General features: G+C 71.8%; 47 protein-coding genes and 1 pseudogene. 26 read left to right on the top strand and 22 right to left on the bottom strand.

From position 1 onward, the window contains the following. Positions 1-277: 277 nt before the first annotated feature. Positions 278-3,424, top strand: a complete 3,147-nt coding sequence (locus QMK30_RS31715; protein WP_283521780.1) for a sacsin N-terminal ATP-binding-like domain-containing protein — start codon at positions 278-280, stop codon at positions 3,422-3,424. Positions 3,425-3,559: 135 nt separating this feature from the next. Then, on the top strand, positions 3,560-4,378 hold the full coding sequence (locus QMK30_RS31710) for a calcium-binding protein (RefSeq protein ID WP_349362133.1): 819 nt from the start codon (positions 3,560-3,562) through the stop codon (positions 4,376-4,378). 66 nt (positions 4,379-4,444) lie between these two features. On the opposite strand, the gene QMK30_RS31705 is transcribed toward QMK30_RS31710, so the two are convergent. Together QMK30_RS31705 and QMK30_RS31700 are read right to left on the bottom strand one after the other, a co-directional pair. Next, a complete protein-coding gene (locus tag QMK30_RS31705) occupies positions 4,445-6,925 on the bottom strand; it encodes an HAD-IC family P-type ATPase (RefSeq protein ID WP_283521778.1) in 2,481 nt (826 codons plus the stop codon). Between the two features lie 267 nt (positions 6,926-7,192). Further along, positions 7,193-7,471: a DUF2530 domain-containing protein gene (locus QMK30_RS31700; protein WP_283521777.1), complete on the bottom strand. Its 279-nt coding sequence runs from the start codon at positions 7,469-7,471 to the stop codon at positions 7,193-7,195. A 205-nt stretch (positions 7,472-7,676) separates the two neighbouring features. Here QMK30_RS31700 and QMK30_RS31695 point away from each other — a divergent pair, with 205 nt between their 5' ends. Further along, complete coding sequence (locus QMK30_RS31695) at positions 7,677-9,128, top strand: NCS2 family permease (protein WP_283521776.1); 1,452 nt, start codon at positions 7,677-7,679, stop codon at positions 9,126-9,128. 89 nt (positions 9,129-9,217) lie between these two features. Here QMK30_RS31695 and QMK30_RS31690 read toward each other — a convergent pair whose 3' ends face one another. Next, positions 9,218-9,400: a ribbon-helix-helix protein, CopG family gene (locus QMK30_RS31690; RefSeq protein WP_283521775.1), complete on the bottom strand. Its 183-nt coding sequence runs from the start codon at positions 9,398-9,400 to the stop codon at positions 9,218-9,220. Between the two features lie 132 nt (positions 9,401-9,532). Between QMK30_RS31690 and QMK30_RS31685 the strand changes: the two genes are divergently transcribed. The 4 genes from QMK30_RS31685 (at position 9,533) to QMK30_RS31670 (ending at position 13,394) form a co-directional block, all read left to right on the top strand. Then, the gene (locus tag QMK30_RS31685; RefSeq protein ID WP_283521774.1) at positions 9,533-9,970 is read left to right on the top strand and encodes a MarR family winged helix-turn-helix transcriptional regulator; all 438 of its coding nucleotides are present in this window, start codon (positions 9,533-9,535) and stop codon (positions 9,968-9,970) included. Between the two features lie 55 nt (positions 9,971-10,025). Further along, positions 10,026-11,414 carry an MFS transporter gene (locus QMK30_RS31680; RefSeq protein ID WP_283521773.1) on the top strand — a complete coding sequence of 463 codons (1,389 nt, stop codon included), beginning with the start codon at positions 10,026-10,028 and terminating at the stop codon, positions 11,412-11,414. A 193-nt stretch (positions 11,415-11,607) separates the two neighbouring features. Then, positions 11,608-12,078, top strand: a complete 471-nt coding sequence (thpR, locus tag QMK30_RS31675) for an RNA 2',3'-cyclic phosphodiesterase (RefSeq protein WP_349362134.1) — start codon at positions 11,608-11,610, stop codon at positions 12,076-12,078. Positions 12,079-12,407: 329 nt separating this feature from the next. Continuing rightward, the gene (locus tag QMK30_RS31670) at positions 12,408-13,394 is read left to right on the top strand and encodes an aldo/keto reductase (protein ID WP_283521772.1); all 987 of its coding nucleotides are present in this window, start codon (positions 12,408-12,410) and stop codon (positions 13,392-13,394) included. A 147-nt stretch (positions 13,395-13,541) separates the two neighbouring features. Here QMK30_RS31670 and QMK30_RS31665 read toward each other — a convergent pair whose 3' ends face one another. Beyond that, positions 13,542-14,309: a GDSL-type esterase/lipase family protein gene (locus tag QMK30_RS31665; RefSeq protein WP_283521771.1), complete on the bottom strand. Its 768-nt coding sequence runs from the start codon at positions 14,307-14,309 to the stop codon at positions 13,542-13,544. On the opposite strand from QMK30_RS31665, the gene QMK30_RS31660 reads away from it, so the two are divergent. Then, entirely contained in the window at positions 14,308-15,303 is a 996-nt protein-coding gene (locus QMK30_RS31660) for a WD40 repeat domain-containing protein (RefSeq protein WP_283521770.1), read from the top strand. The genes QMK30_RS31665 and QMK30_RS31660 overlap by 2 nt on opposite strands. A 45-nt stretch (positions 15,304-15,348) precedes the next feature. Next, positions 15,349-15,582: pseudogene (locus tag QMK30_RS31655) on the top strand (ABC transporter permease); the annotation flags it as partial. Between the two features lie 13 nt (positions 15,583-15,595). On the opposite strand, the gene QMK30_RS31650 reads toward QMK30_RS31655, so the two are convergent. From QMK30_RS31650 to QMK30_RS31615, 8 genes are all read right to left on the bottom strand, one after another. After that, positions 15,596-16,219 (bottom strand): Uma2 family endonuclease, encoded by a 624-nt coding sequence (locus QMK30_RS31650; RefSeq protein ID WP_283521769.1) that lies wholly within the window; start codon positions 16,217-16,219, stop codon positions 15,596-15,598. Positions 16,220-16,321: 102 nt separating this feature from the next. Next, complete coding sequence (gene serC / locus QMK30_RS31645; RefSeq protein ID WP_283521768.1) at positions 16,322-17,440, bottom strand: phosphoserine transaminase; 1,119 nt, start codon at positions 17,438-17,440, stop codon at positions 16,322-16,324. 115 nt (positions 17,441-17,555) lie between these two features. Continuing rightward, positions 17,556-18,800, bottom strand: coding sequence for a cytochrome P450 family protein (locus QMK30_RS31640; RefSeq protein ID WP_283521767.1), 1,245 nt, complete (start codon positions 18,798-18,800; stop codon positions 17,556-17,558). After that, positions 18,797-20,098, bottom strand: a complete 1,302-nt coding sequence (locus QMK30_RS31635) for a cytochrome P450 (RefSeq protein WP_502963264.1) — start codon at positions 20,096-20,098, stop codon at positions 18,797-18,799. Before QMK30_RS31635 ends, QMK30_RS31640 begins: the two co-directional genes overlap by 4 nt. Then, entirely contained in the window at positions 20,095-20,787 is a 693-nt protein-coding gene (locus QMK30_RS31630; RefSeq protein ID WP_502963263.1) for a GTP-binding protein, read from the bottom strand. The genes QMK30_RS31635 and QMK30_RS31630 overlap by 4 nt, the downstream gene beginning before the upstream one ends. Further along, positions 20,768-21,151 (bottom strand): DUF742 domain-containing protein, encoded by a 384-nt coding sequence (locus tag QMK30_RS31625; protein ID WP_283521766.1) that lies wholly within the window; start codon positions 21,149-21,151, stop codon positions 20,768-20,770. The genes QMK30_RS31630 and QMK30_RS31625 overlap by 20 nt, the downstream gene beginning before the upstream one ends. Then, the gene (locus QMK30_RS31620) at positions 21,148-21,588 is read right to left on the bottom strand and encodes a roadblock/LC7 domain-containing protein (RefSeq protein ID WP_283521765.1); all 441 of its coding nucleotides are present in this window, start codon (positions 21,586-21,588) and stop codon (positions 21,148-21,150) included. The genes QMK30_RS31625 and QMK30_RS31620 overlap by 4 nt, the downstream gene beginning before the upstream one ends. Then, positions 21,585-23,081 carry a sensor histidine kinase gene (locus tag QMK30_RS31615; protein WP_283521764.1) on the bottom strand — a complete coding sequence of 499 codons (1,497 nt, stop codon included), beginning with the start codon at positions 23,079-23,081 and terminating at the stop codon, positions 21,585-21,587. Before QMK30_RS31615 ends, QMK30_RS31620 begins: the two co-directional genes overlap by 4 nt. Before the next feature lie 178 nt (positions 23,082-23,259). Here QMK30_RS31615 and QMK30_RS31610 point away from each other — a divergent pair, with 178 nt between their 5' ends. The 9 genes from QMK30_RS31610 (at position 23,260) to QMK30_RS31570 (ending at position 37,040) form a co-directional block, all read left to right on the top strand. After that, entirely contained in the window at positions 23,260-26,373 is a 3,114-nt protein-coding gene (locus tag QMK30_RS31610; RefSeq protein ID WP_502963262.1) for an FAD-binding and (Fe-S)-binding domain-containing protein, read from the top strand. A 504-nt stretch (positions 26,374-26,877) separates the two neighbouring features. Next, positions 26,878-27,855 (top strand): EamA family transporter, encoded by a 978-nt coding sequence (locus tag QMK30_RS31605; RefSeq protein WP_283521763.1) that lies wholly within the window; start codon positions 26,878-26,880, stop codon positions 27,853-27,855. Between the two features lie 103 nt (positions 27,856-27,958). Then, positions 27,959-28,822: a TIGR03084 family metal-binding protein gene (locus QMK30_RS31600; protein ID WP_283521762.1), complete on the top strand. Its 864-nt coding sequence runs from the start codon at positions 27,959-27,961 to the stop codon at positions 28,820-28,822. Further along, positions 28,819-30,534 (top strand): acyclic terpene utilization AtuA family protein, encoded by a 1,716-nt coding sequence (locus QMK30_RS31595; protein ID WP_283521761.1) that lies wholly within the window; start codon positions 28,819-28,821, stop codon positions 30,532-30,534. The genes QMK30_RS31600 and QMK30_RS31595 overlap by 4 nt, the downstream gene beginning before the upstream one ends. 114 nt (positions 30,535-30,648) lie before the next feature. Beyond that, positions 30,649-32,250: an acyl-CoA carboxylase subunit beta gene (locus QMK30_RS31590; protein ID WP_283521760.1), complete on the top strand. Its 1,602-nt coding sequence runs from the start codon at positions 30,649-30,651 to the stop codon at positions 32,248-32,250. A gap of 7 nt (positions 32,251-32,257) precedes the next feature. Then, on the top strand, positions 32,258-34,318 hold the full coding sequence (locus tag QMK30_RS31585) for an ATP-binding protein (RefSeq protein ID WP_283521759.1): 2,061 nt from the start codon (positions 32,258-32,260) through the stop codon (positions 34,316-34,318). A gap of 106 nt (positions 34,319-34,424) precedes the next feature. Further along, positions 34,425-35,594, top strand: a complete 1,170-nt coding sequence (locus QMK30_RS31580; protein WP_283521758.1) for an acyl-CoA dehydrogenase family protein — start codon at positions 34,425-34,427, stop codon at positions 35,592-35,594. A 64-nt stretch (positions 35,595-35,658) separates the two neighbouring features. Beyond that, positions 35,659-36,420, top strand: coding sequence for an enoyl-CoA hydratase family protein (locus QMK30_RS31575; protein ID WP_283521757.1), 762 nt, complete (start codon positions 35,659-35,661; stop codon positions 36,418-36,420). Next, a complete protein-coding gene (locus QMK30_RS31570; protein ID WP_283521756.1) occupies positions 36,408-37,040 on the top strand; it encodes a TetR/AcrR family transcriptional regulator in 633 nt (210 codons plus the stop codon). Before QMK30_RS31575 ends, QMK30_RS31570 begins: the two co-directional genes overlap by 13 nt. A gap of 87 nt (positions 37,041-37,127) precedes the next feature. Here the strand turns inward: QMK30_RS31570 and QMK30_RS31565 are convergent, their stop codons facing one another. Next, positions 37,128-38,228: a citrate synthase 2 gene (locus QMK30_RS31565; protein ID WP_283521755.1), complete on the bottom strand. Its 1,101-nt coding sequence runs from the start codon at positions 38,226-38,228 to the stop codon at positions 37,128-37,130. Between the two features lie 388 nt (positions 38,229-38,616). Here QMK30_RS31565 and pdxH point away from each other — a divergent pair, with 388 nt between their 5' ends. Both pdxH and QMK30_RS31555 read left to right on the top strand, forming a co-directional pair. Continuing rightward, positions 38,617-39,240 (top strand): pyridoxamine 5'-phosphate oxidase, encoded by a 624-nt coding sequence (gene pdxH, locus QMK30_RS31560; protein WP_283521786.1) that lies wholly within the window; start codon positions 38,617-38,619, stop codon positions 39,238-39,240. A gap of 361 nt (positions 39,241-39,601) precedes the next feature. After that, positions 39,602-40,987, top strand: coding sequence for a PAS domain-containing protein (locus tag QMK30_RS31555; protein WP_283521754.1), 1,386 nt, complete (start codon positions 39,602-39,604; stop codon positions 40,985-40,987). Positions 40,988-41,362: 375 nt separating this feature from the next. On the opposite strand, the gene QMK30_RS31550 is transcribed toward QMK30_RS31555, so the two are convergent. The 4 genes from QMK30_RS31550 to QMK30_RS31535 are packed head-to-tail and all read right to left on the bottom strand — an operon-like array spanning position 41,363 to position 44,896. After that, a complete protein-coding gene (locus QMK30_RS31550; protein ID WP_283521753.1) occupies positions 41,363-42,562 on the bottom strand; it encodes an ABC transporter permease in 1,200 nt (399 codons plus the stop codon). Next, entirely contained in the window at positions 42,562-43,326 is a 765-nt protein-coding gene (locus QMK30_RS31545) for an ABC transporter ATP-binding protein (RefSeq protein WP_283521752.1), read from the bottom strand. Before QMK30_RS31545 ends, QMK30_RS31550 begins: the two co-directional genes overlap by 1 nt. After that, positions 43,323-44,381 (bottom strand): peptidoglycan-binding protein, encoded by a 1,059-nt coding sequence (locus QMK30_RS31540; protein WP_283521751.1) that lies wholly within the window; start codon positions 44,379-44,381, stop codon positions 43,323-43,325. Before QMK30_RS31540 ends, QMK30_RS31545 begins: the two co-directional genes overlap by 4 nt. Further along, positions 44,378-44,896, bottom strand: a complete 519-nt coding sequence (locus QMK30_RS31535) for a hypothetical protein (RefSeq protein WP_283521750.1) — start codon at positions 44,894-44,896, stop codon at positions 44,378-44,380. Before QMK30_RS31535 ends, QMK30_RS31540 begins: the two co-directional genes overlap by 4 nt. A gap of 144 nt (positions 44,897-45,040) precedes the next feature. Here QMK30_RS31535 and QMK30_RS31530 point away from each other — a divergent pair, with 144 nt between their 5' ends. Together QMK30_RS31530 and QMK30_RS31525 are read left to right on the top strand one after the other, a co-directional pair. Further along, positions 45,041-45,706 (top strand): response regulator transcription factor, encoded by a 666-nt coding sequence (locus QMK30_RS31530; protein ID WP_283521749.1) that lies wholly within the window; start codon positions 45,041-45,043, stop codon positions 45,704-45,706. Positions 45,707-45,819: 113 nt separating this feature from the next. Beyond that, on the top strand, positions 45,820-47,007 hold the full coding sequence (locus QMK30_RS31525) for an ATP-binding protein (RefSeq protein WP_283521748.1): 1,188 nt from the start codon (positions 45,820-45,822) through the stop codon (positions 47,005-47,007). Positions 47,008-47,060: 53 nt separating this feature from the next. On the opposite strand, the gene QMK30_RS31520 is transcribed toward QMK30_RS31525, so the two are convergent. Further along, a complete protein-coding gene (locus QMK30_RS31520) occupies positions 47,061-47,816 on the bottom strand; it encodes an SIS domain-containing protein (RefSeq protein ID WP_283521746.1) in 756 nt (251 codons plus the stop codon). Between the two features lie 199 nt (positions 47,817-48,015). Here QMK30_RS31520 and QMK30_RS31515 point away from each other — a divergent pair, with 199 nt between their 5' ends. Together QMK30_RS31515 and QMK30_RS31510 are read left to right on the top strand one after the other, a co-directional pair. Beyond that, positions 48,016-48,708: an iron-dependent transcriptional repressor DtxR gene (locus QMK30_RS31515; RefSeq protein WP_283521745.1), complete on the top strand. Its 693-nt coding sequence runs from the start codon at positions 48,016-48,018 to the stop codon at positions 48,706-48,708. A 669-nt stretch (positions 48,709-49,377) separates the two neighbouring features. Continuing rightward, positions 49,378-50,253 (top strand): alpha/beta fold hydrolase, encoded by an 876-nt coding sequence (locus QMK30_RS31510; RefSeq protein WP_283521744.1) that lies wholly within the window; start codon positions 49,378-49,380, stop codon positions 50,251-50,253. Positions 50,254-50,547: 294 nt separating this feature from the next. Here QMK30_RS31510 and QMK30_RS31505 read toward each other — a convergent pair whose 3' ends face one another. From QMK30_RS31505 to QMK30_RS31495, 3 genes are read right to left on the bottom strand one after another with little or no spacing between them, the layout of a single operon-like run. After that, positions 50,548-52,179 (bottom strand): transporter, encoded by a 1,632-nt coding sequence (locus QMK30_RS31505; protein WP_283521743.1) that lies wholly within the window; start codon positions 52,177-52,179, stop codon positions 50,548-50,550. After that, positions 52,176-52,997, bottom strand: a complete 822-nt coding sequence (locus QMK30_RS31500) for an ABC transporter ATP-binding protein (RefSeq protein WP_283521742.1) — start codon at positions 52,995-52,997, stop codon at positions 52,176-52,178. Before QMK30_RS31500 ends, QMK30_RS31505 begins: the two co-directional genes overlap by 4 nt. Positions 52,998-53,038: 41 nt before the next feature. Then, complete coding sequence (locus QMK30_RS31495; protein ID WP_283521741.1) at positions 53,039-53,734, bottom strand: bifunctional DNA primase/polymerase; 696 nt, start codon at positions 53,732-53,734, stop codon at positions 53,039-53,041. 273 nt (positions 53,735-54,007) lie between these two features. Here QMK30_RS31495 and QMK30_RS31490 point away from each other — a divergent pair, with 273 nt between their 5' ends. Continuing rightward, positions 54,008-55,399, top strand: a complete 1,392-nt coding sequence (locus QMK30_RS31490; protein WP_283521740.1) for an NsdA family TPR-like regulatory protein — start codon at positions 54,008-54,010, stop codon at positions 55,397-55,399. A 179-nt stretch (positions 55,400-55,578) separates the two neighbouring features. Here the strand turns inward: QMK30_RS31490 and QMK30_RS38570 are convergent, their stop codons facing one another. Next, entirely contained in the window at positions 55,579-56,196 is a 618-nt protein-coding gene (locus QMK30_RS38570; RefSeq protein WP_349362132.1) for a hypothetical protein, read from the bottom strand. Here QMK30_RS38570 and QMK30_RS31485 point away from each other — a divergent pair. Continuing rightward, entirely contained in the window at positions 56,179-57,486 is a 1,308-nt protein-coding gene (locus tag QMK30_RS31485) for a hypothetical protein (RefSeq protein WP_349362131.1), read from the top strand. The genes QMK30_RS38570 and QMK30_RS31485 overlap by 18 nt on opposite strands. The last annotated feature ends 185 nt before the right edge of the window (positions 57,487-57,671 follow it).

Raw genomic sequence — 57,671 nt, 5'->3', positions numbered from 1 at the left:
CCTTCCCGAAGCTGGGGGCGAGCCCTCAGCTTCCCGGACGCCCTGCGGGCGTGTCCTCAATCCGCCGGACGGGCTGAAGTTGCCGGCGTTTGAGGGCCGGGGGCCGGGGTGGAGCCGCCACGCGGCCGGCAGCCGCGAAGTGTCACAGCAGGGAAGGGGCGGGTAGAGGAAAGCGCCGCAGGCAACCCGCCCCCGCCCGCACCCGTCCCCCTACCCCCGCCCCGCGCGATACGTTCGGGCCGCACATCGTGAACCGGCAGCAGAAGCGGAGACAAGCGTGAGCGTCAGGGCGACCGACGAAGCCGACCCCTTCGGCACGGCACGGCTGCGACGCGGGGTACTCGACGCGTGGAGCGCCAGCCCCGCCCGCTTCCGTGAGGACGCCAACGCCGAGGAGGACCTCGCCCTCGGCGGCTACCGCGACCGCCTCGTCGTCGAGTTGGCCCAGAACGCCGCCGACGCCGCGGCCCGCGCCGGCGTCACCGGCCGCCTCCGGCTCACCCTGCGCCCCGCCACCGCCGACGACCCGGCGATCCTCGCCGCGGCCAACACCGGCGCACCCCTCGACGCGATCGGCGTGGAGTCCCTCAGCACCCTGCGCGCGTCCGCGAAGCGCGAGGACACCAACGGCGCTTCGGTCGGCCGCTTCGGCGTCGGGTTCGCCGCGGTGCTGGCCGTCAGCGACGAGCCCGCCGTCCTCGGGCTGCACGGCGGCGTCCGCTGGTCCCTGGCCGAGGCCCGCGAGTTGGCCCAGGAAGCGGCCCTCGCCGCGGGCAACGGTCTCGCCGACGAGCTGCGGCGCCGCGATGGCCACGTACCCCTGCTGCGGCTGCCGCTGCCCGCCGAGGGCACCGCTCCCGACGGGTACGACACCGTCGTGGTCCTGCCGCTGCGCGACGGCGCGGCCGTCGACCTTGCCGAGCGCCTCCTGGGCGGCATCGACGACGCCCTGCTCCTGACCCTGCCCGGCCTCGCCGACGTGGTGGTCGAAACACCTGAAGGCACCAGGACGTTGACCCGGTCCACCCCGGACGCGTACGTCCACATCGAGGACTCAGGCGGCCGGGAAACGGCCCGCATCACGCGCTGGCGCACCGTCACCCGCACCGGGCCCCTGGAGGCCGCCCTGCTGGCGGACCGGCCCGTCGAGGAGCGCCTGCGCCCCCACTGGTCGGTCACCTGGGCCGTCCCGGTGGACGGCGAAGGCTCACCGGAGCGCCCCCGTACCGCGCCCGTCGTGCACGCGCCGACCCCCACCGACGAACCCCTCGGCGTACCGGCCCTGTTGATCGCTTCCCTGCCGCTGGACACCGCCCGCCGCCACCCAGCGCCGGGCCCGCTGACCGACTTCCTCGTCCAGCGCGCGGCCGACGCGTACGCCGAACTGCTCGCCGCCTGGCAGCCCGTGTCCGTCGGTACCGTCGACCTCGTCCCGGGCCCGCTCGGCAAGGGCGAGCTGGACGGCGCGCTGCGGGCCGCCGTCATCGACCGGCTGCCGCGCGTCGCGTTCCTGGCCCCGGCCGCACCGTCCGACGAACTCGCCGCGCTGCGCCCGTTCGAGGCGGAGGTCCTGGTGGGCGCGGGCGCCGACACCGTGCGCGTGATGGCCGAGGTTCTGCCGACGCTGCTGCCCGCCGGCCTTGAGCGCCGCGCCGAGCTGCGCACCCTCGGCGTCGGTCGGCTGCCGCTGGGTGACGCCATCGAGCGCATCGCGGGCGCCGAGCGCGAACCGTCCTGGTGGCGGCGGCTGTACGAGTCCCTGGCCGGCGTCGACCCGGACCATCTGTCCGGGCTGCCGGTACCGCTCGTCAGCGGCCGTACGGTGATGGGCCCCCGCCAGGTCCTGCTCCCGCTGCCCGGCTCCGGCGCGGACGAGGGCCGCACGGCGGGCGCCGAGCAGCTCGGCCGCCTCGGCCTGAAGGTGGCCCACCCGGACGCCGCCCACCCGCTCCTGGAGAAGCTCGGCGCGCTGCCCGCGACCCCGCGCGCCGTCCTGACGACCCCGCAGGTGCGGGCCGCCGTGGCCGCCTCGCTGGACGACGACCACGCGGTGTGGGACGAGGACGCCCCGGACGCGGAGGAGCTGGCCGAGACCGTGCTCGCGCTCGTACGGGACGCCAACCTCGCCCCCGGCGACGAGCCGTGGTTGGGCGCGCTGGCCCTCCCCGACGAGGACGGCGAGCTGTCGCCCGCCGGTGAACTCGTGCTCCCGGGCAGCCCGTTCGCCGCCATCACGCGCCAGGGCGAGCTGGCCCTGTGCGACACCGAGCTCGCCGAACGCTGGGGCGAGCAGCCGCTGACCGCCTGTGGCGTCCTGGCGACTTTCGCGCTCGTACGCACCACGGACGTCGTCCTCGACCCCGACGAGTTCGAGCCGCGCCACGGCGACTTCGCCGAGCCCGACGACGCGGGTCTGCTGGACGCCGTCGACGTGTGGTGCGAGGACGTTGTCGACCAGCTGCCCGAGACGTCCGTGCCGCCGGTCGTCACCGAGCTCGTCGCCGTGCGGGATCTGGACATGGTCGACGACGACGCCTGGCCGCAGGCCCTGGCGCTGCTCGCGAAGCCGCCGCTGCGCGACGCGCTGACCCAGCCGGTGCGCGTCCTGCTGCCGGACGGGACGACGCGGACCGTACGCCCGTACACCGCCTGGTGGTTGCGCGACCATCCGGTCCTGGGCGGGCGCCGCCCGGCGGGCCTGCGCGCGGCGGGCAGCGATCCGCTGCTCGACGGGCTGTACACCCCGGCGGACGCGACCGGCTTCGACGACGAGCAGGTCCTGCGGGCCCTCGGCGTACGGACCACCGTCGCCGCCCTGCTCGACGAGCCCGGCGGCGCGGCCGAGCTCCTGGGCCGTCTCGCGGACCCGGCCCGCACGGTCACTCCGCGCCAACTGCACGCCCTGTACGGCGCCCTGGCCGACCTCGACCCCGACCAGGTCACCCTCCCGGACGAGCTGCGTGCCGTCGTGGACGGCGAGCTGCGGGTGGTCGACGCGGCGGACGCGGTGGTCGCCGACGCCCCCGACCTGCTGCCGCTGACCTCGGGCCTGGCACTGCTCCCGGTGGCCCCGTCCCGCGCGGCCGACCTGGCCGAGCTGTTCCAGGTGCGCAGGCTGAGCGAGTCGACGGACGCGGCGGTGACTTCGCGGGGCACGGTGCGCGAGGTACCCGAAGCGGTGCGCACGCTGCTTGGCGCGGGCACCCCGGCGACGTATCTCGAACACGAGGAACTGCTCGCCGGTGGCGTCGAGTTGGACTGGCGCCGCACCCCGGACGGGGTGGTCCACGCCGCCACTCTGGAGGGCGTGGCGGCCGGTCTGGCCTGGTCGGCGGGGCAGTGGCCGCGCCGCTTCGAGGTGGCCGCGCTGCTGGAGGACTCCTCGCGTACGGACGAGATGGAACAGGACCGCTGGTTCGACTGAGGATCCGGCCCAAGAATTCTGTTTACTGATCCTCCACATCCTCCATATACTTTGGTCAACATTTCAAGATCCTGCCGGGGGGAACGCGGCGGGATCGCTTCCATGTGGGGAAATACATTGCGCATACGTGCCACTGTGGCCGCCGTAACCGGCGCCCTGGCTCTGACCGCCCTCGCTGTTCCGGCCGCGCAGGCCGACGAAGCGCCGAAGGCGAAGGCAGCGGCCCTCACCGCCCAGGCCCCGCTTGACGGCGACACCTCGGAGGGCGACACCAGGATCACGAAGGTGGTCATCAACGGCGGCAAGAGCCTCGCGCTCGGCACCACCGCGCGCAAGACCATCACCGCGGAGGTGACGGCCACCGACCCGGAGGGGATGTACGAGACCCACTCGTTCCTCTGGAACGGCCCCGGCGCCGACGCCGCGAACAACGCGCTCGGCATCTTCCTGCCGAACAGCCCGACCGGGACCTGCACCGAGGTCAACGCCACCACGACGACCTGCAAGTACACCATCGTGGTCGACCCGGCGGCCATGTACAACAACACGGCGGGCACCTGGAAGCTGTGGGTCTACGCCGTCGGCGCCGACGGCGACCACGTCGCCAAGAACGTCGCGGGCACCACCAAGATCCTGCGCGCCTCCACGCTGACGGCCAACGCCGCCCCGGAGCCCGTGACGAAGAACAAGCCGATCACGGTCACGGGCAAGCTGGCCCGCGCCAACTGGGACACCCTCACGTACGCCGGTTACGGCGCCCAGCCGGTGCAGCTCCAGTTCCGCCCCGCCGGCAGCAGCACGTACTCCAATGTCAAGACGGTGAACACGAACGCCTCCGGCAACCTGTCGACCACCGTCACGGCCGTCAAGGACGGCTACTGGCGCTGGAACTTCACGGGTACGTCCACGGCGAGCCCGATCGCCGCCGCCGGCGACTACCTCGACGTGCGCTAGCCGAGCCGGTCACCACAGCAACACCCCCGCCACGCGGGACAGCAAGTCACCACAGCAACACCCCCGCTACGCGGGAAAGCGGCGGCCGACCCAGCGCCACACCAGCTCCAGGCCGGCCGCCGCCACCGCCGCGATGCCCACGGCCGCCCACGGCATCGTCGTGCCCACCAGCTTCAGCGCGAAGAAATCCTGCAGCCACGGCACGACCAGCACGATCAGGAAGCCCAGGCTCATCGCGGCGACCAGCCCGACGCGCCACCACGTGTACGGGCGGGCGATGATCGACAGGACCCAGATGGAGACCAGGAAGAGCGCGAGCGTCGCCGCGCTCGTTTCCGCGGCCAGCGCGTCCGGGCCCGAGTAGTGCGAGCGGGCCAGCAGGTACGTGCAGAACGTCGCGGTCGCCGCGATGATGCCGCTCGGGATCGCGTACCGCATCACCCTGCGCACGAAGTGCGGCTGCGCGCGCTCCGTGTTGGGGGCCAGCGCGAGGAAGAACGCCGGGACGCCGATCGTCAGCGTCGACAGCAGCGTCAGGTGCCGCGGCAGGAACGGGTACTCCACCTGGGAGCAGACCACCAGGATCGCCAGCAGCACCGAGTACACCGTCTTCGTCAGGAAGAGGGTGGCGACCCGGGTGATGTTGCCGATGACCCGGCGGCCCTCCGCGACCACCGAAGGCAGCGTCGCGAAGCTGTTGTTGAGCAGCACGATCTGTGCCACGGCCCGTGTCGCCTCCGAGCCCGCGCCCATCGCGACCCCGATGTCGGCGTCCTTGAGCGCCAGTACGTCGTTGACGCCGTCGCCCGTCATCGCGACCGTGTGGCCCTTGGACTGGAGGGCCGCGACCATGTCGCGCTTCTGCTGCGGGGTGACCCGGCCGAACACCGAGCTGCCCTCCAGCGCCTCGGCCATCTCGGCCCGGTCGGTGGGCAGCGTACGGGCGTCGACGGTGTTCTCGGCGCCCGGCAGATCGAGCTTGGCGGCCACCGCGCCCACCGAGACCGCGTTGTCGCCGGAGATGACCTTGGTGATGACGTTCTGGTCGGCGAAGTACCGCAGGGTGTCGGCGGCGTCGGGGCGCAGCCGCTGCTCAAGGACGACCAGGGCGGTGGCGCGCGTGCCGTCCGTCATGTCCGGGTCGTCGAGCGCCTTCGTGGCGCGGGTGAGGAGCAGGACACGCAGGCCCTGCCGATTGAGCTGCTCGATCTGGTCGAGCACCGGGTCGCCTTCGGGCAGCAGTACGTCGGGTGCGCCGAGCAGCCAGGTGCTGGCCCCGCCCTCGGGCTCTTCGAAGCTCGCGCCGCTGTACTTGCGGGCGGAGGAGAAGGGCAGCGAATCGGTGCAGCGCCACTCCGCGTCGTCCGGGTAGGCGTCCTTGATCGCCCGGAGGCTCGCGTTCGGCCGCGTATCGGACGTGCCGAGGGCCCCGAGTACGGTGTGTACGTAACCCTCCCGCACGCCGGATCCCTCCAGCATCCGCACCTCGGTGACGTCCATGCCGCCCTCGGTGAGGGTGCCCGTCTTGTCGAGGCATACGACGTCCACGCGCGCGAGGCCCTCGATCGCGGGCAGCTCCTGCACGAGGCACTGCTTGCGGCCGAGCCGGATCACGCCGACGGCGAAGGCGACCGAGGTGAGCAGCACGAGCCCCTCGGGGATCATCGGCACGATACCGCCAACGGTCCGCGCGATGGAGTTCTTGAAGTCGTTGTCCTTGACGACCAACTGGCTGATGATCAAGCCGATCGAGGTCGGGATCATCAGCCACATGACGTACTTGAGGATGGTGTTGATACCGCTGCGCAGCTCGGAGTGGACGAGCGTGAAGCGGGACGCCTCCTCGGCTAGCTGCGTGGCGTAGGCCTCGCGGCCGACCCTGGTGGCAGTGAACGCGCCGCCGCCCGCGACGATGAAGCTGCCCGACATCATCTGGTCGCCGGGCTGCTTGAGCACGGGGTCTGCCTCGCCGGTGAGGAGCGACTCGTCGACCTCCAGGCCGTCGACCTCGATCACCTCGCCGTCCACGACGACCTTGTCGCCGGGGCCCAGCTCGATGAGGTCGCCCAGGACGATCTCCGAGGTGGAGATCCGGGCGGCCACGCCGTCGCGGCGGACGGTCGGCTTGGCCTCGCCCATGACCGCGAGCCCGTCGAGGGTCTTCTTGGCGCGCAGCTCCTGGACGATGCCGATGCCGGTGTTGGCGACGATCACGAAGCCGAAGAGGCTGTCCTGGATCGGCGCGACGAAGAGCATGATCACCCAGAGCACGCCGATGATCGCGTTGAAGCGGGTGAAGACGTTGGCCCGGACGATTTCGGTGATGCTGCGCGAGCTGCGCACCGGCACGTCGTTGACCTCGCCCCGGGCGATCCGCTCGGCGACCTCGGCGCTGGTCAGCCCGCCCGGCGCGGCCGGCGGTGGTGGGCGGTGGTGGGCGGAGGGGGGCAGGGACGCGGGGTGAACGGGGTCGAGCTCGGTGCCCGCGTCGATCAGGGGTTCGGTGGCCCCGCCGCTGTCCGTGTCGGTCTTCGCCCGCTGGTCCATGGGTTCGACGGTACGGCGGGATGTACGGGTCTACCCGTCGAGTGGGGTGGATTGGGGGGCTGCGGTGCGGAAGATCGGCCCGCGCTATGAGGGGGGCCGTCCGGTGGTTGTACGGGGGGTGCGTGCGGGGGCGGGTTGCCTGCGGCGCCTGCCCCTACCCCACATTTCAGCCCGTCCGGCGTTTGAGGACCGGGGTCTGGGGCGGAGCCCCAGTTACGGGAAGGGGCGGGTAGGGGACAGTGCCGCAGGCACCGCATCCGCACCGCCCTACGCGTCCGGAAGCGCCTCAGCCTCAGCATCCGCTTCGGCGGCCCTCCGCAGCGCCGCCTCGCGCCCCCGGACGTACCAGATCCCGATCAACCCGAGCCCGGCCCCGGCCAGGCAGCACCACACCCACCAGGTCCACCCGCGGTCGTCGAACCAGCCATAGAACGGCAGCTGCACCAGGAAAAGGGCGAACCAGAGGATCGTCCCGCCGACGACGGTGCTGACAACGGGCCCCTCAAGGGCCTCGGGTGCCTCGTGCTTGGGGGTCCACTTCGCCATGGGGACAGTGTAGGCGGCGCCTCCGCGCGGCCTCTCGGGCCAGGTGGCCCATGGGTCTACGCGCGGAGATAGCGATCTTCGCCTTATGTATTCATACTAAAACTGCTTGCGCCTGACTGGTTTTGTTCGTCAGAACATCCAAGAGGATGCATTCAGGACGGCTCCGCATCCCCTGTGTTCCCCTTCTCCCCGCATGAGGTCACGCATGTCCCCCTCGGCCACGGCTCCGGTCGACGCCAAGCAGCCGCCGTCTCCTCCGGAGCCGTCCGGCGGTCTCGACCGCTACTTCAAGATCAGCGAGCGGGGCTCCACCGTCCCGCGTGAGATCCGCGGCGGTCTGGCGACCTTCTTCGCGATGGCGTACATCATCGTGCTGAACCCGATCATCCTGGGCAGCGCGAAGGACATGTACGGGCACCAGCTCGACAGCGGCCAGCTGGTCACCGCCACCGTGCTGACCGCGGCCTTCTCCACGCTGCTGATGGGCGTCATCGGCAACGTGCCGATCGCCCTCGCCGCCGGCCTCGGCGTCAACACCGTCGTCGCGCTCCAGCTCGCACCCCGGATGAGCTGGCCCGACGCGATGGGCATGGTCGTCCTGGCCGGCTTCGTCGTGATGCTGCTCGTCGCGACCGGACTGCGCGAGCGCGTGATGAGAGCGGTGCCGCTCAGCCTGCGCAAGGGCATCGCGATCGGTATCGGCCTGTTCATCATGCTGATCGGCCTGGTCGACTCGGGCTTCGTCTCGCGCATCCCGGACGCCGCGCACACCACCGTCCCGCTCCAGCTCGGCGGCGACGGCCACCTCGACGGCTGGCCGGTCCTCGTCTTCGTCCTCGGCACGCTGCTCACACTCGCGCTGCTGGTGCGCAAGGTGCCCGGCGCGATCCTCATCTCCATCGTGCTGATGACCGTGCTCGCGCTGATCGTCAACGCGGTCGCGGACATCGGGTCCTGGGGGCTGACCACCCCCAAGTGGCCCGGCAACCCGGTGGCCAGTCCGGACTTCGGTCTGGTCGGTGAGGTCAGCCTGTTCGGCGGCTTCGAGAAGGTCGGCCCGCTGACCGGCGTCCTCTTCGTCTTCACCGTGCTGCTGTCCAGCTTCTTCGACGCGATGGGCACGATCCTCGGTGTCAGTGACGAGGCGAAGCTGCTGGACGAGAAGGGCAACCTGCCGGGCGTCAGCAGGGTGCTGTTCGTCGACGGCATCGCCGTCGCCGCGGGCGGCGCGACCTCCAGCTCCGCGACCACCTGCTTCGTGGAGTCCACCGCCGGTGTGGGCGAGGGCGCGCGCACCGGCCTCGCGAACGTCGTCACCGGTGGCCTGTTCGCCGTAGGCCTCTTCCTGACGCCCCTGGTCACCATGGTCCCGTCGCAGGCGGCCACCCCGGCGCTGGTCGCGGTGGGCTTCCTGATCCTGTCCGGCTCGATCCGCGCGATCGACTGGGACGATCACACGGTCGCGATCCCGGCGTTCCTGACGATGGTGATGATGCCGTTCACGTACTCGATCACGAACGGCATCGGCATCGGCTTTGTCGCCTTCTGCGTGCTGCGTCTGGTGGCCGGGCGCGGGCGTGAGGTGCCGGTGGCGATGTACGCCGTATCGGTGGTGTTCGCGTTCTACTACCTGATGCCGGCACTCGGTTTGACGTAGCAGGTACCTGATGCCGTCGCTGGGCCTGACGTAGCAGGTACCTGTTGCCGTCGCTCGGCCCGACATGGCAGTCGGCCGATACGGAGACCTCAGGCGGCACCGTAGAACTTCTCCGTCTCGTCGACCGCTGTTTTGAAGCGTTCGTCGAAGTCGTCGCGAATGAGCGTTCGGACCACATAGTCCTGGACGCTCATTCCGCGTTTGGCGGCATGGTCCCGGAGGCGGCCGAGCAACTCGCCGTCTATCCGCAGGCTGAGCACTGTCGATCCCATGAGGAACAGGGTCGCGGGAGGCGCCCCGGCGGGGCGTCACTTTTCGGAGCGAACTCACTCGTACGGGTGATGATTCGTGCCTCACCGCAACTGGGTAGTATTTAGCATGGGTAATGAGTTAAGCTAACGAACATGCCTGACCTGTCGCACGATGGCAATGCTGCCGCCGTGAACTCCCTGCGCTCCGCCGTCATGCGGCTGGGCCGACGCCTGAAGCATCAGCGCGTCGACGAATCGCTGAGCCCGACCGAAATGTCGGTCCTCGGCACCTTGGCCCGCTGCGGCTCGGCCACCCCCGGTGAGCTGGCCCGCAAGGAGCACGTCCAGCCGCCTTCGATGACCCGAATCGTGGCGCTGCTCGAAGCCAAGGGGCTGGTCAGGCTGGAGCCGCACCCCGACGACCGCCGGCAGAAGGTGGTCAGCCAGACCGAGACCGCCGAGGCGATGCTCGAAGAGAGCCGCCGCAAGCGGAACGCCTGGCTGGCCGCACTCGCGAGCGGTCTGGACGAGGACGAATGGGCGAAGCTGCGCGCTGCGGCCCCCGTCCTGGAGAAGCTCGCGCACCTCTGACAGCACCCCGCTGACCGCATACGACCCCGCGCGCCGCCAAGGAGGCGAACCAACTTTGAGTACGGGATCCGGAGCAGACTCCGCCCCCGCACCGAACAACCACCACGACCCGGATTCCACATCGTCATCGTCCGAGCACACGTCCAAGCCCAAAGGGACCGGGACCTTCTCGTCCCTGAAGATCCGCAACTACCGGCTGTTCGCCACCGGCGCCGTCGTGTCCAACACCGGTACGTGGATGTCGCGCATCACCCAGGACTGGCTGGTCCTCGACCTCACCGGGTCGGCGGCGGCCGTCGGCATCACCACGGCCCTCCAGTTCCTGCCCATGCTGCTCTTCGGCCTGTACGGCGGTGTCATCGCCGACCGGTACCCCAAGCGCCTGCTGCTGCTCTTCAGCCAGGCCGCTCTCGGCCTGTGCGGTGTCGCTCTCGCGACCCTCACGCTCACCGGGCACGTCCAGGTCTGGCACGTCTACCTGATCGCGTTCCTGCTCGGCATGGTCACCGTCATCGACAACCCGGCCCGGCAGTCCTTCGTGTCCGAGATGGTCGGCCCCGACCAGCTGCGCAACGCCGTCAGCCTCAACTCGGCCAACTTCCAGTCCGCCCGGCTGATCGGCCCCGCCGTCGCCGGTGTGCTCATCACGACCGTCGGCAGCGGCTGGTCGTTCATGCTCAACGGGCTGTCGTTCCTGGCCCCGATCGCCGGCCTGCTGCTGATGCGCACGAGCGAGCTGCACAAGGTCGAACGGGTGCAGCGCGGCAAGGGCCAGCTCAGGGAGGGCCTGCGCTATGTCGCGGGCCGCCCCGACCTGCTCTGGCCGATCGCCCTGGTCGGCTTCGTCGGCACCTTCGGCTTCAACTTCCCGATCTGGCTCAGTGCCTTCGCCGACGGGGTCTTCGACGGCGGCGCAGGGCTGTACTCGTTCTTCAACATCCTGATGGCGGGCGGTTCGCTGGCCGGCGCACTGCTCTCCGCCCGCCGCCGCTCCTCGCGGCTGCGGATGCTGGTGGCGGCCGCGATGGCCTTCGGCCTGCTGGAGATCGCCGCGTCGCTCTCGACGTCGCTGTGGCTGTTCTCGCTGCTGCTCGTGCCGATCGGCATGATCGGCCTGACGGTCAACATCACCGCCAATACGAGCGTTCAGATGGCGACCGACGCGGCCATGCGCGGCCGTGTGATGAGCCTCTACATGATGGTCTTCGTCGGCGGTACGCCGGTGGGCGCCCCGCTGCTCGGCTGGGTCACCGACACCTACGGCGCCAGGGTCGGCTTCGCCACCGGCGGCCTGATCTCGCTGACGGCGGGCCTGGTCATCGCGATCGTGCTGGCCAGGCTCGGCGGCCTGCGCCTGAAGATCGACCTGCGGCGCGGTCACCAGCACGTGAACGTGGTGCAGCGCGAGAGCGTACACACCAAGGAGCTCGCGACGGTGGCCTGACACCGATGCGCACGGCGGGACAGGGCCCGGACGCACCCGCGTCCGGGCCCCACGCGTGCCCCCGAACCTGTGCGCCCGACCCCCGGAACTGTGCGCATGAGACTCTTCGCCGCAGTACTGCCGCCCCCCGGCGCCGCCGACGAACTCGGCCTGGCCGTGGACCACTTGCAGACCCTGCCCGGCGCGGACGAAGCTGCGCTGGACCGCCCGCGCCGGATGGCACTTCACCCTCGCCTTCCTCGGCGAGGTGGACGACACGCTGCTCCCCGGCATCAAGGAGCACCTGGGCCGGGCCGCCGCCCGCCACGAGCCCTTCCCGCTGCGCGTCGACTCCGGCGGCCACTTCGGGCAGCGCGCGCTGTGGGCCGGCGCCTCGGGCGGCCTCGACCCGATGCGCCGCCTCGCGGAGCGCACGGACACGGCGGCGCGGCGGGCCGGCGTGACGATGGAGGAGCACCGCGCGTACCGGGCGCATCTGACGCTCGCCCGCAGCCGGACGGGGGAGACCGACCTGCGGCCGTACGTCGAGGCCCTGGCCGGGTTCGAGGGCGCCGGGTGGACGGCGGGGGAGCTGGCGCTCGTACGCGGCAACCTGCCGGTCGCCGGGGTGCGCGGCGGGGCGCCCCGGTACGAGACGGTGGCGGCCTGGGCGCTGGGGCACTGACCGAGGCCGTTAGGCTCGACGGGTGGACCCGAAAATCAGAAACCAGGTCATGGCCGGTGTGCTCGTACTGCTCTTCGTCGTCGTCGCGGTGGCGGCCGCGGTCGGCGGCTGACCGGCCGGGGCCGCCACCACGCGTGGCGCGGCCGGCGAGCCGTCCTACCAGGCGAACGCCTCGGGGGGACGGCCGGGACCCGGGAAGATCTCCTCCAGTGACACCAGCACCTCCTCGGCCATGAGGCAGCGTGAGCGTGCTCCCCTGGGCCGAAAGCGCTTGGACTGCCACGCGGCGCCTTGCCTTGAGCGGACTCGAAGGAGTTGGCTTGGGGCTCATGGAGTACACGCAGCTCGGACGCACCGGACTCAAGGTCAGCCGACTTGTCCTCGGCACGATGAACTTCGGTCCGCAGACAGACGAACCCACCAGTCACACGATCCTGGATTCCGCGCTCGGCGCGGGTCTGAACTTCGTAGACACGGCCAATGTCTACGGATGGGGTGAGAACAAGGGCCGGACCGAGGAGATCATCGGCAGCTGGTTCGCCAAGGGCGACGGGCGCCGGGACAAGACGGTGCTGGCCACCAAGATGTACGGGAACATGGCGGCGGGCGACCCCTGGCCCAACCACGACCTCCTGTCCGCCCTGAACATCCGCCGGGCCGTCGAGGCCAGCCTCAAGCGGCTCCAGACGGACTACATCGACGTGTACCAGTTCCACCACATCGACCGGAACACGCCCTTCGAGGAAATCTGGCAGGCGATCGACGTCCTGATCCAGCAGGGCAAGATCCTCTACGCGGGGTCGTCGAACTTCGCCGGCTACAAGATCGCCCAGGCCAACGAGACCGCCGCCCGGCGCGGCTCGGTCGGCCTGGTGAGCGAGCAGTGCCTGTACAACCTCGCCGAGCGGCGCGCCGAGATGGAGGTCATCCCGGCCGCCCAGGAGTACGGGCTCGGTGTCATCCCGTGGTCCCCGCTGCACGGCGGGCTGCTGGGCGGCGTCATCAAGAAGGAGGTCGAGGGCGGGCGGCGAGCCTCTGGGCGTTCGGCGGAGGCCCTGGCAAGCTCCTCCGTGCGGGCGCAGGTGCAGGCGTACGAGGACCTGCTGGACAAGCACGGCCTGGAGCCCGGCGAGACGGCACTGGCCTGGCTGCTCACGCGTCCCGGGGTCACCGGCCCCATCGTCGGCCCGCGCACGGGCGAGCAACTGGAGAGCGCGCTGCGCGCGTTGGAGCTGGAACTGCCGGAAGAGGTGCTGACCGGACTGGACGAGATCTTCCCGGGGCCGGGGCCGTCTCCCGAAGCCTTCGCGTGGTGATCAGCTAGGCCGGACATCACCAGGTCCACGCGGGGCCGCCGCTGTTTCCTTGGGCGCGGCGCTTGAACGGTCGGCCCGGGGCGCCGGCCCAGCCCGAGTACCTCATCGAGGTCGAGGCGCTGGCCGTCGTCCCCGAGTAGGAGCGAGTCAGCGGGGGCCCCGCACCAGGGCCCCCGCCGACTCGTACCGCGCGCCGACTTCCCACGCCTGGTGCATCGCGTCCGCGAAAGCCGCCGCGAGTTTGTGCTCGCCGGTCGGGCCCGGGTGCGTGCCGTCGTAGGTGTCGGTGTGGATGTCGTACGCCGTCGGGTGAGAGGCCAGGAGTACGGGCGAGGCGGCGGTGTCGAGGTCCGCGACCGCCTTCGCCAGCAGCTCGTTGAAGTGGTCGCACTCGGCGGCGAAGTCGGGGTCGGTCTCGGCGCGGATATTGGGTATGACCGGCAGGAGCACCGCACGGATGTGCGGGTTCGCCGCGCGGGCCTCCGCGATGAAGTGCCGCGCGTTGCGGGCTGTTTGGGCGGCGTCCGTGTAGAAGCCGAGGTCGATCAGGCCGAGCGAGACGAGCAGGACGTCCGGCCGGGTGGCGGTCACCGTCTCGCGGATCAGTGGCGCCATGTGCAGCCACCCCTCGCCCCAGCCCGCCAGGTGCCTGTGGGCCTTGGGCGGGAACGCGGAATCGCCGTAGGCGCGGGACACCGGGGCGTCCGCGAAGGTGTCGTACACCTCGGTGCGGGGGCCGACGATGCGGAACGGGCCGCCGAAGGACGCCGCCAGGTGCTGCCACATGCGAAAGCGCCACGTGAAGTCGCCGGCGCGCCCGATGGTCATGGAGTCGCCGACGAACAGGAAGCGCATCGCGTCATTGTCGCGGATCGCTGCGGTGACCTGCGACGTGATGCTCGACACTTGGGTCATGCGTTCGCTCTTGTACGTCGTGCCCGGTGCCGCCGCCCTCGCCGCCCTCGTCCTGTCCGGGGCCGGTACGGCCGTCGCCGACGACGGCGACTTCACGATCAAGGATCCACGGATCACCGAGTCCAGCGGGCTGGCGGCCAGCCGCGCGCACCCCGGCGTGTACTGGACCCACAACGACCAGGACAAGCCGTACATCTACGGGATCGACTCCAAGACCGGGGAGACCGTCGCGACGATCACCATGCGCGGGGTGGGGGCGCCCCGCGACATGGAGGCGATCTCGGTGGGGTCCGACGGGAATGTGTACGTCGGCGACATCGGCGACAACCTCAACGGGAGCTGGAGCCATGTGTGGATCTACCGCTTCCCGGAGCCGAAGCAGCTGAAGGACGCGACGGTCGACGCGGCCCAGTTCACGGTGAAGTACGCGGACGGGGCACGTGACGCGGAGGCGCTGATGGTGCACCCGAAGACCGGGCGGGTCTACATCGCCAGCAAGAACGAGGACGGCGGTGGGCTCTACGAGGGCCCGGCGCAGCTGTCCGTCGGTGGTACGAACACATTCCGGCGGGTCGGTGAGGTGCCGTGGGTGACGGACGGGGCGTTCTCGCCGGACGGCACCCGGCTGGTGCTGCGCTCGTACTTCAGCGCGCGTCAGTACGCGTGGAAGAACGGGCGCCTGGGTGAGGACAGTTCGGTCGGCGCGCCGTTCCAGGGGCAGGCCGAGTCGGTGACGTACACCGTGGACGGATCGGCGCTGATGTTCGGCTCTGAGGGCGTCGGGAGCGACGTGCGCAAGGTTGAGGTGAAGGAGCCGGAGGGCGGCGGCGGGAACGCGGACTCCGGGTCCAAGTCGCCTTCTGAAGAAGGTGGTTCGGCGGCCGGGGGCGGTGGCTCGGACAGTTCGGACAGTAAGGTCGTGCTCGGGCTCGGTGGATTCGCGGTGGTGGCCGTGCTGTTCCTGGGGCTGAGGCGGATGACGCGGCGGAACTAGGGCGCGTCGTGAGCCCGGATGCCGGATGCCGGATGCCGGACGGCGTCCAGCGTCTTCGTGCGGCCGTCGACGATGCCGGACTGGCTGGGCACGGTCGCCGCCTGGAACCCGATCTCCTCGACGGCTGCGGCGACCCGCGATCTGTTCGGCAACCCGGTGGCGAGCGACGGCAGCTGGATCCAGGAGAACGCGCCGCTGATGGCGGTGGTGTGGCCGGTGGTGATCACGGCGGTGTTCCTGCCGCTTGTGGTGCGGCGGTTTCAGCGGCTGAGCCGGTGAGGGAGCGCGTTGCTCAGGCGTCGGTGCGCGGCTTGCGTGCCCCGGCCTTGAGCAGCGCCTCCACGTCGAGGGTGACCTTGGCGCCGATGGAGTCGGGGAGAGGGGCCTGCTGCCCCGGGGCGTAGACGCGGTGACTGACGTACTCGGTCCCGTCGGGCTCGGTCAGGACGTGGACACGCTGGTGCTTGCGGTCGACGATCACATAGACCGGGATCCTGGCCTCGGCGTAGGCGACGACCTTGTTGCGCAGGTCGTTGTTGTAGTTGCTGGAGGTGACCTCCAGGACGAGGCGGAAGCAGGCCGGGTCGGCACCGCCGTCTTCGACCATGTGGTCGTCGATGTCCGCGTCGACGATCGCCAGGTCGGGAATGACGTAATCCATCGGACCGCTCGGCAGCCACACGCTGATGGCCTGGTGAACCTCGGTCTCCCCATCATCCAGACCGGCTGCGATGAGCGGGATCATGAGCTTGGTCAACACCCGCGAATGGGGGATGTCCGCCGATGGGGTCACGGTGATGACGCCTCCGATGATCTCGACGCGGTAGCCGGGGTTCTGCTCCATGATTCTGTTGGCCGTTTGGAGCGGGGTCTCAGGCTCGCCGTCGCAGGGGTGCTCGACTGCTGCTGCAGACATTGCGGGCCTCCTGATGGGCTTGGGTCGAGAGCATCATCGTAGGCCGATGCGCCCACGTGTGTCCTGTACGTGACCGTTCATCCCGCCGCGTACGCCTACCGGCTACAGCTCGCCGATCACGTAGTCGATGCAAGCCGTCAGCGCCTCGACGTCCGCCGGGTCGATCGCCGGGAACATCGCGACGCGCAGCTGGTTGCGGCCCAGCTTGCGGTACGGCTCGGTGTCCACAATGCCGTTCGCGCGCAGCACCTTGGCGACCGCGGACGCGTCGATCTCGTCCGTGAAGTCGATCGTGCCGATGACCTGCGAGCGCTTGGCCGCGTCGACGACGAACGGCGTCGCGTGCTTCGACTCCTCGGCCCAGCCGTACAGGTTGCGCGCGGATGTCGCCGTGCGCTCGACCGCCCAGTCGAGGCCACCCTGGCCGTTGAGCCACTTCAGTTGCTCGTTGAGCAGGAAGAGGGTCGACAGGGCGGGCGTGTTGTACGTCTGGTTCTTCAGCGAGTTGTCGATCGCCGTGGGCAGGCTGAAGAACTCCGGGATGTGCCGGCCGGAGGCGTGGATGCTCGCCGCGCGCTCCAGGGCCGCCGGGGAGAACGCCGCGATCCACAGGCCGCCGTCGGAGGCGAAGGACTTCTGCGGGGCGAAGTAGTAGACGTCGGTCTCGGTGATGTCGACCGGGAGGCCGCCCGCGCCGGAGGTGGCGTCCACCAGGACGAGGGAGCCGGTGTCGGCGCCGGGGACGCGCTTGATCGGGGCCGCGACGCCGGTGGAGGTCTCGTTGTGGGTGAACGCGTAGACGTCCACGCCCTCCTCGGCCACCGGGTCCGGGTGCGTGCCCGGGGCGGAGGACAGGACGGTCGGGGCGGCCAGCCACGGTGCGAGCTTGGCGGCCTTCGCGAACTTCGAGGAGAACTCGCCGAAGGTGAGGTGCTGCGACTTGTTCTCGATCAGACCGTGGGTCGCGATGTCCCAGAAGGCGGTGGAGCCGCCGTTGCCCAGGATCACCTCGTAGCCCTCGGGGAGCTGGAAGAGGTCACGTACGCCGTCGCGCACCGCGCCGACCAGGTTCTTGACCGGGGCCTGGCGGTGGGACGTTCCGAGGAGTGAGGTGCCGGTGGCGGCCAGGGCGTCCAGCGCCTCCGTACGCACCTTGGAGGGGCCCGCGCCGAATCGTCCGTCGGCGGGCTTGATGTCAGCGGGAATCTGGATCTCAGCCACGGTTGGAGCGTAGTCGCTACGCGGTGGGGTGGGAGCGGCGTGTCCGGCGGTTGAGATGTGGAGGGCGCCTGCGGCGGGCTGTGCCCCTACTCGCCGCAGGAGCCCCGCGCAGCGGCTACCCCAGCCGCACCGGGAGCTCGTAGAGGTCGTTCTGCGTCACCACCGGCTTGTTGCGGAGCTCCGCCGCGGGGATCGCCAGCTCAAGGCCGGGGAAGCGCGCGTACAGCGCGGGCAGCGCCACCCCCGCCTCCAGGCGGGACAGCGCCGCGCCGGGGCAGACGTGCGGGCCGTGGCCGAAGGAGATGTGGCGGTTCGGCGTGCGGGTGACGTCGAAGTCGCCCGCCGTCGGACCGTGCTGCCCCTCGTCACGGCCGATCGCCCCGAAGGAGACGATCAGCGCTTCCCCCGCCGGCAGCACCGCACCCGAGTCCCCGACCGCGATGTCCTCCGTGGCGAAGCGGAAGAGGACGTGTGAGGTCGGAGTGGACCAGCGCAGGGTCTCCTCGATCACGTTCTCCCACGGGACCTCGCCGGACAGTACGAGCTCGCGCTGCTCGGGGTGGGTCTGGAGGGCGACCACCGCGTTGACGATCAGGCTGATCGTCGTCTCGTGGCCCGCCGCGATCATCAGCTGGAGGGTGTTGCGGATCTCCTCGTCGGTGAGGTGGTCGCCGTCCTCGGAGGCGGCGATCAGCGCGCTGGTGAGGTCGTCACCGGGGTCCGCCCGCTTGGCGTCGACGACCCGGGTGAACAGCTCCCCGAGGTCCGCCATCATCTGCGGGACCTCCTCCGGAGGCGTCTGCGTCGAGAAGAACGTGTCGAAGAGGGCCTTGAGGCGGGGGTGGTCGGCCGCCTCCACGCCCATCAGCTCACCGACGACATTCATCGGGAGGGGGTACGCGAACTCCGCCTTCAGGTCTACCACTTCACCTGCGGGGCGCGCCGCCAGGCCGTCCAGCATGCCGGTGGTGAGCTGCTCGATACCGGCGCGCAGGCGCTCCACCCGGCGCACGGTCAGCGCCTGCGCGACCAGAGTGCGCAGCCGCCGGTGCTCCGCGCCGTCGACGGTCAGCATGGAGCGGCCCGGGTTGGCCAGACCGATCAGCGGCCAGTCCAGGGGTATCTCGCCGCGCTGCCACGCGCCCCACACCTTGATGTCCTTCACCAGCCGCGCGTCGGTGAGGAGTTGGCGGGCCGCGGCGTGGTGGGTCACCGCGTAGCAGGCTACCCCGCCCGGCAGTGCCACCCGCGCGAGCGGGCCCGCCGCGCGCAGCACGGCGCTCTCGGCGTCCAGATCGGCGACTAACGGGTCCAGAGTGATGGTGTCGCCTGCGGCAGCGGCGTGCGGGCAGGTCGTCATCTGGGGCCTCCGAGAGCGGGTGTTCCGAGGGAAGGGGTCGGGGTGAAGCGCACCGGTAGCACCGACAGTCCGCGCAGCCATGGCGACGGGCGCCGCTCCAGCGCGTCGGCCGGGACCGAGAGATCGATGTCGGGCAGCCGGTCCAGGAGCACCTCGATGCCCGTACGCGCGATGACCTCGGCCATCTCCTGCGCCGGGAACGGGCAGCGGTGCTCGCCGTGGCCGAACGAGAAGAACGCGTTGTTCCCGCCGGTCAGTGCCGTGCTGTCGATATGCACCTGCGGGTCGGCGTTGGCGGCGCCGATGCCGAGCACCAGCAGGTCGCCGCGGCGGATGTGGCGGCCCCCGAGATGTGTGTCGCGGGACGCCCAGCGGCCCGCGACGTTCTGGGTCGGGGTGTCCTCCCACAGGACCTCGTTCATGGCCTCGGCGACGCTGTGCCGGCCGCCGGACAGGGACGCGGCGAAGCGGTCGTCGGTGAGCATCAGCCGCAGGGAGTTGCCGATCCAGTCGGCGGTCGGCTGGTGGCCGGCCGCCATCATGACCATCAGGTCCTGGCCGATCTCCTCGTGGGTGAAGCCGTCCGCCACACCCAGCTGCCCCGTGATCATGCGGGAGGTCACGTCGGCGCCCGGCTCCGCGCTCTTGTCGGCGATCAGCCGCAGCATGGACGCCCCGACGTGCGCCTGGCCCGCGAGTGCGTCCGCGCTGCCGTCGATCATGTCGTTCATGGCCTTGGCGAGCCCGGGGCCCTGGGCGTCCGTGAAGCCGTAACAGCGGGCGAGTACCAGGATCGGGAGCAGCGTCGCGTACCGGCCGATGAGCTCGGTCTCACCGCTCCCGCAGAACGCGTCGATGAGCGCGTCCGCGAACTGCTCGGCGTGCCGCCGCAGCTCGAAGGGGTCGACGGCCTCCAGCGCGTCGCCGATCATCGTGGCCCGCCGCTGGTGGCGCTCGCCGACGGTGTAGAGGATCGACGGCTGGTTACGGCCGATCATCGGCAGCATGGGCCAGTCGTCGGGGATGTGCTCCCACTGGTTCCACAGGTCGGAGTCGCGGCTGAAGAGGACCGGGTCGCTGGTGAGCTGGTGCAACTCGCGGTAGCCGATGACCAGCCACGCCGGTACGTCTCCGGCCAGCAGCACCGGACTGACGGACCCGTGGTCGCGGCGCATCTCCCGGTAGAGGGCGCCCGGTTCGGAGTGGAAGCGGTCCCCGCTCAGCGGCACGGCGGAGGTGTGGGTGTCGGGCACCGGGATGTGGGCCGGGCACTGGGGCGGTGGCGGGGTGGACGTCACGGTGTGGTGGTCTCCGGAATCGGTGTCGTGCCCCGAGTCGCCGGCGTGTCCCCGCGGGCGGCGGAGGTGCTCCGGCGGCTCCGGAGACTCTGCAGGTGCTCGACGAGCGTGATGAGCACGTCTTTGCTCGACGTACGGGACCGTGCGTCGCAGTCGATCATCGGTACGTCGTCGGGCAGATCCAGCGCCTCACGGACCTGCTGTTCGGTGTGGGCCGGGCCGCCGAAGTTGTTGCGGGCGACGACGAACGGCGTGCCGTGGTGCTCCAGGCGGTCGATGGCGTACCAGGAGTCGGCGAGGCGCCGGGTGTCGACGAGGACGACCGCGCCCAGCGTGCCGGAGAACAACCGGTCCCACAGGAACCAGAAGCGCTCCTGGCCGGGGGCGCCGAACAAGTAGAGGACCGTACGGTCGTCGATCGAGATCCGGCCGAAGTCGAAGGCGACGGTGGTCGCGGACTTGGTCCGTACGCCGCTGAGGTTGCCCAGGACGTCGACGGACTCGCCCGCCTTGGTCATCGTCTCCTCGGTGTTCAGCGGACGGATCTCGCTGACCGAGCGGACCATGGTCGTTTTGCCGACGCCGAAACCACCGACGATGACGATCTTGAGACCGTTGTCGGCGGTGCGCGCGAGAGCGCGGCGGCCCGGCTCGCGGCCGGACGTTCGGTCAGAGATTGCGGAGTCCAACGAGCACCTGCTCCAGGAGGTCGTGGTCGGGCAGTTCGGCCGAGGACGGCGCCGTGCGCGGGTGGCGGGCGCTGATCCGGCCGGTGTCGAGCAGGTCGCTCAACAGGATGCGGACGATGCTCACGGGCAGGTTGAGTTCGGCGGCGATCTCCACGACGGCGATCGGGTGGCTGCACATCCGCAGGATCGCGGCGTGCTCCGACTGCATCCCCGGCGTCGGATCGCACTCACCGACCACCAGGGTCACCAGGTCGAAGGCGTCCGATCCGGACCGGCTGCGTCCCTGCGTGAGGGTGTACAGCCGGTCGGGGTCGTCGTTGCGGCTGAACCGGGACCTCCCCGCCGGAGGCAGGGGAGGGGTCACGTCGGCACGTCGGCGTCGCGCCGGCTCGCTTCGCCCGGTTCCTGGCGCGGTTCCGCGCTGAGGTATTCGCCCAGCTGCTCCACGAGTTCGCTCATGTTGTGGCCGATCAGGCCGACGTCGGAGTCCTCGGACGCCACGACGGCGAGGTGCGCGCCCGCGCCGGCCTCGACGATGAACAGGATGCCGCCGTAGAACTCGGCCATCGCCTGCCGTACGCCGCCGCTGCCGTCGCCGAACTCCATGGAAGCGCCGTGCGACAGGCTCTGGATGCCCGCGGAGATGGCGGCCAGCTGGTCGGCCTGGTCGACGGAGAGTTCGGGAGTACGGCAGAGCCTGAGGCCGTCCCGGGACAGGACGAGGGCGTGCCGGGTGCCGGGGGTGCGCTCCAGCAGGCTCTCCAGCAGCCAGTTGAGCTTCTCGTCGGTGGTGGCGGTCATGGGGTGTTGCCCTCCGGGTGAGACGAAGACGGTGACGCGCTCCGGCCCTGCACGGCGCGGCGGAAGGTGCTGAACCGTTCCGCCCTGGCCGTCTGGTCCGGCGGCGGTGAGGCCGGGGTGGTGCTGGGGGTGCGGACCTGCGGGGTTTCGGCGTGTGCGGCGGCGAGGGTCCGGCCCCGGCGGCGCTTGGGGAGGCCGCTGTCGCCGAACTTGGGGAGCCCGGCGGTGGTTTCGGCGGGTGCGGGTGCGGGTGCGGGTGCCTCGGTGGCGGGCGCGGCGGGCGTGGACGGCTGCGCGGGAGCCTGCGTTGCCATTGCCGTCGCCGTGGTGGCCGCTGCCGGTGACTGCGCTGCCTGTGTGTGGACGGGCTCGGGCGCCGGGTCCGCCTCGGGGCGGGGGCGGGCGACGAGCTCCTGGGGGAGCATCATCAGCGCGCCCGTACCGCCGCGCGCGGACGGGCGGAAGGAGACCGTCAGCCCGTGCTTGCGGGCCAGGCAGCCCACCACGGCCAGGCCGAGGCGGGTGCCCGACAGGGTGGTCAGGTCCAGCGCCGCCTCGGACACGGCCCGTTCGGCGCGGCGCAGCTGTACATCGCTCATCACCAGGCCGCTGTCCTCGACGGTGATGATGATCCCGGCCGGGACCTCTTCGACGTACACATGGACTTCGGCGGTGGGCGGCGAGAAGTTGGCCGCGTTGTCGAGGAGTTCGGCGAGGGCGTGCATGACGCCCTCGGCGGCGTGTCCCGCGACGGCGACCTCGCTGGTGGAGTGCAGCCGCACCCGCTGGTAGCCGCTGATCCGGCCCATCGCGCCGCGCAGGATGGACTCCATGACGATGGGCTTCGCCCAGCGCCGCCCGGAGCGCGCCCCGGTCAGTACGGCGACACTGTCGGCCAGCCGGCCCGCCTGCGCGGTGCGGTGGTCCAGGTGCATCAGGTCGCCGAGGACGCTCTCGTCGGTGTGCCGGTGCTCCATCTCGCGCAGGTCGGCGGCCATGCTGGTGGCCAGGGCCTGCATGCGGCCCGCGGCGTTGGCGCAGGCCGACATGGCGGCGGAGCGGGACGACTCGCCGCGGGCCACCTCCTGGGCGAGCGTGGTCAGTACGCGGCGCGCGCCGGCATCGCCGACGGTCGGCAGTGAAGTGGCGGCCAGGGCGGTAGCGGCGGACGCGCCCTCGCGCAGACGCGTCACCAGAGCGGGCACCGTCCGGTCGGCGAACCGCTCGCCGTCGGCCTCGACCCCGGCGATCCGCTCACGCAGCAGACCTACCGACCGGAGGGCGTACGTGGCGACCGTGACGGCCGCGCTGAGCAGTGCGGCGGCGGCTCCCGCGCCCCAGGCGAGCGGGACTCGCACCCGGTCCGGGGCGACGGCCACCGCCCAGACGCAGAGCAGGGCGGTGACGGCGACCGACAGGAGGAAAGCCGTGGCGGCGGGCCGCAGGGGTGGGCGCCCCGTTCGGCGTTGCGCGAGGGGGGTGTGCGCTGACATCAATCGAGGCCTCGTGGACGTCATGGGCGGAGGGAAGTCGGGCTCACTATAAGAGAGTTCTTGATCACTTTGGGAAGTTCTTGTCGGACTTCTTGTTACTTGTGCTCGGCAACTCGCCCTGGAAGTAGCGATTCGAGGTGTGAGATGCGACACGTGATGCCAGGGCATCCTTACGTGTATGGCTGAACAGCGGGACGAACGGCGGCACGGGACGACGATCCACGCGCGTGACACCACGGCTCTGGTGCGCGAGTTGAAGTCGGCCGTGCGGGGAGAGGTCGCCTTCGACGCGGCGGCGCGCGCCCTGATGACGATGGACGCCTCCAACTACCGGCGCGTGCCCCTCGGGGTCGTCGCCCCGCGCGACGCCGACGACGTGGCCGCCGCGCTCGCCGTCTGCCGGGCGCACGAGGTGCCCGTCGTGCCGCGCGGCGGCGGCACATCGATCGCGGGGCAGGCCACCGGCACCGGCGTCGTCCTCGACCTCACCCGCCATATGCGGGCCATCACCGAGCTGGACCCCGAGGCCCGTACCGCCGTGGTGCAGCCGGGCGTTGTCCTCGACGACCTGCGGGCGGCCGCGGGCGCCCACGGTCTGACCTTCGGCCCCGACCCGTCCACGCACAGCCGCTGCACCCTCGGCGGCATGATCGGCAATAACTCCTGTGGCTTGCACTCGGTGGCCTGGGGCACGACCGCCGACAATATCCACCGGCTGTCGGTCGTCGGATACGGCGGCGAGGTACGGCACATCGGGCAGGGCTGGCAGGGGGCGCCCGAAGGGCTGCGCGCGCTGGTGGAAGGCAACCTCGCGCTCCTGCGCACCGGATTCCCTGAACTGCCCCGCCGCATCTCCGGATACGCCTTGGACGCGCTGCTCCCGGAGAACGGCGTGGACCTGGCACGCGCGTTCTGCGGGAGCGAAGGCACGCTGGGGGTGGTGAGCGAGGCGACCGTGCGCCTGGTGGAGGCGCCCCGCGCGCGGGCGCTCGCGGTCCTCGGGTACGCCGCGGAGGGCGCCGCCGCCGAAGCCGCGTCCGCCCTGCTGCCGTACGGGCCGCTGACCGTCGAGGGCATGGCCGAGGACCTGGTCCCCGCGCCGGAGCGGGCCCTGCTGCCGCGTGGCTCGGCCTGGCTGTTCGTGGAGACGGGCGGCGGCAGCCCCGGTGAGGCCCGCTCGCGCGCCGAGGCCCTGGTGAAGGCGGCCCAGGCGCTGGACGGCGTGGTCGTCACGGACGCGGCGGGGCAGCGCGCCCTGTGGCGCATCCGTGAGGACGCCAGTGGCACGGCGACGAGGATGCCGGACGGGAGCGAGGCCTGGCCCGGCTGGGAGGACTGCGCGGTCCCGCCCGCCAGGCTCGGCGCGTACCTGCGGGACTTCAGGGCGCTGCTCGGCCGGCACGGCCTGCGCGGCACGCCCTACGGGCACTTCGGCGACGGCTGCATCCATGTGCGGATCGACTTCGACCTGCTGAGCGAGGACGGCGTACGTCGGTTCCGCAGCTACTCCGAGGACCAGGCGGAGCTCGTCGTCGCACACGGCGGCTCGCTCTCCGGCGAGCACGGCGACGGCCAGGCCCGCGCCGAACTCCTGCCGAAGATGTACGGCGACGAGCTCGTCGCGCTCTTCGGCCGATTCAAGGACGTCTGGGACCCGGCGGGCGGCATGAACCCGGGCATGCTGGTCCACCCCGCCCGCCTCGACGAGAACCTCCGCTTCGCCGTGCTGCCCAAGGACCGGGTCGACGTCGCCTTCGCCTACCCGCACGACGGCGGCGACTTCTCGGCCGCCGTACGCCGCTGCGTGGGCGTCGCCAAGTGCCGCACCGAGGCGATCTCGGGGGCAGCCGTCATGTGCCCCTCCTTCCGGGCCACCGGCGACGAACAGCACTCCACGCGCGGGCGGGCGCGACTGCTGCACGAGATGCTCGCCGGGGAGGTCGTCACCGACGGCTGGCGCTCGACGGAGGTGCGGGACGCGCTCGACCTGTGCCTGTCCTGCAAGGGATGCAGGACCGACTGCCCGGTGGGCGTCGACATGGCCACGTACAAGGCGGAATTCCTGCACCACCACTACAAGGGTCGGCTGCGCCCCGCCGCGCACTACACCATGGGCCGCCTGCCCCAGTGGCTGCGACTGGTCTCCCGGCTGCGGCTCGCACGGGCGGCGAACGCGGCGGCAGGGATGCGTCCGCCGGCCGCCCTCGCGAAACGGCTCGGCGGAATCGCCCCGGAGCGGAACATTCCCCGGCTGGCCACCGAGACGTTCAGCAGCTGGTGGCACCGGCGGGTGAAGGAGCAGGGGCGGGACGGGCGGAGTGTGCGGGACACCTTGCGGGGTGGGCAGGTCGGGGACGGTCGGGGCCCGCAGGTCGGGGACGGTCGGCCGGTGCGCGGTGGGCAACAAGGCCCGCAGGTCCGGGACGGGCAGTCGGCGCAGGAGGGGCGGCCGGCCGGGGGCGCGGGGCCCACTGTCGTCGTGTGGCCCGACACCTTCACCAACTACCTGTCGCCGTCCGTGGGACAGGCCGCCGTACGGGTCCTGGAAGCGGCCGGGCTGCGGACCGTGCTCCCGCCCGCGATCGTCCTCCCCGTCCCCGACGAGGGGGACGGCGAGGTGGCGAGAAAAGGGGCCCGCGCCTTCGGCGTGCGCCGCCGGGGGGTCTGCTGCGGGCTCACGTACGTATCGACCGGGCAGCTGGACCGGGCCCGCGAGGTCATGCGGGGCACCCTCGACCTGGTCGCGCCGCTGCTGACCGGTGGCGCGCGGGTCGTCGTACTGGAGCCGAGCTGCGCGGCCGCGCTCAAGTCCGACCTGCCCGAGCTGCTGCCCGACGACCCGCGCGCCGCCGCACTCGCCTCGTCGGTACGGACCTTCGCCGAGGCCATCGAGGAGTGCGCCCCGCACTGGCAGCCGCCCCGCGTCGACCGCCCCGCCGTCGGCCAGACGCACTGCCACCAGCACGCGATCCTCGGCGACGCGGCCGAACGCCGGCTGCGCGAGCGGGCCGGGCTGACGGGCGAGCTGAGCGGCGGCTGCTGCGGGCTCGCCGGGAACTTCGGCTTCGAGCGCGGGCACTACGAGGTGTCGGTGGCGTGCGCGGAGGAACAGCTGCTGCCGTCCGTGCGGAAGGCGACGGGCGCGGTGGAGGGAGCGGGCGCGGGTGACGGTGGGCGCGCGGTCGTCCTGGCGGACGGCTATTCGTGCCGTACACAGCTGGAACAGCTGGCAGGGCAGCGGGCCAGGCACCTGGCGGAGGTGCTCGCGGACGGGCTGCCGGAGGGGGTGTAGGGGCGGCTGCCGGGACCGATTTTCGGCACCCTTTTCAGGAGGGGGCGTTGCGGCCACCGAACCGGCGCCGAACTGCCGGGATTCCTGCGCGCACCGCTGCCCGGGATTGCCGCGCTTCACCACGGGATGTGTCGGGGCCGTTCCTTGAGCCGGTGGAGTTCATGAAGCTCCGTGCGCAGGGTCTCACCTGGCCGGAGCTCGCTTCCGAGGATCCCTCCGTGTCTCTGAACGGTGCTGTCTCGTCGTACACCAACATCACGGCGGCTGACCTCGGGCTGGGCCGCTTCGACGTGGCTCACTTCGCGGTCGGGCGGGCTGACCGCTGGGAGCGCTCTGGAAGATCGTCAACGGGCTCCGCTTGTGCCGGGGCGGGCATGCGGCGGGTAGACGGCAGGTCAGGGGCGGGCGGCGTGTGGCCGCCGTGCGTGCCGTTCCCGGCGTCGGTCACCGCCCGCGTCAGGGGTGTGGACGGCGCATGCTCCTGTTCCACTTACCGTGGAGCGTATGGACCAGCCCACCTCTGCCGCCCTCGGCCACGTACCTGCCCCGGAGATATCCGGGTCCCTTTCCGCCGCCGAGGCCGCCGACGCCTCTGCCGCCCCTGCCGCGCCCGGTCCGGGCAACCGCGCCAGGCTGGTGCCGGTCGCGATGGTGGTGGCGGGCGGGCTGTCCGTGCAGTTCGGGTCCGCCGTCGCCGTCACGCTGATGCCGAGCACGGGCGCGGCCGGTGTCGTCGCCGTGCGGCTGACCTTCGCGGCCGTGATGCTGCTCATCGTCTGCCGCCCGCGCGTACGCGGGTACGCGCGCGCCGACTGGGGGACCATCGCCGCGTTCGGCGTGGCCATGGCCGGCATGAACGGGCTCTTCTACCAGGCGGTGGACCGCATCCCGCTGGGTGTCGCCGTCACCCTTGAGGTGCTGGGCCCCCTCGCCCTGTCGGTGTTCGCGTCCCGCCGCGCGATGAACGTGGTGTGGGCCGGGCTCGCGCTCGCCGGCGTCGCGCTGCTCAGCGGCGGCGGCTTCGGCCGCCTCGACCTGGTCGGTGTGGCCTACGCGCTCGGCGCCGGGGCGTGCTGGGCGGCGTACATCCTCTTCAGCGCGCGCACCGGACGCCGCTTCCCGCAGGCCGACGGGCTCGCGCTCGCGATGGGTGTGGCGGCGCTGCTCAGCCTGCCGCTCGGGCTGGCCGATGCGGGCACCAGGCTGCTGGAGCCGAGGACGCTGCTCCTCGGCGCCGCGGTCGCGCTGATGTCGTCCGTGCTGCCCTACACGCTGGAGCTGGTGGCGCTGCGCCGGCTGCCCGCCGCGACCTTCGCGGTCCTGATGAGCCTGGAGCCGGCCATCGCGGCGGTCGCCGGATTCCTGGTGCTGCACCAAGCGCTCTCCACGACCGACGCGTTGGCGATCGCGCTGGTCATCGGGGCGAGCATGGGCGCGGTACGGAGCCAGACGCGGCAGGGGCGGCGGAAGCCCACGGCGTAGGGGCCCTCGGACGCCGCACAGAAACAATGCAAGCACGCTTGCTTGTTTCTGTGCGGGCTGCCATGCTCCGGGACACACCGCCCACCCTTGAGGGGAGCGCACCGTGTCCGATCCGTCAGCCGTGCTCGACGATCTCCGTGCCGAAGGGGACGCACTCGACCAATTGGTCGGGGATCTGAGCGAGCGGCAGTGGTCGCTGACCACCCCCGCGCCACGCTGGAGCATCGCGCACCAGGTCGCGCACCTCGCCTGGACGGACACGGCGGCCCTGCTGTCCGTCACCGACCCGGAAGCCTTCGCGGCGGAGACCCAGAAGGCACTCGAATCTCCCGGCACCTTCGTGGACGAGGGCGCCGACGCGGGCGCCGAGCTGCCGGTCGACGAGTTGCTGGCGTGGTGGCGCGACGGGCGCGAACAGTTGCGGCGCGCACTGCGGATGGCTCCGGCCGGGGTGCGTTTCCCCTGGTACGGGCCCCCGATGGGCGCCGCTTCCATGGCGACGGGCCGGCTGATGGAGACCTGGGCGCACGGCCAGGACATCGCGGACGCGGTGGGCGTACGGCGTGCGCCGACCGCCCGGCTGCGGCACGTGGCGCGGATCGGTGTGCGGGCGCGCGACTACGCCTACTTCGTACGGGGCCTGGACGCGCCCACCGAGGAGTTCCGGGTGGAGCTGACGGCGCCGGACGGGTCCGGCCTGTGGACGTACGGCCCCGAGGACGCCCCGCAGCGGGTGACCGGGCCCGCGTTGGACTTCTGCCTCCTGGTGACCCAGCGGGCGCACCGCGCGGATGTCGCCGTACGCGCGGAGGGCACGGACGCGGACCGGTGGCTGGACATCGCGCAGGCCTTCGCGGGCCCCGCGGGTGAGGGGCGCCCGGCGTCGGGGGAGACAGTCGGATCGGCGGGCGAGACAGCCGGACGGTCGGGGGACAGCCCGGGGCCGGCCAAGGGTGCGGGCGCGTGACCCCGGCGCCGCGCCGGCCGCTACGGATCGGCAATGCGTCCGGGTTCTACGGCGACCGCTTCGACGCCGTGCGCGAGATGCTCACCGGCGGCGAACTGGACGTACTGACCGGCGACTACCTCGCCGAGCTGACCATGCTCATCCTCGGCCGGGACCGGCTGAAGGACCCCACACGCGGCTACGCCAAGACCTTCCTCCGGCAGTTGGAGGACGGGCTCGGTCTTGCCCAGGAGTGCGGCGTGAAGATCGTCGCGAACGCGGGCGGGCTGAACCCGGCCGGACTCGCAGACGCCGTAAGGGAGTTGGCCGACCGGGTGGGGGTGCCGGTATCGGTGGCCCACGTGGAGGGCGACGACCTGCTGGCGCGCGGGGGCTGGGGCGAGGGCGTACTGACCGCCAACGCGTATCTGGGCGGCGGCGGCATCGCCGCCTGTCTGGGCGCGGGTGCGGACGTGGTGGTGACGGGCCGGGTCACGGACGCGGCACTGGTCACCGGGCCCGCGGCGCACTGGTTCGGGTGGGGCACTGAGAGCGCCGGGGACCTGGACGCGCTCGCCGGGGCGGTGGTGGCCGGTCATGTGCTGGAGTGCGGGACGCAGGCGACCGGCGGGAACTACGCCTTCTTCGGCGGCCTCGACGTACGACGGCCGGGCTTCCCGGTGGCGGAGATCCACTCCGACGGCTCCTCGGTCATCACCAAGCACGAAGGTACGGGCGGGGTCGTCGACCTGGGGACGGTCACCGCGCAGCTGCTGTACGAGACGTCGGGCGCCCGGTACGCGGGCCCCGACGTCACGGCGCGGCTCGACAGCGTGCGGCTGGTGCGGGACGGGCTCGACCGGGTGCGGATCTCGGGCGTACGGGGCGAGGCGCCGCCGCCCACCCTCAAGGCCGGGCTGACCCGGATCGCCGGGTGGCGCAACGAGGTTGTGTTCGTTCTGACCGGGCTGGACATCGAGGCCAAGGCCGCGCTGGTGCGGGGTCAGGTGGAGGACGCGCTGGCGGCGGCGAAGCGGCGGCCGGCGCAGGTGCGCTGGGAACTGTCGCGCACGGACCACGCGGACGCGCCGACGGAGGAGTGCGCGAGCGCGCTGCTGCGGCTGGTGGTGCGGGACAGCGACCCGGAAGCGGTCGGCCGGGCGGTGAGCGGCACGGCGATCGAGCTTGCGCTGGGCAGTTACCCGGGCTTCCACGTGACGGCGCCGCCGGGCAAGGGGACGCCGTACGGGGTCTTCGAAGCGGCGGCGGTGGATGCGGCGGGCGTTGAGCACGTCGCGGTGCTGCCGGACGGGGCACGGGTGCGCGTGCCGGCCGCCGCGCTGACCCGGGTGCTGGAACCGGTGCACGCGCCCTCGCTGCCCTCGCCGCCGGCGCCCGGCCCCACCCGGCGGGCCCCGCTGGGCCTGGTGGCGGGGGCGCGGAGCGGTGACAAGGGCGGGGACGCGAATGTCGGGGTGTGGGTGCGCTCGGAGGAGGCGTGGCGGTGGCTGGCGCACGAGCTGACGGTGGAGCGCTTCGGTGAACTACTCCCGGAGACAGAGAAGTTGACTGTCACCCGGCATGTGCTGCCGAACCTTTGGGCGCTGAACTTCGTGGTGGAGGGGCTGTTGGGTGAGGGAGTCGCGGCACAGGCGCGGTTCGACCCGCAGGCGAAGGGGGCGGGGGAGTGGTTGCGCTCCCGGCACGTGGAGATACCGGAGGGGTTGCTGTGAGTGGGGGGCGCACCCCCCCCGCACCCGCACCCGCCCCCACGTCCCACGCACCCGCCCCGCGCCCTTTCTCCCACTCTCGTCCGTGCCCTCTCCCCACCCCACAGAGGTGACCCCGTGACCACGCTCGCCTCCGCCCTCGACCCCCACTCCCCCGAGTACGCCGCCAACCGCGCCGCCACTCTCGCCAAGCTCGCCGACCTCGACGTGGAGCACGCCAAAATGCTTGCCGGCGGCGGCGAGAAATACGTGGCCCGGCATCGCGAGCGCGGCAAGCTCCTCGCCCGTGAGCGCATCGAGCTGCTGCTCGATCCCGACACCCCGTTCCTGGAGCTGTCGCCGCTCGCGGCGTGGGGCAGTGACTACCAGGTCGGCGCCTCGATGGTCACCGGCATCGGTGTCGTCGAGGGCGTCGAGTGCCTGATCACCGCCAACGATCCCACCGTCCGCGGCGGGGCCAGCAACCCCTGGACGCTGAAGAAGGCACTGCGGGCCAACGAGATCGCGTACGCGAACCGCCTGCCCTGCATCAGCCTCGTCGAGTCCGGCGGCGCCGATCTCCCCTCCCAGAAGGAGATCTTCATCCCCGGCGGTGCGCTCTTCCGGGACATCACCCGGCTGTCCGCCGCCGGCATCCCGACCATCGCGGTCGTCTTCGGCAACTCCACGGCGGGCGGCGCGTACGTACCCGGCATGTCCGACCACACCATCATGATCAAGGAGCGGTCGAAGGTCTTTCTCGGTGGTCCGCCACTCGTGAAGATGGCCACCGGGGAGGAGAGCGACGACGAGTCCCTGGGTGGCGCCGAGATGCACGCTCGCACCTCCGGCCTCGCCGATTACTTCGCCGTCGACGAACCCGACGCCCTGCGCCAGGCCCGCCGTGTCGTCGCCCGGCTCAACTGGCGCAAGGCGCACCCCGATCCGGCCTCGGCCGCCGAGCCGCCCAAGTATGACGAGGACGAGCTGGCGGGCATTGTGCCCGGCGACCTCAAGGTCCCCTTCGACCCCCGCGAGGTCGTCGCGCGCATCGTCGACGGCTCGGATTTCGACGAGTTCAAGCCGCTGTACGGGCCCAGCCTGGTCACAGGGTGGGCCCGGCTGCACGGCTACCCGGTCGGCATCCTCGCCAACGCACAGGGCGTGCTGTTCAGCGAGGAGTCGCAGAAGGCCGCCCAGTTCATCCAGCTCGCCAACCAGCGTGACATCCCGTTGCTCTTCCTCCACAACACCACCGGCTACATGGTCGGCAAGGAGTACGAGCAGGGCGGCATCATCAAGCACGGCGCGATGATGATCAACGCGGTGTCCAACTCCAAGGTCCCGCACCTGTCCGTCCTGATGGGCGCGTCGTACGGCGCGGGGCACTACGGCATGTGCGGGCGCGCGTACGACCCGCGTTTCCTCTTCGCCTGGCCGAGCTCCAAGTCCGCGGTCATGGGACCCCAGCAGCTCGCCGGTGTGCTGTCGATCGTGGCGCGCGCGTCCGCCGCCGCGAAGGGGCAGCCGTACGACGACGAGGCCGACGCGGGACTGCGCGCCATGGTCGAGCAGCAGATCGAGTCGGAGTCCCTGCCGATGTTCCTGTCCGGGCGGCTGTACGACGACGGGGTCATCGACCCGCGCGACACCAGGACCGTCCTCGGCCTGTGCCTGTCGGCCATCCACACCGCCCCCGTCGAAGGCGCCCGCGGCGGCTTCGGCATCTTCCGGATGTGAGTCGGACATGACCAACAGTTCAGCACCGAGCAGTAGTTCCGCGCCGACCAGCAGCTCTGCACCGACGCACAGTTCCGCACCGACGAACAGCCCTGCGCCGACCGTCAGTCCCATCAGCTCCGTACTGGTCGCCAACCGGGGCGAGATCGCCTGCCGGATCTTCCGCACCTGTGCCGAACTCGGCATCTCCACGGTTGCCGTGTACTCCGACGCGGACGCCGACGCGCTGCACGCGCGCGTGGCCGACGCGGCGGTACGTCTCCCGGGCGCCGCCCCGGCCGACACCTACCTGCGCGGTGACCTCGTGGTGAAGGCGGCGCTCGCGGCTGGCGCGGACGCCGTGCACCCCGGGTACGGCTTCCTCTCCGAGAACGCAGGCTTCGCGCGTGCCGTACTGGACGCCGGGCTCGTATGGATCGGTCCGCCGCCCGAGGCGATCGAGGCCATGGCGTCCAAGACGCGGGCCAAGGAGCTGATGGCGAAGGCGGGGGTGCCACTGCTCGCGCCGGTGGGGGAGGTGCGGGCCGAGGACCTGCCGGTGCTCATCAAGGCGGCCTCCGGGGGAGGCGGCCGGGGCATGCGGATCGTACGGGAACTGGACTGCTTGCATGAGGAGTTGGAGGCGGCACGCGCCGAGGCGCTGTCCGCGTTCGGGGACGGCGAGGTGTTCGTCGAGCCGTACATCGAGCGGGGCCGCCATGTGGAGGTGCAGATCCTCGCCGACCACCGGGGCACGGTGTGGGCGCTGGGCACCCGCGACTGCTCGCTTCAGCGCCGCCACCAGAAGGTCGTCGAGGAGGCGCCCGCGCCCTTCCTGCCCGCCGGGCTGACCGACACCCTGTACGCCGCGGCCGTCCAGGCTGCCAAGGCCGTCGGCTACCGGGGCGCGGGCACGGTGGAGTTCCTGGTCTCCGGTGACCAGGCGTACTTCCTGGAGATGAACACCCGCCTCCAGGTCGAACACCCGGTGACCGAGGCGGTGTTCGGCCTCGACCTGGTCGCGCTCCAACTGCGCCTCGCCGAGGGCGAATCACTGCCGCTCGCGCCCCCGGCCCCGCACGGGCACGCGGTGGAGGCCCGGCTGTACGCGGAGGACCCGGCCCGCGACTGGCAACCCCAGACCGGGCCACTGCACGCCCTGCGGCTCGCCGAAGCGCCCGGACTGCGGGTCGACAGCGGATACGCGGACGGGGACGGGATCGGGGTGCACTACGACCCGATGCTGGCCAAGGTCGTCGCCCACGCGCCCACCCGCGCCGAAGCCGTCCGCAAGCTCGCGCACGCCCTGGAGCGGGCCCGTGTCCACGGCCCCGTCACCAACCGCGAGCTGCTCGTACGCTCCTTGCGCCACCCGGACTTCGTCGCCGGACGGCTCGACACCGGCTTCTACGACCGGCATCTGGAGGCCCTGACCGGCGCGCCCCCCGAGGCGACGCCCGCACTGGCCGCCCTCGCCGCCGCGCTCGCCGACGCCGCCACCCGGCGGGCGGCGCCCGGGACCCTGGCGGCCCGTATCGGCGGGTGGCGCAACGTGGCATCCCAGGCGCAGACGAAGACCTACCGTTCCGAGCCCGACGGCGCCGAGCACGAGGCCCGCTACCGGGCCACCCACGACGGCTTCACCGCCGAAGGCACCCCCGGCGTGCGGGTCCATGCCGCGCGCCCCCAGCGGGTCACCCTCGAAGTCGGCGGCGTACTACGCCACTTCGACGTCACCGCGTACAGGGACGAGCGCGGGGACAAGGTGTACGTCGACACCGCCACCGGCGCGCACACCCTCACCGCCCTGCCCCGCTTCCCCGACCCCACCGCCCGCACCGAGCCGGGCTCCCTGCTCGCTCCCATGCCCGGCACGGTCGTCCGCGTCGCCGAAGGGCTCGCGGAGGGCGCGCACGTCACCGCCGGGCAGCCCCTGCTCTGGCTGGAGGCCATGAAAATGGAGCACCGCGTCACCGCTCCCGCCTCCGGCACCCTCACCGCGCTGCACGCCGTCACCGGCCGCCAGGTCGAGGTTGGCGCCCTGCTCGCCGTCGTACAGGCCGAAGAGCACCCGGCGACACCCGAATAGGCACCCGTACCGGCCGAATAGGGCCCGAACCGGATGCGCAGGCCCCCGTACACGCACCCGTACAGACCGAAGAAGCACCCGCAACGGTCCAGGAGGCACAGCACTCATGAGCATCGCCACCGCAGTCGTCGAAACCGAAGAGCACAAGGCGCTCCGGTCCGCCGTCGCCGCCCTCGGGCGTCGCTACGGGCGTGACTACCTCACCTCCGTCGTACGCGAAGGACGCCACCCCGACGACCTCTGGGCGGACGCCGCCAAGCTCGGCTACCTAGGCGTGAACCTCCCCGAGGAGTACGGCGGCGGGGGTGGTGGCATAGCGGAACTCTCCATCGTTCTGGAAGAACTGGGCGCCGCTGGCTGCCCGTTGCTCATGATGGTCGTCTCGCCCGCCATCTGCGGCACCGTCATCGCCCGCTTCGGCACCGACCAGCAGAAGGCCGCCTGGCTGCCCGGCCTGGCCGACGGCAGCCTCACCATGGCCTTCGGCATCACCGAACCCGACGCGGGCTCCAACTCCCACCGCATCACCACCACCGCGCGCCGCGACGGCACAGACTGGCTGCTCACCGGGCGCAAGGTCTTCGTCTCCGGCGTCGACATCGCCGACGCGACCCTCATCGTCGGCCGCACCTCGGACGCGCGCAGCGGCAGCCTCAAGCCGTGCCTGTTCATCGTCCCGCGCGAGACCCCCGGCTTCCAGCGCTCGCAGATCGACATGGAACTCCAGGCTCCGGAGAAGCAGTTCGAGCTGGTGCTCGACGACGTACGGCTGCCCGCCGACGCACTCGTCGGCGACGAGGACGCGGGCCTCCTCCAGCTCTTCGCCGGCCTCAACCCCGAGCGCGTCATGACCGCCGCCTTCGCCGTCGGCATGGGCCGCTACGCGCTGGCACGGGCCGTCGAGTACGCCAAGGAGCGCACCGTCTGGAAGGCCCCCATCGGCACCCACCAGGCCATCGCCCACCCCCTCGCCCAGGCGCACATCGAGCTCGAACTGGCCCGCCTGATGATGCAGAAGGCGGCCCACCTGTACGACGCGGGCGACGACCTCGGTGCCGGAGAGGCCGCCAACATGGCGAAGTACGCCGCAGCGGAGGCCTGTGTGAAGGCCGTGGACCAGGCCGTCCACACCCTCGGCGGCAACGGCCTCACCCGCGAGTACGGCCTCGCCTCCCTCATTACGGCGGCGCGAGTGGCCCGTATCGCGCCCGTCAGCCGGGAAATGATCCTGAACTTCGTTTCCCACCAGTCCCTGGGTCTCCCCAAGTCGTACTAGAAGGCGCGATTCTGGCCACCACCCATTCAGTTGCGGGACCGGAACCACAAGAAGGGGCCCGCCCATGACGCCTGTACCCGCGCTCGTACGGGCCGCGCACGACCGCGGCGTCACCACCCTCACCCTCGACTCGCCGGCCAACCGCAACGCGCTCTCCGCGCGGCTGGTCGGCGAGCTGGGTGACGCCCTGGCCGCGTGCGCCAAGGACCCCGCCGTGCGGGCCGTGCTGCTCACCCACACCGGCAACACCTTCTGCGCGGGCGCCGACCTCAAGTCGCCGCCCGACCCGCACGCCTTCGTCCGGCTCCTGCGGGCCGTCGTCGAGCTGCCCAAGCCCGTCCTGGCGCGGGTGACCGGGCACGTACGGGCCGGGGGCCTCGGGCTGCTCGGCGCGTGCGACATCTCCGCGGCGGGGCCCGGCGCGAGCTTCGCGTTCACCGAGTCCCGGCTGGGGCTGGCGCCCGCCGTCATCTCGATGCCGCTGCTGCCGCGCCTGGACGGCCGGGCCGCCGCCCGTTACTACCTGACGGGGGAGCGGTTCGACGCGGCGGAGGCGGCCCGCACCGGGCTGATCACCATCGCCGCCGGCGGGGCGGCGGATGATGCCGTCGACGAGGCGCTCGCGCCCGTGCTCGACGGGCTGCGCAGGGCGTCCCCGCAGGGGCTGGCGGAGTCCAAGCGCCTGGTCACAGCTACAGTGCTGGCAGCTTTCGACCGGGACGCCGCCGAGCTCGTCGAGCGGTCGGCGGGTCTGTTCACCTCACCGGAGGCGGCCGAAGGCGTGACGGCATTCCTCGAACGACGGGACCCCGCATGGGTGCTGTGACCCCGCCCCCGGCCACAGTCGAAGCACCGGGCAGGGCCCCCGGCCACGCCCCCAAGCAGGACCGCTCCCGGGCCACCCGGCAGCGCCTCCTGGAGGCCGCCGTGTCCTGCCTGGCCGAACGCGGCTGGGCGGGCTCCACGGTGTCCGTCGTCGCGGAACGGGCCGGCGTCTCGCGGGGCGCGGCGCAGCACCACTTCCCGACCCGGGAGGACCTGTTCACGGCGGCCGTCGAGTACGTCGCCGAGGAGCGCTCCATGGCCCTGCGCGCCCTCTTCCCGGAGGGCCCGGCGCACCGCGCGGCCGTCGTCGGCGCCCTCGTCGACCTCTACACGGGCCCGCTCTTCCGGGCCGCCCTGCACCTGTGGGTCGCCGCGTCCAACGAGCACCAGCTCGGCGCCCGGGTCACGGAACTTGAAGCCCGCGTCGGCCGCGAGACCCACCGCATCGCCGTGGACCTGCTCGGCGCCGACGAATCGGTGCCCGGCGTACGCGAGACCGTCCAGGGCCTGCTCGACATGGCCCGCGGCCTCGGCCTGGCCAATCTCCTCACCGACGACGGGACCCGGCGCGACCGGGTGGTGGCCCAGTGGGCCAAGCACCTGGACGAGGCGCTGGGCTGAGCACATGACGAACGCCGGGCGGCTCACTTCCGCGAAGAAGTGAGCCGCCCGGCGCGTCGCCCGGTCCGCTCAGCGCTCGATGCCGCCTCAGCGCTCGATGTCGTCGAACCCCGTGACCTCGCGCGGATTGCGCGTCGCCGGGCCGATGTAGCGCGCGGAGGGGCGCACCAGGCGGCCCGTGCGCTTCTGCTCCAGGATGTGCGCGCTCCAGCCCGCCGTGCGCGCGCACGTGAACATCGACGTGAACATGTGCGCCGGGACCTCGGCGAAGTCCAGCACGATCGCCGCCCAGAACTCGACGTTCGTCGCCAGCACCCGGTCGGGGCGCCGCGCGTGCAGCTCCTCCAGAGCCGCCTTCTCCAGCGCCTCCGCGATCTCGAAGCGCGGCGCTGCGAGCTCCTTCGCCGTACGCCGCAGGACGCGCGCCCGGGGGTCCTCGGCGCGGTACACGCGGTGGCCGAAGCCCATCAGGCGCTCACCCTTGTCCAGGGCCTGCTTGACGTACGCGGTCGCGTTACCGGTGCGCTCGATGTCCTCGATCATGCCGAGGACACGCGACGGCGCCCCGCCGTGCAGCGGCCCGGACATGGCGCCTACCGCGCCCGACAGGGCGGCGGCGACATCGGCCCCTGTCGAGGCGATGACCCGCGCCGTGAAGGTGGAGGCGTTCATTCCGTGCTCGGCGGCCGACGTCCAGTACGCGTCGACGGCCTTGACGTGCTTGGGGTCCGGATCGCCGCGCCAGCGCTTCATGAAGCGCTCGACGACGGTGTCCGCCTTGTCGATCTCCTTCTGCGGCACCATCGGCAGGCCCTGCCCGCGCGCCGACTGGGCGACATACGACAGCGCCATCACGGCGGCGCGCGCGAGGTCGTCGCGCGCCGTCCGCTCGTCGATGTCGAGCAGCGGCTTCAGGCCCCACACCGGCGCGAGCATCGCCAGCGCGGACTGCACGTCGACGCGGATGTCACCGGAGTGCACCGGGATGGGGAAGGGCTCGGCGGGCGGCAGACCGGGGTTGAACGCGCCGTCGACCAGCAGGCCCCACACGTTCCCGAAGGACACGTGCCCGACCAGGTCTTCGATGTCGACACCCCGGTAGCGGAGCGCTCCGCCCTCCTTGTCCGGTTCTGCGATCTCCGTTTCGAACGCGACAACTCCCTCAAGTCCGGGTACGAAGTCGGACATCAGGCGGCTCCTCATGAGGTGTGCAGAATCAGCAGAGTCAGCAGATTCAGGTGTCAATTTCCGTCAGCACCGGGCAGGTTCCGCGGCCTTCTGCGCAGGCATGTGTTCATACGTGCACGACTCGCTGTCCGTGTCGGTCACTCCGGTGATGCCCCGCGCAGCCGGTGCTCACCCAACCGCGCAGGAAGCAGGCACGATATCCCCTGCTGTACGGAGGCCACAGTGCCCAGGGAGAAGATTTTGGCGGGTTCCGCCGATGTGGGGAAGCGTGACGTCCGGCACACTGCCCCATCTGCGGCCGGGAGGATTGACGACACCGCGTGCCGGGCAAACTGCGTCCCTGCGGCAGGATGACACTGTGCCGAACCGAGATATCGACCCCGCCGCCATGCGCGCGCAGTACCGCACCGAAGCCCTCACGGAGGCGGACCTCGCCGCAGGACCGATGGAACAGTTCGCCCGCTGGTTCCGGCAGGTCGCGAACAGCGGCCTGCACGAGCCGAACGCCATGGTCGTCTCCACGGCCACCCCCGAAGGCCGCCCGTCCTCGCGCACCGTGCTGCTCAAGCGGTACGACGAGAAGGGCTTCGTCTTCTTCACGAACTACGCCTCCCGCAAGGGCCTGGAGATCGAGGCCAACCAGTACGTGGCCCTGCTCTTCCCCTGGCACCAGCTGGCCCGCCAGATCACCATCACCGGCACGGCGGCCCGTATCGGCCGTGACGAGACGGCGGCCTATTTCCGGACCCGCCCGCACGGTTCACAGCTGGGCGCCTGGGCGAGCGCCCAGTCGTCGGTGATCGCCTCACGCGAGGAACTGCTGCGCAGGTACGAGGAACTGGCCGCCCGCTACCCGGAGAGCGAGAGCGTCCCGGTGCCGCCGGAGTGGGGCGGATTCAGGGTCGCGCCCGAGACGGTGGAGTTCTGGCAGGGCCACGAGAACCGCCTGCACGACCGGCTGCGGTACGTCGCCGACGAGGGCGCGTGGCGCGTCGACCGCCTCTGCCCGTAGGTCCGCGGTGGCGGGAACGCAGAAACCCGCGGGCTCTGGTTCCTCCGGAGAGGAGCCGGCCGGACGTACCGGCGAGCCCGCGGGTCGGTGACTGCTCGGGATTGGGCCGGCGACGCCGGCACCGCACATCACGCGACGACGGGCGTCAGCCCGCAGTCACCTCACGCGTCCGGTTTCCATACATCGGCCGAACCACCTCCCTTCGTGTGTGCTCAACACGATAGGAACCCCTCCGGCACCTCTCAACTCATTTATCGAAGCCCGACCGGGCCACCTATTTCCGCGAACACGCTGTGTGCTGGGTCACGTTGGAGTTGAATGATCCTCAGTGCAGCAAGGCGACGCCTGCAGGGGGTGCCAGGTGAGTGCTTCCCGGATCAGTAGGACCACCGATGAGCTGGGACCGGACGAGCCGCCGGGGCCGGGCTCCGACGAGCTTCTGGCCGCGCTTCTCGACGGCATGGACGCGGCGCTCTGCGCCTTCGACGCGGACGGGGTGATCACCCACTGGAACCGCGAGGCCGAGCGCATCCTCGGCTGGACGGCCGAAGAGGCCGTGGGGCGGTCCGGGTTCGCGGGCTGGGCCGTACGGACGGCGGACGCGGACGACGTGCAGGGCCGGCTGATGTCGGTGATGCACGCGCCTGGCCGCCAGGTGCACGAGTTCGCGCTGGTGCGCAAGGACGGCGGGCGGGTGCTCGTACGGACCCAGTCGGCCGGGGTGCGGAGCGCCGAGGGCAAGCCGGCCGGGGTGTACTGCGCGTTCAGCGAGGTTCACGCGCAGATCGATCTGGAGCGGGCCATCGCGCTGAGCGAGGCCCTCTTCGAGGACGCGGCCTGGGGCGTCGTCCTGGTGGACGTCGACCTGCGCCCCACCGTCGTCAACTCCCATGCGGCGCGCGCACTCGGCGCGGGGCGCCCGACGCTGCTCGGGCGCCCCCTGGGAGAGCTGATCGTCCAGGGCGTGGAGGAGTTGGAAGGCGCCCTCCAGCACGTACTGGCGGAGGGCGCGCCGCCCGCGCCGGCCGAGCTGTGGGTGACGCTGCGCACGCCGGAGCAGGGCGGCAAGGGCGAGCGCAGGCGGTGCTGGCGCAGCGGCTTCCTGCGGCTCGCGTCGCCGCTCGCGGAGGAGCCGGTGCCGCTGGGGGTCGGCTGGCTGTTCCAGGACATCACCGAGGCGAAGCTGGCCGAGCAGGACGCCTCCCAGCTGCGTTTCCGCGGCAATCAGTTGCACCGCGCCGGGCGCACCGCCGCAGAGTGCGAGGACCCCATGGAGGCGGCGATGTCGTACGTCGACTTCGCCCTCGCCGGGTTCGCCGACCATGCGCTGATCGATCTGACGGTGGGCGACCACCCGGCCCGTCTGGTCCGGGCGGCGGCGACGCCTTCCGGCTCGCCGGGGCCCTGCCTGGCGGTGGCCGATGCGGCGGAGATCCCGGTCTGCTACGCGCAGGGCCACCCCGCGCTCCAGTGCCTCGACCGGCGCGGCTCGGTCCGGGCGAGCGCGAGCGCGTCGGGGATGCCGACGTCCCAGGAGTGGGCGGCGCACCGCCAGTGGCCGCAGGACACCGTGCACGCCCTGTGCACGGTGCTGCGCAGCCGGGGCCGGACGCTGGGTGTGGCCACGTTCCTGCGGGGCCCGAGCCGCAGAGCGTTCGAGCGGCCTGACGCGGTGTACGCGGAGAACATCGCGGTACGGGTGGCATCGGCGATCGACCTGGCCCGGGCTCTGCGGGGCCGGGGATAGGCGGCCTCGCGCCCATCTCCCACCCCGCCCCTTCCCGCTGTGACATTTTGCGGCTGCCGCCGTGTGGCGGGGCGAGCCCCGGACCCCGGGACGCCCTTCGGGCGTGTCCTCAATCGCCGGTCGGGCTCCTTTTTCTGCGGCTGCGCTTGCAGCGAGCAGCCGATCTTCAACCCTGCGGCACCTATTCAGCCCGTTCGGCGATTGAGGACCGGGGTCTGGGGCAAAGCCCCAGTTACGGGAAGGGGCGGGTAGGGGAACAGCGCCGCAGGCAACCCGGAGCCGCCCCGTACCCGCACCCCGGCCCATGCCACCCGTACCCGGTGCCGCCCCGTATCCGCACCCGCACCGGCCGACGCGCCCCCACCCACTCCCCCCTCACGCCGCGTGCAACGCCAACGTCGGCGACAGCCGCGCGGCCCGCACCGCCGGGTAGAGCCCCGCCACCGTCCCGATCACCAGCGTCGCCCCGAAGCCGCCGACGACCGCCCAGGCCGGCACCACCCACGGCAGCCCGCCCGACGTCGCGTAGATCCAGGTCGCGATCGCCCCCATGGCGACCCCGGCCAGCCCGCCGAGCCCCGAGAGCATCAGGGACTCCGTGACGAACTGGATGCGGATCTGACCCCGCGTCGCGCCCAGGGACCGCCTGAGCCCGATCTCGTAACGCCGCTCAAGGACCGAGATGATCATGGTGTTGGCGACCCCGACCCCGCCCACCAGGAGCGCGATCCCGCCGAGACCAAGCAGCAGGCTGCTGAACGCACCCTCTGAAGCGGCCTTCGCCTGAAGCGCCGACGACGGGTCGGTGACCTGCACGTTCTGCGGGTTCTGCGGATCGACGGTCGGTGCGATCAGCTGGCGCACCGCACCCACGGACGCTTCCGTCGAGCGCTCGTACAACGACGTCGGATGGCCGTCGAAGCCGAGCAGCTTCTGCGCCGCCTCCCAGCCGACCAGCGCCGAACGTTCGATCTCGGGCGACAGCGGCAGGGGAGCGAGGATGCCGACGACGGTGAAGTACCGGTCGCCGATGTAGACCTGCTGGCCCGGCGAGGTGATGCCGAGCCGCTCCGCGGAGACATGGCCGAGTACGACCGAGGGGTAGCGGCCGTTGGCCTGGTTGAGCCAGGTGCCCCTGGCGGCCTTGCCGCGCAGCACTTTGAGCAGTTCCTCCGTGCTCGCCTTGACGGCGATACCGCCCGTCTCGTCGTCGGAGATCTTCTCGCTGCGCCGCACCGCCTCTTTGACGTCCCCGGTCGCGGCGGCCTCCTCGACCCCTTCGATGCGTCCCAGCATGCCGAGTGAGCCCTTGGGCAGCTTGACGTCCTCGCCCGAGAACATCCCCTTGCCCGGGGTCGCCACCAGCATGCTCGTGCCCAGCTTGTCGAGGCGCTCCATCAGCTGGGCCTTGCTGGACGCGGAGATGCCGACCACCGAGATCATGGTGGCGATCCCGATGGCGATGCCCAGCGCGGAGAGGATGACCCGCATGGGCCGGCTGCGCAGCCCCGCGGAGCCGACGTGCAGGACGTCGCCGGGGCCGAGCCTGGCGGCCTTCAGTCGTGTACGGGCCATCAGATGCCGTTCCTCATGTCCATGTCCGCGACGACCAGGGTGTCGTTCAGGGCGTCGTTCGGCGGATCGCCGCGGCTGTCGTCGCGGCTGCCGTTGGTCAGGTCCGCGACCACCAGGCCGTCACGGAGCCGGACCTGCCGGGGCAGCCGCTCGGCGATCTCCGTGTCGTGGGTGATGACGGCGATCGTCGCCCCTTCCCTGTTGAGGGCGTGGAGCAGCTCCATCACGGCCTCCCCGGAAGCGGAGTCGAGTGCCCCGGTCGGCTCGTCGGCGAGCAGCAGATCCGGTTCGCCGACGACGGCCCGGGCGATGGCGACCCGCTGTTTCTGCCCGCCGGACAGCTCGTGCGGCCGGTGGCCCATCCGGTCCGCGAGTCCCACCCGTTCCAGCGCGTCCCCCGCCCGCCGGCGCCGCTGGGCGCGGGAGAGCCCGGAGTAGAGCAGCCCCTCGGCCACGTTGTCCCGGGCGCTGATGCCCGGCACCAGGTGGAACGCCTGGAAGACGAAGCCGACGTGCTGGGCGCGCAGCGCGGACAGTCGGCGGTCGGTGAGCGAGGCGACGTCGTACCCGGCGATGGCGACCGTCCCCGCCGTCGGCCGGTCCAGGGTGCCGATGATGTGCAGCAGGGTGGACTTGCCGGAGCCGGACGGGCCGACGATGCCGAGCAGTTCGCCCTCCTCGACGGTGAGGTCCACGCCGCGCAGGGCGGCGACACCGCCGGGGTACTCCTTGGTGACCCCGGCCAGCTCGACGACGGTGCTCATATCTTCGGCACCCCGACCTTCATGCCCGCGCGCAGCCCGCCGCCGCTGACCTCGACGCGGCCCTGCCCGAACATGCCGAGCTCGACCCTCACCTCACGCGACGTGCCGTTCTCGACGACCTCGACGCCGAAGCCGCCCTGGGGCAGGGCGAGCAGGGAGTTGACGGGCACGGACAGGACGCCCTGGCGGGTCTCCCCGGTGAGAGAGACCGTGACGGGGGCCTGGTCGACGGCGTTGACCTTGTCCGGCTTGTCGAAGGAGACCGTCACCCCGATCTTGGGGGTCTGGTCGTCCGGGCTGTCGCCCGCCTTGGCGGTCTTGGAGACCGAGGAGATGCTGCCCTCGGCGCTGGAGCCGTCCGGCAGCCCCACGCTGACCTTGTCCCCGACCTTGGCGATCTTGCTTTCGGAGACCTCCAGCTGGAAGGTCACGACCCGCTCGGAGCCGGTGGTCGTGAAGACGGGCCTGCCGGGTGCGATCTGGTCGCCGACCGCGGAGTCCGCGCTCTTGATGCGGACCGCGCCGGACGCGAAGGTGATCTGCTCCGGGCCCACCGTGCCGGTCTGCTTGAGGTCGTGCGCCTTCTGCCAGCGCTTGACGGCCTTCGCGGTCAGTGACGTGTACTCGTCGTCGACGGTGAAGCCCGTGTACCCCAGGGCCGCGAGGTTCTGTTCCAGCTGCTCGACGTCCCGGCCCTCGTCGCCGGTCTTCAGGTTCCGGTACATCGGCCCCGAGCCGTACATCAGGCGGACCGGCTTGCCGTTGACCTCGTACAGCCTGCCGTCGCGCCGCACCTCGGAGCCCGTGCCCGTGGCCCAGGTCAGGGTGCCCACCGCGCCCGCGTTGAGCTTGCGCTCCTTGGCATAGCCGAGTTTCCCGTCGACCTGGGTGCTGTCGCTGAGGTCGCCGCGTTCGATGGGGGCGGTGGCGGGCGGCAGGGCGGAGTCCTGGGTGGACTCCTCCTTGTCGGGGGTGGTCAGGGCGGTGACGGCGACTCCGCCGCCCGCCACGGCGATCACCACCAGGGCGGCGACGACGATCCTGCGCGCCTTCATCGCTTGATGCTTTCGCAGGCCTTGTTGGCCTTCTCGAACTTCTTCAGCTCCGGGCCCTGCGGCATCTTCCGCGCCTGTGCCAACCCGCCCTTCTCGAAGTCCGGGTCGGGCATGTTGAACCCGTTCTTGCGCATGCACTGGGCGTGCTTGAGCACCTTGTCCTTGTCCGCCTGGGTCATGCCGGCGCCCGCCGAACCGGGCCCGCCCTTTCCGGCGCAGGCCTTCATGGCCTTCTCCATCTTTTCCTTGCTCATGCCGTCGCCGCTGATGGCCATGCCGCGATCGTCCTCGCCCGGCTTGGGGTCGGGCACGTCGATGCCGTTGTCCCGCAGGCACTTGCGGTGCTTGGCGGCGTCGTCGCTGACCTTGCCCGCGTTGTTGCCGGTGTCCTTCGATGTGTCGCCGTCCTTGTCGCTCCCGCCGTCGGAACCGCAGGCCGAGGCGAACAGGGCGAGTGCGGCGAATCCCGAAGCGAGTGCCGCCGAGCGTGAACGGGTCTTGGTCCTGGTCCTCATGGTGTATCTCCTCCTGGAGGGCATCGCGGAAGGCGAAGAGGCCGTATTCGGGCCGCGGAGGGAGCGTGCCAAGGACCGGCATTTCGTTTCCCTCAGCGCAGTCGCTTACATCGGCGAAAGGTGCACTTCGGGTACACAGAGCACATGCGTGTGCTGGTGGTGGAGGACGAGGAATTCCTGGCCGAGATGATCGCCGAGGGCTTGCGCCGCGACGCGATCGCCGTGGACGTGGCGCCCGACGGCCTGACGGCCCTGCGCAAACTCCAGCTGGGCGAGTACGACGTCATGGTCCTGGACCGGGATCTGCCGGGCGTGCACGGCGACGACGTGTGCCGCAAGGTCGTCACGCAGCGGCTGCTGACCCGCATCCTGATGCTGACGGCCGCCGGGACGGTACGGGACCGCGTCGACGGCCTCGGCCTGGGCGCCGACGACTACCTGACCAAGCCGTTCGCGTACGACGAGCTGCTCGCCCGCGTCCTGGCTCTCGGCCGCCGGGCCCGCCCCGCGCTGCCCCCGGTGCTCGAACGCGCCGGGCTGGTCCTGGACACCGCCCGCAGGCAGGTCAGCAGGGATGGCCGCTACCTCGCGCTGTCGCGCAAGGAGTTCGCCGTGCTGGAGGCCCTGCTGCGCGCCGAAGGGGCGGTGGTCAGCGGCGACGACCTGATCGAGCAGGTCTGGGAGGAGGACACCAGCTATCGCACCAACGCGGTCCGGGTCACCCTCAGCAAACTGCGCGCCAAGCTGGGCGAGCCCCCAGTGATCGACACGGTCCCGGGCTCGGGCTACCGCGTCGGGGGCGAATCATGACGGGCGTACGGGACATCCACGGACGCGTGAGGGCGCGGTACGGCGGCCGGCCGGGCCGGTGGCTGCCGGAAAGGCGGCCGGTCACCCCGTGGCCCGCGGGCTGGCGGTGGGGCATGACCAGTGAGCGCGGGCGGCTCACGGCGCTGTACGGCGGTCTGCTCGTGCTGGCCGGTGTCCTGCTGATCAGCCTGATCTACCTCCTGGTCAGGGACGCCCTGTACTCCAGCATCAGCTCGGCGATCACCACGGTCGCGCCGACCTCGGGCCTCACCGGCGTCCAGGAGTGGCAGACCTCAGCCCCCGCACAGCCGGTGGTCCCCGGCTACGCACTGGCCGGCGTCGCGGAGCCGGGGGCGGAGTACGCGGCGACGCGGCGGCTCAGCACCGCGGCCGAGGACGCCGCCCTGGACAGCCTGCTCGCGGTCTCCGGCGTGGCACTCGCCCTCTTCTCGACCGCCTCCATGGCGCTGGCCTGGTGGATGGCGGGCCGGGTGCTGCGCCCGGTCGGTGTGATCACGGCGCGGGCCCGTCGCCTGTCGGGCGAGAACCTGCACGAGCGGCTTGCGCTGAAGGCACCGCCGGGTGAGCTCAAGGAACTCGCCGACACCTTCGACGGGATGCTCGACCGGATCGAGCAGCTCGTCTCGGCCCAGCAGCGGTTCGCCGCCAACGCCGCCCACGAGCTGCGTACCTCGCTCGCCGTGCAGCGGGCCGCCGCCGAGATCGGCCTGGCCGACGAGCCGTCCCCGCAGAAGGTCTCCCGGATCCGGGAGAAGCTGATCGAGACGGCGGGGGAGAGCGAGCAGCTGATTGAGGGTCTGCTGCTGCTCGCGGTCTGCGACCAGGGGATCCAGCGCCGCGAACCGGCCGCGCTGGACACGACCGTCACCACGGTGGCCGCCGCGCTCCAGGAGGAGGCGGAGCGCCGGGACGTCACCGTGGAGACCGCGGTCAAGCCACTGACGGTCCAGGGCGACACGGTCCTGCTCGATCACCTCGTACACAATCTGGTCGCCAACGCGATCCGCCACAACCACCCCGGCGGCACCGTCCGGGTCCGCGTCGGGGCGAACACCCTTCAGGTCACCAACACCGGCCCGGTGGTCGCGCCCAAGTCGGTGCCGCGGCTGTTCGAACCGTTCCGGCGGGCGAAGGAGCGCCGTCACGCACCCGGCGAGGGCGTGGGCCTCGGCCTGTCCATCGTGGCGTCGATCGCCCGCGCCCACGGCGCCACGGCCGCGGCGACTGCCAATACCGGGGGCGGCCTGACGGTACGGGTGACTTTTCGGCGGAGCCCGTGACGGGCTCCGCGCGGCTTCGGGTGTCCGTGCCGGACGTGTTCGTGCCGGACGTGTCAGTGCCGGAAGAAGATCCGGTCGCCATACTCCGTCATGATCCGGCCGTTCCAGTCGTGGCCGCCGTCGACATTGCCCGAGCGCAGCAGCGGCGGCTCGATACCGCGCGCCGCCAGGTTGCCCGCGGCCGTGGCCATCACGGCCTGCATCAGCGCGCTGGTGACCACCGTCGACGCGGGCGCGAAGGGCGCTTCGATGCCCTCGGCGGTGAGCTCCGCGTCACCCACCGCGATCTTGCTGTCGAGAACGATGTCGCAGTGGTCCTTGAGATGCGTGCCCGACTTGTGCCGCGACTTCGTCTCCTCGGCATAGGCCACCGAGGTCACCCCGATGACCGTCAGGCCCAGCGCGCGGGCGTTCATCGCCATCTCCACGGGCAGCGCGTTGCGCCCGGACAACGAGATCACGACGATCACATCGCCCGAGGTGGCGGGGGAGGAGTCGAGCACCGCACCCGCCAGACCGTCGACGCGCTCCAGTGCGGAGCCCAGGGTGGCGGGCATCACGTCGATGCCGACGACGCCGGGCACGGCGAGCAGATTCATCAGGGCGAGGCCGCCGGCCCGGTAGACGACGTCCTGGGCGGCGAGCGAGGAGTGGCCGGCGCCGAACGCGAAGAGCCGGCCGCCCGCGGCCACGGCATCCGCGATGGCGGTGCCGGCCGCCGTGATGTTGTCCGCCTCCTCGTCGCGCACCCGGTGCAGCAGCCCGATCGCGGCGTCGAAGAACTGACCGGCCAGTTTGCTTTCGCTCATCGCGTCCGAGCCCCTTTCAGCGGTACGTCGTACCTACGTCGTGCGGTGTGCGCCACCGGCGGAACCGATGGTGGCGCGGATCACGTTGCGGTCTGGACCAGTGCCCTGTCAATACGGCTTCCTCCGGCCGGGACACGGTTGTCGGCGCTATCCGGCAGAATTGGGTCAGGGCCAGCGCACGAGCAATCGAGGGGCACGTATGTCCGGACTGATCGACACAACGGAGATGTATCTCCGCACCATCCTCGAGCTCGAGGAAGAAGGCGTGGTCCCCATGCGCGCCCGTATCGCCGAGCGCCTGGACCAGAGCGGTCCCACGGTCAGCCAGACCGTGGCCCGCATGGAGCGGGACGGCCTGGTGACGGTCGCAGGCGACCGGCACCTGGAATTCACCGACGAGGGCCGCAAGCTCGCCACCCGGGTGATGCGAAAGCACCGGCTGGCGGAATGTCTGCTCGTCGATGTGATCGGCCTGGAGTGGGAGCAGGTCCACGCGGAGGCATGCCGCTGGGAGCATGTGATGAGCGAGGCGGTGGAGAGGCGCGTTCTGGAGCTGCTGCGCCACCCGACGGAGTCTCCGTACGGGAATCCGATCCCGGGTCTGGAGGAGCTGGGCGAGAAGGCCGAAGCCGATCCGTTCCTGGACGAGAGCATGGTCAGCCTGGCCGATCTGGCGCCGGGCCCGGAGGGCAAGACCGTGGTCGTGCGGCGGATCGGCGAGCCGATCCAGACGGACGCCCAGCTGATGTACACGCTGCGGCGGGCGGGCGTGCAGCCCGGCTCCGTGGTGAGTGTGACGGAATCGCCCGGCGGGGTGCTTGTCGGCAGCAGCGGCGAGGCCGCCGAGCTCAATGCGGACGTGGCCTCGCACGTCTTTGTCGCCAAGCGCTGACGGCGCGCGCCCCGCAGGCAACGTCGTCCGGTTGTAAGGTAGTTGGCGCCTTCCGGGGATCACCCGGAATCCCAGCGACCGGACGGATCGCGTGCGAGGCTGTGACAGAGGCACAGGACGTGAGGGCCCCCGGACGGAACTGCCCGTCCGGTCGGGGAGGGGGGCAGGGGATGCGCCCGTCGCGCAGGCGCCGAGCCGGTGCCGTTGGGGTGCGTACGGCTGATGCCGTCCGCGCGCTTCGTGCTGCCCGTACGCCGTGTGTGATCCGTACGGACTGTGGGGTCCGGGCCGATGGCTCTGTCCGTCCCGCACGGTCCGTACGCCGCACGCGGTGCGGGTGTTCCTTTCGGCGCGGGTGCTCCGTGCGGCGCGTGCCGGCCCCCTCTCGCACAGAGGGCTCCGGCGCCCTGAGGCGCCGGAGCCTGTCCTCCCCTGTGCTGACCCGGAGCCCCGAGCTCCCAGGGTCAATCCCCTCGGACCGTCTTCCCCGATCGGCCCGCCTCCCGCAGAAGATCTCCCCTCGGCAGCGAGCGCCAATCCTCGAGCGCTGTCACACGAACGAGGGGTGTTATGCGCGAGAACCCTGTTTTCGAATACAAGTTCGATAGTCTGCGTGACTTGACCACTCATGGATGGACCACCCGGGGGATGAAGGGGGTGCCAGGACAAATGGTGCGACGCATCGACGTGACCGGAGCCGACGGGGTACGCCTCGCGGCCTGGGAGTTCGCCGACCCGCCCAAGGTGGGCGGGGAGGCCGAGCGGACCACCGGGGTATTGCTGCTCCACGGACTGATGGGCCGCGCCTCGCACTGGGCGGGCACCGCGCGCTGGCTGTCCGAGCGGCATCGGGCCGTCGCGCTCGACCAGCGCGGCCACGGCCGCAGCGACAAGCCGCCCGAAGGGCCGTACACCCGGGACGCCTATGTCGCGGACGCCGAGGCCGCGGTCGAGCAGCTGGACCTCGGTCCCGTCACGCTCATCGGACACTCCATGGGCGCCCTGACCGCCTGGCAGCTCGCCGCCAAGCGCCCGGATCTCGTCCGGGCAGTGATCATCTGCGACATGCGGGCCTCCGCGCTCGGCGCGGCCTCGCAGCGCGAGTGGGACGACTGGTTCCGGTCCTGGCCGGTGCCCTTCGCGACCTTGGCGGACGTCCGCAAGTGGTTCGGTGAGGACGACCCCTGGGTGGAGCGGCCGAGCCCGGCGCGCGGTGAGTTCTTCGCCGAGGTGATGGCCGAGCGCGCGGACGGCTGGCGCCCGGTCTTCTCGCGCCGCCAGATGCTCACGGCCCGCGAGGCCTGGGTCCACGACGCGCACTGGGAGGAGCTGGCGCTGGTCCAGTGCCCCACGCTGGTGGTCCGCGGCCTGGACGGCGAGCTGGGCCGCGCGGAGGCCCAGGAAATGGTCCGGGTGCTGCCGCGCGGGCAGTACGCGGAGGTGGTGGACGCGGGCCATCTGGTCCACTACGACCAGCCGGAGGGCTGGCGCGGCGCGATAGAGCCGTTCCTGGAGGAGACAGCGGACGAGCCCGTCGCGTCCTGAGACGGTGGATGAGCCTTTGCCGTCCTTGAGACAGCGGACGAGCCCGTCCTGTCCCGATCCGGCGGACGAGCTTGTGCCGTCTGGAGCGCGGGGGGCGAGCCTGTGCCGTCCGGAGTCGCTGGGCGGACCTGAGCGGACCGGAGTCCGGAGAGCGCCTGTGTTGCCCTGAGCCACGCCCGGCCGCCGCGCGGGTCACGCGGCCGACCGTGCCCGCCACCTGCCCGCCGCGGCCCCGGCCCCGTACGGTCCGCTGAGCCGACCACGCTCCCCGTCCCCGTCCCCGCGCAAAGGCGGTCAGCCCTTGCTGACCGCCGCCAGTATCTCCGGCAGCCGCGCCGCCGTCTGGGGGGCCGCGACGCGGACTCCCGCCCAGGAGATCAGTGCGCCGTACGCCGCGCCCAGCGGCAGCACGATCCATGACCAGCTCTGCTCGCCAACCACATGCAGCCAGATCGTCAGCGTGAGCAGGGGCGCGCACAGCAGGGCCGCCGCGATCATGCCGCCGAGGATGGAGATCCACGCGAGGCCCGCCTGCCCGGGGGCGACGTTCTTGTGGGCGCTGTCCTGCGGGATCGAGTACGGGAAACGCGCCGAGGCCACCGCACCCGTCGCCAGCATCGCGCCCAGCAGTCCGAAGGACAGCCCCAGCGCCTCGGGCAGGGCCGCCCAGTTGTCCACCAGGGCCGCGGTGATCACGGTGACCAGCACGCTGTACGGCAGCGTGATGACCAGCAGGGCCAAGGCCCGCGCGCGCAGTTCGGCGTACGCGTCGCGTGTCGTGGAGATCGTCATCGCGACCATCCAGAAGGCCGAGGTGTCCTGGCCGAACTGGTTGTACATCTGGATGCCGAGCATCCCGGCCGCGAAGCACGCGAAGTAGATCGTGCCGGAGCCCTGGACCGCGTTGAAAACCGGCACGATCAGGCCGATGGCCAGCGAAGTCACCCACGCCGCCTTGGTCTTCGGATCCCGCCACACGTACCGCAGGCTGCGCAGGATCACCGTGCCCGTACGCCCCTCGGGGAGGAACCGTCGGCCGAGCCCGCCCGAGGACTCCTCGCGGGTCGGCTCCGAGGCCGCCAGCGTCGAGCCGTCCGGGGACGTCATCAGCTTCACCAGGCTGCGCTCCCAGGACCACAGCAGGGCCACCAGGGCCGCCACGGCGAGCAACAGCTGGGCCGTGCCCCGGACGTACGCCCCGTCGCTCACCGCGTCCACCGCGCCGATCGCCGACGCGGGCGGCAGCCAGCTCAGCACGTCCGCGACCGGGTCGAGCCTGCCGAGGCCGCCCGCGCTGCTGAGCCGCTGCGCGCCGAAGTTCACCACCTGGATGCCGACCGCGATCACCAGGCCGCTCAGCACGGCCAAATCGCGGCCCTTGCGGCTGGTCAGCAGCCGGACATTGGCGCCGGCCACCGCACGCGCCAGCGCCACGCACAGCAGCAGGGTCAGCGCCACGGCGAAGACCCCGACGACGGCTGCCGCGGCCCCGTGCGCCACCGCGATCACCGAGCCGAGCGCCAGGCAGAACGTGAACAGTGGCCCGATTCCCACGAGCGAAGCCGTCAGCAGCGCCCGGACCAGCGCCCGGGGCCGCAGCGGCAGCATCACCAGACGGGTCGGGTCGAGCGTCTCGTCGCCGCTGGGAAAGAACAGCGGCATCACGGCCCAGCCGAGCCCCAGCACGGCGGTCAGCAGCACCACGACCGTCGCCGCGTGATCACTGCCGCGCAGGGCGATCAGCCCGATCAGCTGGAGCGCCGCGAAGAGCAGCGCGATCACCCCGGATGCGATGTACGCGGCCTTGCGCTTGGCGGACTGCCGCAGCCCGTTGCGCAGCAGGGCGAGCTTGAGCCGTACGAAGACGGAAGTGATCCCCGGGACCGGGACCGGGACGGCGGCAGCGGTCGGCGCGTCCGCGGTCATCGGGCGCCGCCGCCCAGCCAGTCCAGGTTCTGCCCGGCGGCGCGTTCGTTCGCGCCGACCAGTTCGAGGAAGGCGCTCTGCAGGGTGGGCGCGCCGCCCCGCACCTCCGCCGGCGTGCCCTGCGCGCGGACGCGGCCCGCGGCCATCACCGCGACCCAGTCGCACAGCGACTCGACGAGCTCCATCACATGGCTGGAGAAGACGACGGTCGCGCCCGAGCCCGTATAGCGCTCAAGGACACCGCGGATCGTCTGCGCCGAGACCGGGTCGACGCCCTCGAACGGCTCGTCCAGGAAAAGGATTTCGGGGTTGTGGAGCAGCGCCGCCGCCAGGCCGATCTTCTTGCGCATGCCGGTCGAGTAGTCGACCACCAGCTTGTGCTGCGCGCCCGCCAGGTCCAGGACGTCGAGGAGCTGCGTGGCCCGTTTGTCGACCTCGTCGCCCGGCATCCCGCGCAGCCGCCCGGTGTAGGCCAGCAGCTCACGCCCCGACAGCCGCTCGAAGAGCCGCAGCCCTTCGGGCAGTACACCGATCCGCGCCTTGACCGCGACCGGGTCCCGCCACACGTCGTGGCCCCCGACCAGGACGGTCCCCTGGTCGGGGCGGAGCAGGCCGGTCACCATCGACAGCGTGGTGGTCTTGCCCGCGCCGTTCGGCCCGACCAGGCCGATGAACTGGCCGGCCGGCAGCTCCAGGTCGATGCCCGCGACGGCGACCTGCTCGCCGAAGCGCTTCCACAGGCCCTCTACACGTACGGCGGCGGGCGGCGCACCGTGCGCTCCGCCCGCCTCTTCTGTCCCCACAGCCTGGTCCGGCATGTCGCACAGCCTCTCGGTGTCCCCGTCCTACGGGGGACACCCTACGGTCGGCGTGCGCGCTCCGCGGCTGCCTCGCGCCCGCAGGCGTAAGCCAGTGGACTGATCAGCTCCTCCGCGTCCGGCAGCCACCGGTTGGCAGGCGTGGGGCGGCGCGCCCACTGCACCGCGCCCATGCCGCCGAGCCGGGTCGGCGGCGCCGCGACGTAGTCGCCCTCGCCCCGCGCGACCAGGTCGATCGAGGTCGGTGCCCAGCCCAGCTTCCGCACCAGATCAGGCACCTTGGCGCCCGCTCCGGGCAGCACGAAGAACAGCATCCGGCGGTCGGGTGTGCAGGTGACCGGGCCGAGTGTCAGCTCCATGCGCTCCATCCTGGCAAGCGCCAGGAACCCGGCGGACTCGGGCACGTCGAGGGCGTCGAAGGTGCGCCCGGTGGGCAGCAGGATCGACGCCCTGGGCTGTTTCGACCACAGGCGGCGCGCCACCGTGACGCTGCCTGTCGCCTGCTCGGCCCAGTCGGGGCGGGCGTGGTGCGCGCCCGGCAAGGCGCAGGCGGCACCACACGAACAGCGTTCCACCCCCTCGTGCGCCTCCAACCAGGTGCCGGGGAACACGTCCCAGTGCCGTTCTTCCGCGTAACGCACGGCGCTGTCGAGCAGTTGATCGCCGCGCTGCTTGGGGATCTGGGCGGCGTCCGTGACTCCGATGGTCTCTTCCACGAACAGCTCAACTCCCGGCATCACCTGGAGTTACGGGCGGGCCCCGACCGGCGAAGGAGCATCGATCCTGCACGCGGGGCGCATGGAGGCATGGGCGGGGGCGCGCAGGAGGCCGGGGGCCGGTGCGCGGGTAGCAAGAGAGGGGAGCCCGGGAATGCCGGGCATAATGCCGTCAATCCCACTGTTTTCCCGCATATTCCGCATTCTCTGTATATCTGCCGGGCATTGATCAGCAGTGATCGGTGGTCGACCCGCTGATCACATCACTGATCACTGCGCCACCAGGGGGTAGTCATGGCAGCCAGGCCTCTCGTCGCCCGCCAGCCGAACGAACGGTTGCAGGCGCTCATTCAGGAAGCCGGGTGCTCCAACGCGGGACTGGCCCGGCGCGTCAATATGTGCGGCGCCGAACACGGGCTCGACCTGCGGTACGACAAGACATCGGTGGCCCGCTGGCTGCGCGGTCAGCAGCCACGCGGCAGGGCGCCCGGCACCATCGCGGAAGCGATCGGGCGCAAACTCGGCCGCACGGTGACGATCGACGAGATCGGCATGGCCAACGGCAAGAATCTGGCCTCCGGGATCGGTCTCCAGTTCTCGCCGACCGTGCTGGGCGCGATCGAGCAGGTCTGCGAGCTGTGGCGCAGCGACGTGGGCCGCCGCGACTTCCTGTCGGGCTCCACGGTCGCCGCTTCGGCGCTGGTCGAGCCGAGCCGCGACTGGCTGATCACGGGCGCGGACACCCAGGTGGCCAGGACCGCGGGCGGCGGGCGGGTCGGCGCGTCCGACGTGGAGGCGGTACGGGCGACCACCAGCGCCCTCGTCGAGCTGGACCACCGCTTCGGCAGCGGGCACGTACGGCCGATCGTCGTGCACTACCTCAACAGCGTGGTGTCCGGGCTGCTGTCCGGCTCGTACCGCGAATCCGTCGGGCGGTCGCTGTTCGCCGCGGTGGCGCGGCTCACCGAGCTCGCCGGGTACATGGCCGTCGACACCGGCCAGCCCGGGCTCGCCCAGCGCTACTACATCCAGGCGCTGCGGCTCGCCCAGGCGGCGGGAGACCGCGGTTACGGCGGGTACGTCCTGGCCGCGTCCATGAGTCATCTGGCGGCGCAGCTCGGCACTCCGCGGGAGATCGCGCAGCTGGCGCGGGCCGCCCAGGAGGGCGCGCGGGGACGGGTCACCCCCCGGGCGGAGTCCATGTTCTGGGCGGCGGAGGCGCGCGGGCACGCGCTGCTCGGCGACGCGCGGTCCTGCAACATGGTGGCGGGCAAGGCGCTCGGCGCGATGGAGCGGGCGCAGGACGAGGGCGACACGGGCGACGACCCGGTGTGGATCAAGCACTTCGACCACGCCTATCTGGCCGACGAGTTGGCGCACTGCCACCGTGACCTCGGCCAGGCCGAGGCGGCGGGGCGGCGGGCCCAGGAGGCGCTCGACGGCCACCCGGACTCGCGGGCGCGGCGCCGGGCGATCGGACTGGTCCTGCTGGCCACCGCGCAGGTCCAGCAGCGCGAGGTCGAGCAGGCCTGCCACACGGGCACGCGCGCGGTGGAGCTGCTCGGCACACTGCGGTCGAACCGGGGCGCGGAGTACCTGGAGGACTTCCAGCTGCGGCTCGATCCGTTCCGCGACGAGCCCTCGGTGCGGGAATTCGGCGCCCGGATGGAGATTCAGGCGGCGTAGCGGGCACCTGACGTGCGGGTGGGCCGGAGCAGCGCCCTGGGGGCGCGGGGTGCTGCCGGCCGCTCGCGTGGATGTGTGAGGAGAGTGGGTACGTGACAGTGGCGTGTTGTCACCCGGTAGCGTGAACCGACGGTGCCGTAGGTCCACACGTCAAACCCCACGCACATCCATCTGCACGTTCACACGTAGGAGTCCCGGTGACACAGAGCGGACAGGGTGACGAGTCGCGGCTTCCCGCTGCGCAGCCGCCCGCGCACGAAGGTGTCGTGCTGCCCGCCGATGGCAGCGGGCCCTGGATCCCCGGGGCCGCGGTCTCCGGCGAGCAGGCCACTCCGACGGGTGGACAGCCGTGGGGACAGCCCTGGGGCCCCCAGTCCGAGCCGGCGCAGCAGCAGCCCCCGCAGGGGCAGACGCCGCAGCAGCCGGGCCGGCAGGTGCCGCGCCCGCAGCCAGGCCAGATGGAGCCGCTCCAGCAGGTGTCGCAGGCTCCGCCGATTCCGCAGATCCCACAGGGGCAGTACGGGCAGTACGGGCAGTACGGGCAGCACGGGTCGCAGGGCCAACTGCCGCCCGCGCAGCAGCAGATGCCGCAGCAGGGGCAGGGGCAGCCGGGCGGGCACCTGCCGGACCATCAGATGTACCCGCAGCAGGGCCAGGTGCGGCCCGGCGGGCAGATGCCGCAGCAGCCGCAGCCGGGCGGGTCGGGGCAGCTTCCGCAGATGCAGCCGTATCCGGGGCAGTTGCCGCCGCAGCAGGGCCAACAGCAGCACCCCGGGCAGATGCCGGAGCCGCAGCACCCCGGGCAGGCCTGGGGGCAGCAGTACCCGCCGACGCCGGAGCAGCAGTACCCGCCCATACAGGAGCAGCAGCCCCCGGCGTACCCCCCGGCGTACTCCCAGGGCCAGGCCCAACCGCAGCCGTACGCGCAGCCGTTGCAGACGGAGAACGCCGGAGCGGGCGGCGATGCCGACGCCACGCAGTACATTGCGGCGTACGTCCCTCCGGTCGCCCCCGTCGGGCCCGGCGCGCTGCCGCCCGAAAACCCCGCGGACTCCAACCAGTTCCTGGGCCACAGGCAGGACATGCCCGCCGCCTCCGCGCCGGTGTCGGGCGCCGACGCGGAGTCCACGCAGTACCTGCCGCCCGTGCCCGCAGGGCAGGGCCCGCCCACTCCGACGCCCGGCGGGCCGTACGGCATCAGGCCCGGCGCGCCCGAGGACCGGCAGCCGCCCGCCGAGTTCGACAGCCTCTTCCGGGCCGATGCCGCGCCCGAAGCGCCGGACTCCACGCAGCAGATGCCGCGCTTCGACGCGCAGCAGCAGGCCGGGCAGCCGCAGCCCGGACACCAGGCGGCCGGTCAGCCGCAGTTCGCGCAGCCGCCGCAGGGGAGGGCCGCGCGCCGTAACGCCGCCGCGCACGGCGCCCCGCCCGCCTACTCGGAGCCCGCCGCGCCGCGCCGGCGCTCCTCGCCCGTGCCGCTGATCGCCGCCGTCGTCGTCGGCTGCGCGGTCGTCGGCCTCGGCGCGGGGTGGCTGATGAGCGGGGGCGACGAGGAGAAGTCCAAGGACGATCAGCCCGTCGTCGCGGCGAGCACCCCCGGGGACGCCAACTCGCCGAATCCTGCCGAGGATCCGGCCAAGCCGCAGGCCGAGTCACTCGACGCGCTGCTCGCCGACAGCAACAACAGCCGCGACTCCGTGATCAGCGCGGTCGCCGCGATCGGGACGTGCGAGAACCTGCCGAAGGCGGCGAGCGATCTGCGCGACGCGGCGAAGCAGCGCACTGGGCTGGTGACCCGCCTCCAGGGTCTGACCATCGACAAGCTGCCGGACCACGCGCAGTTGTCGGCCTCCCTCACCACCGCGTGGAAGGCGTCGGCCGCGGCCGACAACCACTACGCGGCCTGGGCCAACCAGGTCGGGGGCAAGAAAGGCTGCCCGAAGGGCCACGCGCGCTCGACCCCGCAGCAGCAGGCGGGCAACCGGGAGAGCGGCAACGCGTCCAAGGCGAAGAAGGAAGCGGTCGGGATGTGGAACTCGATCGCTGAGAAGCACGGGTTGACGAAGCGGGATGCGACGCAGCTTTAGGCGGGGGCGGGTGGTGGGAGCCGGGGTGCGGGCCGGAGTGCGGGTACGGGTTGCCTGCGGCGGGCTGTTCCCCACCCCGCCCCTTCCCTGCTGTGACACTTTGCGGCTGCCACCGCGTGAGGGCTCCGCCCCAGACCCCGGTCCTCAAGCGCCGGACGGGCTGGAGATGCGCGGCATCCGGGAAA

It is taken from the genome of Streptomyces sp. H27-C3, from assembly GCF_030063415.1.
In the GTDB taxonomy this organism is placed as follows: domain Bacteria; phylum Actinomycetota; class Actinomycetes; order Streptomycetales; family Streptomycetaceae; genus Streptomyces.
The sequence above is the reverse complement of the archived record's forward strand: the minus strand, read 5'-3'. Positions and strand labels throughout refer to the sequence as shown.

Coding starts and splice junctions, on each gene's coding strand:
- QMK30_RS31705 (WP_283521778.1), bottom strand. CDS start 6,925: ATGGACCAGCGGGCGAAGACCGACACGGACAGCGGCGGGGCCACCGAA.
- QMK30_RS31700 (WP_283521777.1), bottom strand. CDS start 7,471: ATGGCGAAGTGGACCCCCAAGCACGAGGCACCCGAGGCCCTTGAGGGG.
- QMK30_RS31695 (WP_283521776.1), top strand. CDS start 7,677: ATGTCCCCCTCGGCCACGGCTCCGGTCGACGCCAAGCAGCCGCCGTCT.
- QMK30_RS31690 (WP_283521775.1), bottom strand. CDS start 9,400: ATGGGATCGACAGTGCTCAGCCTGCGGATAGACGGCGAGTTGCTCGGC.
- QMK30_RS31685 (WP_283521774.1), top strand. CDS start 9,533: ATGCCTGACCTGTCGCACGATGGCAATGCTGCCGCCGTGAACTCCCTG.
- QMK30_RS31670 (WP_283521772.1), top strand. CDS start 12,408: ATGGAGTACACGCAGCTCGGACGCACCGGACTCAAGGTCAGCCGACTT.
- QMK30_RS31660 (WP_283521770.1), top strand. CDS start 14,308: ATGCGTTCGCTCTTGTACGTCGTGCCCGGTGCCGCCGCCCTCGCCGCC.
- QMK30_RS31665 (WP_283521771.1), bottom strand. CDS start 14,309: ATGACCCAAGTGTCGAGCATCACGTCGCAGGTCACCGCAGCGATCCGC.
- QMK30_RS31650 (WP_283521769.1), bottom strand. CDS start 16,219: ATGTCTGCAGCAGCAGTCGAGCACCCCTGCGACGGCGAGCCTGAGACC.
- QMK30_RS31640 (WP_283521767.1), bottom strand. CDS start 18,800: ATGACGACCTGCCCGCACGCCGCTGCCGCAGGCGACACCATCACTCTG.
- QMK30_RS31620 (WP_283521765.1), bottom strand. CDS start 21,588: ATGACCGCCACCACCGACGAGAAGCTCAACTGGCTGCTGGAGAGCCTG.
- QMK30_RS31615 (WP_283521764.1), bottom strand. CDS start 23,081: ATGTCAGCGCACACCCCCCTCGCGCAACGCCGAACGGGGCGCCCACCC.
- QMK30_RS31610 (WP_502963262.1), top strand. CDS start 23,260: ATGGCTGAACAGCGGGACGAACGGCGGCACGGGACGACGATCCACGCG.
- QMK30_RS31605 (WP_283521763.1), top strand. CDS start 26,878: ATGGACCAGCCCACCTCTGCCGCCCTCGGCCACGTACCTGCCCCGGAG.
- QMK30_RS31585 (WP_283521759.1), top strand. CDS start 32,258: ATGACCAACAGTTCAGCACCGAGCAGTAGTTCCGCGCCGACCAGCAGC.
- QMK30_RS31580 (WP_283521758.1), top strand. CDS start 34,425: ATGAGCATCGCCACCGCAGTCGTCGAAACCGAAGAGCACAAGGCGCTC.
- QMK30_RS31575 (WP_283521757.1), top strand. CDS start 35,659: ATGACGCCTGTACCCGCGCTCGTACGGGCCGCGCACGACCGCGGCGTC.
- QMK30_RS31570 (WP_283521756.1), top strand. CDS start 36,408: ATGGGTGCTGTGACCCCGCCCCCGGCCACAGTCGAAGCACCGGGCAGG.
- QMK30_RS31565 (WP_283521755.1), bottom strand. CDS start 38,228: ATGTCCGACTTCGTACCCGGACTTGAGGGAGTTGTCGCGTTCGAAACG.
- pdxH (WP_283521786.1), top strand. CDS start 38,617: ATGCGCGCGCAGTACCGCACCGAAGCCCTCACGGAGGCGGACCTCGCC.
- QMK30_RS31550 (WP_283521753.1), bottom strand. CDS start 42,562: ATGGCCCGTACACGACTGAAGGCCGCCAGGCTCGGCCCCGGCGACGTC.
- QMK30_RS31545 (WP_283521752.1), bottom strand. CDS start 43,326: ATGAGCACCGTCGTCGAGCTGGCCGGGGTCACCAAGGAGTACCCCGGC.
- QMK30_RS31540 (WP_283521751.1), bottom strand. CDS start 44,381: ATGAAGGCGCGCAGGATCGTCGTCGCCGCCCTGGTGGTGATCGCCGTG.
- QMK30_RS31535 (WP_283521750.1), bottom strand. CDS start 44,896: ATGAGGACCAGGACCAAGACCCGTTCACGCTCGGCGGCACTCGCTTCG.
- QMK30_RS31530 (WP_283521749.1), top strand. CDS start 45,041: ATGCGTGTGCTGGTGGTGGAGGACGAGGAATTCCTGGCCGAGATGATC.
- QMK30_RS31525 (WP_283521748.1), top strand. CDS start 45,820: ATGACCAGTGAGCGCGGGCGGCTCACGGCGCTGTACGGCGGTCTGCTC.
- QMK30_RS31520 (WP_283521746.1), bottom strand. CDS start 47,816: ATGAGCGAAAGCAAACTGGCCGGTCAGTTCTTCGACGCCGCGATCGGG.
- QMK30_RS31515 (WP_283521745.1), top strand. CDS start 48,016: ATGTCCGGACTGATCGACACAACGGAGATGTATCTCCGCACCATCCTC.
- QMK30_RS31510 (WP_283521744.1), top strand. CDS start 49,378: ATGGTGCGACGCATCGACGTGACCGGAGCCGACGGGGTACGCCTCGCG.
- QMK30_RS31505 (WP_283521743.1), bottom strand. CDS start 52,179: ATGACCGCGGACGCGCCGACCGCTGCCGCCGTCCCGGTCCCGGTCCCG.
- QMK30_RS31500 (WP_283521742.1), bottom strand. CDS start 52,997: ATGCCGGACCAGGCTGTGGGGACAGAAGAGGCGGGCGGAGCGCACGGT.
- QMK30_RS31495 (WP_283521741.1), bottom strand. CDS start 53,734: ATGCCGGGAGTTGAGCTGTTCGTGGAAGAGACCATCGGAGTCACGGAC.
- QMK30_RS31490 (WP_283521740.1), top strand. CDS start 54,008: ATGGCAGCCAGGCCTCTCGTCGCCCGCCAGCCGAACGAACGGTTGCAG.
- QMK30_RS31485 (WP_349362131.1), top strand. CDS start 56,179: ATGCCGGAGCCGCAGCACCCCGGGCAGGCCTGGGGGCAGCAGTACCCG.